Raw genomic sequence first — 52,952 nt, forward strand, 5'->3', positions numbered from 1 at the left:
TATCCGGAGGCCTGAGCTCCACCCGTTCACCTGCCACGAAATGCCACGCGCAGCGGCACATCGCGACAGATGAACGAATTGACCCCACTGGCCTCGCTGCTCACCTGTCACGAAGTGCTGCCCACGGCGGCGTATTGCGACAGGTGAGAGGCCGGAATGGCGACGTCCCAGCGGATCAGGATGCTGCGGCGATGACCTTGTCGGCCTTGCGGCGTGCCCAGTCCTCGGCGTCGGCGAGAGCGTCCCGGGTGAGGGCGTCAGGGGCGTCGTGCTTGTCGACCACGCGCTCGATCACATCGATGATGCCGAGGAAGCTCAGGCGGCCTTCGTGGAACGCGTCGACCGCCTGTTCGTTGGCGGCGTTGAACACGGCAGGGTACGTGCCGCCGGCGCGCCCGACCTGCTTCGCCAGGCGCACGGCCGGGAAGGCGGCGTCGTCGAGCGGCTCGAAGGTCCACGATGTCGCAGTGGTCCAGTCGAGCGGCCGGCCGACCCCGGCGACGCGGTTGGGCCAGTCGAGCCCGAGCGAGATCGGGAGGCGCATGTCTGGCGGCGACGCCTGCGCGATCGTCGAGCCGTCGACGAACTCGACCATCGAGTGCACGATCGACTGCGGATGCACGACGACATCGATCTCGGAGTAGGGCACGGAGAAGAGCAGGTGGGCCTCGATGACCTCGAGGCCCTTGTTGACGAGGGTGGCCGAGTTGGTCGTCACGACGCGGCCCATGTCCCATGTCGGGTGCGCAAGGGCCTCGGCCGGGGTCACGCCCTCGAGCGAGGCGCGGGTGCGGCCCCGGAAGGGACCCCCGGATGCCGTCAGCACGAGCCGACGGACCTCGCTGCGCTCCCCCGACCGCAGCGCCTGTGCGATGGCGGAGTGCTCGGAGTCGACCGGGACGATCTGCCCGGGGCGCGCGACCGCCGTGACGAGGTCGCCGCCCACGATGAGCGATTCCTTGTTCGCGAGGGCGAGCGTGCGACCTGTCTCGAGTGCGGCGAGGGTCGGACCGAGGCCGACGGAGCCGGTGATGCCGTTGAGCACGACATCGGCGTCGACGTCGCGCACGAGCTGCTCGGCGTCGACAGCCCCGAGTGCGGTGCTCTCGACGCCGAACTCGGTCGCCTGCGCCTCGAGCGTCTCACGGTCGGATCCCGCAGCGAGACCCACCACCTCGAACCGCCGGGGGTTGGCCCGCACGACGTCGAGCGCCTGCGTGCCGATGGAACCGGTCGAGCCGAGGATGAGGACGCGCCGCATCCGGCCAGCCTATCGCCGGGCCGGATGCGGCCGCCTCGGGTTACTGCTGGGCGGCGGCGCGCTGGACGCCGAGGATGTCGACGACGAAGACGAGCGTCTCGTTCTGCAGCTCGTGGCCGTCCTGAGCGCCGTAGCCGAACTCCGGCGGGATCACGACGAGCACCTGCGAGCCGACCGCCTGTCCTTCGAGCGCCTGCTGGAAGCCGGCGACGACGCCGGTCGTCTGGAACGCCGAGGGCTGCCCGCGGTCCCAGCTGGAGTCGAAGACGGAGCCGTCCGACCACTTGACGCCGGTGTACTGCACGAACACGGTGTCACCGGACTCGACGAGGGGGCCGTCGCCCTCCTTGAGGTTCGCGATCTGCACCTCGGTGGGCGGCTCGGTGGCCTCGGGGATCGTGATGGTCGGCGCACCGTTGTCGGCGAGCTCGACGGTCGGCATGCCGTCGACCGGGTCCTGCTCGGCTCCGTCCGCGCTGGTCGGGAGGAAGTCACTGGTCTCGGCGACGATCACGACGGGCGAGGCGCCCTCGCCGAATGCGCTCCCCGGGATCGACATCGCGACCGTCGAGCCGATCGGCGCGCACTCGAGCGCCGCGACGAACAGCGAGTACTGCTGCGGGTCCATGATGATCGGGACCTCGCCGGAGTCGTCGGCCGACGTCTCGGACGAGTCCTGAAGGACCTCGCCGGTCGATCCGTCGTAGATCGTGTAGAAGCCGCTGACGAGGTCACCCGACACGATGTCGTCGCCGGAGCCCTCGGTCACGATCGTGCGCTCGACGCCCTCGAAGGCGAGGTCGTCGGGGACGGTCGCCGCGAGATCCGCACCGTCACCCGTGACCTTGATGGCGTCGGAGTCCGCGCCAGGCTGCGCGTCGAGCAGGCACTCGGAGGAAGGGGTGGACGTCGGCGTCGGGGTGGCGTTCGGATCGGCCGACCCGGTGCACCCGGCGAGCAGCAGAGTCGACACGGCGACGACGGACAGGGCGGCGAACGGGCGAATGCGCACGGAACAACCTCGAGTCAGGGGAAGGGAAGCCTCCATCCTTTCGCATCTTTCCTCTGTTCGCGCTGGGAAACGGCATGCCGATACCGGAATGCAATCGGGAGTACCCTCTACGGGTGACTTCCGACCTCGTGCCCGGCGCCGAAGACACCGCCGACGAGACGGCGGAAGAACCCGAATCCTCCGCCGTTCCGGCGCGCCGCATGGGCTTCACGTACGCGCTGGGGCGCAGCATCCTGACTCCGCTGGCCAGAATCGTGTACCGCCCGCGGATCGAGGGCAAGGCCAACGTCCCCAAGTCCGGCCCGGTGATCTTCGCGAGCAACCATCTGTCGTTCATCGACTCGATCGCGATCCCGGTCGCGGCACCCCGCCCCGTGCACTTCCTGGCGAAGTCGAGCTATTTCGACAAGCCGGCGTCGCGGTGGTTCTTCACGTCGATCGGCGCGATCCCTGTGCAGCGCGGCGCAGGGCAGGCGGCACTCGACGCGCTCGACCAGCAGCGCGCCCTGCTCGATGACGGCAAGGCCGTGGCGCTCTACCCGGAGGGCACCCGCTCGCTCGACGGCCGCCTCTACAAGGGCCGCACCGGCGTCGCGTTCCTCGCGCTGCAGTCGAACGCCCGCGTGGTGCCGGTGGGACTGATCGGCACCGACAAGGTCATGCCGGTGGGGGCCAAGAAGCCGTCGTTCCGGCACCGCATCACGGTCAGGTTCGGCGAGCCGCTCGACCTCGCGCACCACGGCCCCGCCTCCTCAGGCAAGGCACGCCGTCTCGCGACGGACGAGATCATGGCCGCGATCCACGCGCTGTCGGGCCAGGAACTCGCCAACGCCTACAACGAGGTCCCCGCGCACAACCCGATCGACCGCATCAAGCAGGTCCTCCCCCACGAACGACGCTGACTGCGTTTCGACTCGCAAGCTCGCTCAACGACCGGGGAATGCCGCTCGCTCAACGGCCGGGGGGAGCGACCAGGATCGTGGGCTCGTGGCGCACCGGGAAGTTCACCGAGTTCGCGATGAAGCACCACTCGTTCGCCTGCGCATGCGCGGCGGCCGCGGCATCCGTCATCGACGCGTCCGCGACGGTCACACGCGGCCGCAGCACGACCTCGCGGAAGGCGCCACCGCCGCGGCCGTCCTCGACCATGAGACCGGATGCCTCGTCCTCGTAACCCACGACCACCACTCCTGCCTGCACGCACGCGTGGAGGTACGACAACAGGTGGCACTCGCTGAGCGACGCCAGCAGCATGTCCTCGGGGTTCCACCGCGACGGGTCGCCGCGGAACGGCTTGTCGGAGGAGGCGAGCAGCGCCGGCTTGCCGTCGATCTCGATGGTCGTCGCCCGGTCGTAGTCCCGGTAGCCCGACGTGCCGGTGCCGCGGTCACCGGTCCACGTCGTCCGGACGGAGTATCGATGCTCGCCCCACATGAGCACAGTCTGTCATGCGGGCGGAGGGCCCCTCCGGCGGTAGGCTGTCCGGGTGCCGCAGACCTTCGCCGCGACCGACGCCGTCGAGCTCGCCGTCGTCGAACGCAGCGGTTTCGTCGAGTCGCGCCACGCCGGCATCGCCATCGTGCTCGCCGCCGACGGCACCATCGCCGAGAAGCTCGGCGATCCTTCGGCGCTGATCCTCCCCCGCTCCAGCCTCAAGCCGCTGCAGGCGCTCGCGTGCCTCTCGGCCGGCACGCCCCTCGAGGGCGAGCGGCTGGGCCTCGCGACCGCGAGCCATTCCGGCACCGACCGTCACGTCGCGGTGGTCCGCGACATCCTGTCCCTCGCCGAACTCGGCGAGGACGCACTAGGATGCCCCGCCGCGTGGCCCGGCGACACGGCGACGCGCGACGAGCTGGTGCGTGAACTCGGGCAGCCGTCGCGCATCCGGATGAACTGCTCCGGCAAGCACGCCACGATGCTCCTCACCAGCGTCCTGAACGGGTGGGATCCCGAGAGCTACCTCGCGCCGGATCATCCGGTGCAGATCCTCGTCCGTGAGACCGTCGAACGCCTGATCGGCGAGAAGGTCGCCGCGACCGCCGTCGACGGCTGCGGCGCTCCCGTCTACGCGATGACCCTGTTCGGTCTCGCGCGCGCGATCCACCGGATCGGCAACTCGTCGACGACGTCCCCCTTCGCGCTGCATCGCAGCGCCGGCGCACTCGTCGAGGCGGTGCGCGCGGATCCGTGGACGATCGACGGACCTGGCCGCGCCGACACTGTCGTCATCGAACGGCTCGGCGTATTCGCCAAGGGCGGCGCCGAGGGCGTCATGGTGATGGTCGCCCCGAACGGCACGACAGTGGCGCTCAAGATGCTCGACGGCAGCGGCCGCGCCGCGACCGCCGTCGCCCTCCGGCTGCTCGAGCGGCACGGCGCACTGGCGTCGGCGGATGTCGCCGACACGATGTCGAGGCTTCCGCTGGCCGTCACCGGCGGCGGACAGGATGTCGGGGCCATCCGCCCCGCTTTCTAGAGGCGCTCCCACGAGGAGCCCGAGCGCTCCAACGGCGGAGCGGAAAGGATCACACGATGCGGATCAGCGTCCCCACCGAGGTGAAGAACAACGAGTATCGGGTCGCCCTCACGCCCGCGGGCGTGCACGACCTGGTCGCCTCCGGCCATGAGGTGTTCGTGCAGCGCGGCGCGGGCGAGGGCTCGTCGATGCCGGATGCCGAGTACGCGGACGCGGGGGCGGTGCTCCTCGACGACGCCGCCGAGGTGTGGGCGCGCGCCGAGCTGCTCCTCAAGGTCAAGGAGCCGATCGCGAGCGAGTACGGCTACTTCCGCGACGACCTGGTGCTGTTCACCTACCTGCACCTGGCGGCCGACCGTCCGCTCACCGAACGCCTCGTCGCCGACGGCGTGACCGCGATCGCCTATGAGACCGTCCAGCTGGCCGGTGGCGGGCTCCCGCTGCTCGCGCCCATGAGCGAGGTCGCCGGGCGTCTCGCCCCGACGGTCGGCGCCGCGACGCTGATGCGCTCCGCCGGAGGTCTCGGCCTGCTCATGTCGGGGGTGCCGGGCACGCGCCCGGCCACGGTCACCGTCATCGGCGGCGGCGTCGCCGGCGCCAACGCCGCGGTGATCGCGGTGGGCATGGGCGCCGATGTCACGGTGTTCGACACCAATGTGCAGCGTCTTCGCTACCTCGACGACCACTTCCAGGGCCGCGTGAAGACCGCCGCATCGAACCCGCTCGATCTCGATCGAGCGGTCACCGCCTCGGATCTCGTGATCGGCTCGGTGCTGATCCCGGGCGCGAAGGCGCCGAAGCTCGTGACCAACGACATGGTCTCGCGCATGCGGCCGGGCTCCGTGCTCGTCGACATCGCCGTCGACCAGGGCGGCTGCTTCGAGGACACGCACCCGACCACGCACGCCGATCCGACCTTCCCGGTCCACGGCAGCATCTTCTACTGCGTCGCGAACATGCCGGGCGCGGTGCCCAACACGTCGACTTCGGCGCTCACCAACGCCACCCTCCCCTACATCCGCCAGATCGCGCGGCGCGGGTGGAAGGAAGCCCTCCGAGCGGATGCCGCGCTCGCGGCCGGTCTCAACACCGTCGGCGGCCGCGTGGTCAACGCGGGCGTGGCGACGGCGCACGAACTCGAGCTCGCACCGCTGGACGCCGCCCTGGTCTGACCGCGGTCCCGGCTTCAGAAGCCCCGGACTCCTTCGGGAGTCCGGGGCTTCTGCCGTGCCTGGCTGCGCGAGGCGTACGACGTCGGGTGCGGAGCGCACCTCGGTCCTTGACGGCGGTGGCGCCGAGCGGCGGCGCTCCGGCTCAGACCAGCCCGCCGTCGATCGACCGGGCGAAGTCTGCCGGATCCTCGGGGACGAGCACCGGCGTGTCCCGGTTGAGGCTCTCGCCCCGGAAGAACGCCTTCGCCCGGGGGAACAGGAACCACAGGACCATGAGCAGCACGCCGAACGCGAGGGAGCCGATGCCCAGGACGAACGTGCCGCCGATGCCCAGCAGGACGGTGTAGCCGTAGTCCACGTCGTACATGTCGATGGCCGACTGCACGAACGCGTACGTCAGCATCAGCGACCCCAGCAGCGGGAAGAGGAACCGGTAGAAGAAGTTCCTCGCGCTGTTGAACAGCTCCCGCCGGAAGTACCACACGCAGGCGTAGCCGGTGATGGCGTAGTAGAAGGCGATCGCGAGCCCGAGGGACAGGATGGAGTCCTGCAGGATGTTGTCGCTGATCAAGGTCATGCCGACGTAGTAGACGATCGCGACGACGCCCATGACGAGCGTCGAGAACGACGGTGTCTTGTACCGCGGGTGCACCGTGGCGAACCGGCGGGGCAGCGCCTTGTAGGCGGCCATCGAGAGCGTGCCGCGGGCCGTCGGCAGGATCGTGGTCTGCGTCGACGAGATCGCCGAGATCATCACCGCGACGACCAGCACCCAGCCCAGCGGCCCGAGCAGGCCGTCCTTGATCGCGAGGAAGAAGTCGTCGGCGTTCGCCTCGTTGCCGAGGCCCGTCCCCGTCTCGCCGAGACCGGCGTACATCATCGCGGCCACCGTCACGCCGACATAGGTGAAGAGCAGGATGACCGTCGTCAGCAGAGCCGCACGACCCGGGATGCGCTTGGGGTCCTTGGTCTCCTCGTTGAGGGCGAGGCACGTGTCCCAGCCCCAGTAGATGAAGAGCGCGAGCAGCACTGCCTCGACGAATCCGCTCCACTCGGTGAACGCGAACGGGTTGAACCACGACCAGTCGAACGGCGTCGGGTCCGGCGCCGTGCCTGCGAAGAACTGCCAGAGCGCGGCCACCACGAAGATCGCGAGGGCGAGGTACTGGATCGCCAGCAGCACGTTCTGGATACGCTCGCCGATCTCGACGCCCCGCCAGCTCACCCACGTCATCGCGGCGATGAACACCACCCCGGTCGCCGTGACGAGCGGGACGTTGTCGGCGAGGAGTGCATCCTCGGGATTGCCCACGATGCCGTCCACGAGCGCCCAGAAGTAGATGCCGGCGATCTGCGCGAGGTTCGCCAGCACGACCATGCCGGCGACGGCGACGCCCCACCCGCCCATCCAGCCGACCCAGGGCCCGAAGGCCTTGGTGCCCCACGTGAAGGTGGTGCCGCAGTCGGGGACGTCGTTGTTGAGCTCGCGATAGGCGAACGCGATGAAGAGCATCGGGATGAACGCGATGACGAACGCGATGGGCGCCTGCGCCCCGACCGCCAGCACGACGAACCCGAGGGTCGCCACCAGGGAGTAGACGGGCGCGGTCGACGCGAGGCCGATGACGGTGGAACCCCACAGGCCCAGCGTGCCCGCGGCGAGTCCCTTGCCCTCAGGGCGGTGCAGATCGATCGGGGATGTAGCCACATGGTGACGCTATGGCGTGCGAGAAGCACGGGTCAAGACACCTGCCCGACGGTCAGGCCGGACATCTCACGACGGGAGGACAATGCGCACGGGATCGGCTCCGGCCGAGGTGAGCCACGCGCGCGCGGAACCGGGCTCGCAGTACGGCGGTGCCCCGCGGAATCCTGTGAGGACGCGGAGCTCCGACGCGCACGAGGCGTCGATCACGAGGTCGTGGTCGCCGCGCACATCGGCGAGGAGTCGCCACTGCCGCTGCCAGTCGTCGGGCTCCCCGACGACGACCACGCGTCCCGCGGCCGCGGCACCGGGCTCCGCCACGTAGGCCTCCACGCCGAGCACCCGCACGCCGCGCTCCTCCCAGGCGGCGAGCGCGCGTCGGCCGGCGGGCGAGCGCCGAGCGACGACCCCGGTGAGCGTGGCCGAGGGGATCCACGCAGCGTCGGGCTCGAACGGCTCTCGGGACGCGGAGGGCGCCATCGCGAGCTGGAGCGTCCGTCCGTCGAGTCGCCCCCGCCCGGCGGGCGCGGCCGGATCGAACGTCGAGGGATCGCCCCCGGCCGATGCGTGATCGACGCGTGTGGCGTACGGCAGCATGAGCCGACGCGGAAAGAGCTCGGCGATGCGCGACATGGGACCGGTCAGCCGGTGCGCACCCACCACCACGAGCACGCCGGCATCGGCGGCGCGGCGCACGAGCCCTTCGATGCGCTCCGTGACGATCTGCGCGTACTCGGGCGGCAGCCGCAGTGCGACCCCGTCGAGATCATCGACGAGCACCGCGGAGCCGGGGCGCGGCAACTCCTCGTGCAGCGCGGCGACGGCATCCCAGAGCCGCTCGGGGTGGGCCGGCAGGCGCACCGCCGCCCCGCGCAACTGGGCTTCGACGAGGTCGATCGCATTCGACACCCCGGACGCCGGCCCCCCGAGCACGAGCAGCCCACGGTCGGACGCGCCCAGGAACGCGACCGGCTGCCGCTGGCGCTCGGGCTCGTCGGCCAGCCCGAGCAGCACGGCGCCCGCGGGAGGGGCACCCCGCTCCGCCGTGGAGCGATCCACGAGATCGTCGAGGGTCAGCAGTCTCGGCAGCTCGGGCAGCCAGGGCCGACGGGGCGCACGGTGCCCGATCTTGAGCGCGGCCGCCGCGACGTCGTCGGGGCCCGACAGCGCGATGCGCAGCTGCTGCGGACTCGCATCGCCGGCGCGACGGACGAACGCCGTTCCGCGACCCGAGACCCCGCCGGGCAGGCGCGCGGCATCCTCCGTGCCGAGCAGTGCGCAGCTGTCCGCCGCGTCGGTCACGCGCAGGCTGATCCGCAGCGGGCAGTTCGCCAGCAGGTTGTCGCGGATCACCCCCGCCGCTCGCTGGGTGCCGAGGATGAGATGGATCCCGAGGGCCCTGCCGCGCGCCGCCAGATCGGCGAACAGGCCGTGCAGCTCGGGGTGGTCGCCCAGGAGAGCCGCGAACTCGTCGACCACCACGATGAGCCGCGGCAACCGCACCCGCGCGTCGCCGATGTCACGGGCACCGGCCGCGGCGATCGCCGCCTCGCGCCGGCGGAGCTCGGCCCGCAGGCTCTCGATGGCGCGGCGGGCGCCCGAACCGTCGAGGTCGGTGATGACCCCGGTGACATGGGGAACCCCGGCGAGGCCGTCGAACGCCGTGCCGCCCTTGAAGTCCGCCAGCAGGAAGGTCACCTCATCTGCAGAGCGGGTCGCGCAGAGCGCGAGGATCCAGGTGATCAGCAGCTCGCTCTTGCCGGCCCCGGTGACTCCCGCGACCACCGCGTGAGGTCCGTCGGCGACGAGGTCGACGAGCACGGGCTCGCCGCGGCTCGCGCCGATGACCGCAGGGAGCCCGCTCGCCGTGGCCGGCACGGCGGCCAGCAGCGACGACAGGGCGATCGGCTCCGGCGCCCCGCGCCGCAGTCCCAGGCTGTGCGCGGCGCGCGTGGCGAGCTCGGCGGCGATCTCCTCCGCCTGTCCCCGGGCCACCGCCTCGACCCGCACGGGCACGACCTCGCCGCCGTGCTCGAGACGCGCGACGCCGGGCGAGGAGATCGTGAGCACCGCCTGGCACCTCGGCGGCAATGGCTCGCCGGGTCGACCGCGCGCGATGACGAGGTCGGCGTCCGCGGGGACCAGTTCACCGGGGCCGACGACCGCCAGCTGTGATCCGCCTCGGCCGTCGCGGTGCGGCAGCGCCTCCATCCAGTCGAGACCGCGCCCGAGCGGCGGGACGATGCGCAGCTCGTCCGGCGCGAACGCGAGGCACGCCTGCAGGACGAGCGCCCGCTGAACGGCGGCCGCCAGCGTCTCACCGCCCACCACCACCACGCCGGCGGCGAGAGGGAGCGTCACCGGCGCCCCCGCGACCCGGGCGGCGTGGCGACGCAGCTCCGCAGCATCCGGATCTCCGTCTCCTCCGGTCACGCGGACGACGCTGGCGCGCTCGCCCTCGCCGACCACGAGGCACGCATCGCGGCCGCCGCGCCAGATCTCGCCATCGCGGGTGACGAGGCGCGCGACATCGGGATGCCGCGCCCACAGCTGCGCCCGCTCGCTCTCGTGGCGCGCCGTCACCGCAGAGGCGACCTCGACGCGGGCGCGCATCGCGTCGGCTGCGGCGCGCCGCCCGTCGCGGCGGGCGGCGCGGCGTGCGTCGAGCATGGTCGCCGCCGCGATCAGCGGGCCGAGGAGCGCGAACCAGAGGGAGAAGAGGGAGCCGGTGACGAGCCAGAGCGCGACGGCACCGACCACCGGCACGATCGCGGCCACGAGCGGCAGCGGGGGGCGCGGCGGAGGGCTCCACGCCGCGGGGAGGGCGAGCGGCTCATCGTCGAGAACGCCACCGGTCGCGAAGGTCGAAGGAACGGTCGAGCGCATGCGCCCAGTCCAGCGCGAGCCGGATCGACCCGGATCCCGGCAAGCCGGATCTGTGGATCGCGGCGGTCAGTCCTCGACTGTGGAGGAGTCGTGGTCGGCCGGGCGACCCACATCGAGGACGATGATGGTGATGTTGTCGCGGCCGCCGTTCTCGAGCGCCGCCTCGAGCATGGCGGATGCCGCGTCGGCCGCGTCGGCGTTCTCCTCGAGGAAGTGGCGGATCCCGTAGTCGGTGAGCTCCTTCGTCAGCCCGTCGGAGCAGATGACGAAGCGGTCGCCGTCGAGCGCGTCCAGCCGCACGTAGTCGGGCGTGACGCCCTCGCTCGGCCCCACCGCGCGGGTGATGACGTTGCCGTAGGGGTGGTTCTCGGCCTCTTCCGGACTCAGTCGTCCTGCCGCGACGAGTTCCTGCACGACCGAGTGGTCGGTGGTGATCTGCACGATCGCGCCATCGCGCACGAGATACACCCGCGAGTCGCCGATGTTCAGGGTGACCCAGTGGGCGGCATCCCCCGATGTGTCGAGGAACACGCCGGTCACCGTGGTGCCCGTGCCGTCGTCCGTGGCCTCCGGGTGCGACGCGATGTCCTTGACGGCGCGCGCGAGCGCCTTCTCGATGGTCTTCGGCGTCACCGTTCCGCTGTCGGCGACGGCGTGGAGTCGCTCGATCGCGCTCGCGCTGGCGATCTCACCCCCGACATGCCCACCCATGCCGTCGGCGACGACGAACAGCGGATACGCCGCGAACATCGCATCCTGGTTCACCTCGCGGCGGCGTCCGGTGTCGGTCACGGCGGCCCAGGAGAGCTCGAGCACGCCACCGGGGACCGGGACGGCGAGAGACTGGGTGGAAACTTCGGGCACGCCCTGTCCTCCCCGTCGGAATACGCCGGAACCCTTCGCCCCCGCGTCCTCACATACTAGTGGGTTACTCGACGGCGTCTTCGGACTCGGCGAGCGCTTCGACGACGATCTGCGCCGTCGTGGGCGGTGGCGACAGAGGCACGGTCGGCACCTCGACCACTTCCTCCTCTTCGGCCGCGCCCTCGAACTGCGCGTTGTAGAGGCGCCAGTACGCGCCCTTCTGCGCGAGCAGCTCGTTGTGCGACCCCTGCTCGACGATCGCGCCGTTCTCCATCACGAGGATGAGGTCGGCGTCCCGGATCGTCGACAGCCGGTGCGCGATCACGAACGCCGTCCGGTCCTCGCGCAGCCGCGACATCGCGCGCTGGATGAGCAGCTCGGTGCGGGTGTCCACCGACGACGTCGCCTCGTCCAGGATGAGGATGCGCGGATCGGCGAGGAACGCCCGGGCGATCGTCACGAGCTGACGCTCGCCCACGCTGAGGTTGGTGGCCTCGTCGTCGAGCATCGTGTCGTAGCCGTCGGGCAGCGCGTGCACGAAGCGGTCGACGTAAGCCGCCGTCGCCGCGGCCACGATCTCCTCCTCGGACGCCTCCGGTCGCCCGTACGCGATGTTCTCGCGGATGGTGCCCGCGAACAGCCAGGTGTCCTGCAGCACCATCCCGGTGCGCGCGCGGAGGTCGTCGCGTGTCATACGCCGGGTGTCGACGCCGTCCAGCACGATGCGGCCCGCGTCGACGTCGTAGAACCGCATGATGAGGTTCACGAGGGTCGTCTTGCCGGCGCCGGTGGGCCCGACGATCGCGACGGTGCTGCCGGGCCGCGCCGCGAGTGTCAGCGAGTCGATCAGCGGCTTGTCCGGCGTGTACCGGAACGAGACGTCCTCGAACTCCAGCCTGCTCGCCGACTCCGGCGCGGTCTCGGCCGGGTCGTCGTCGGGCGTCTGCTCCTCCTCGTCGAGCAGTTCGAACACGCGCTCGGCGCTGGCGACGCCGGACTGCAGCAGGTTCGCCATCGACCCGAGCTGGCTGAGCGGCTGGGTGAACTGCCGCGAGTACTGGATGAACGCCTGCACGTCGCCGATGGACATGAGCCCTGCGGCGACCTGGAGTCCGCCGACGACCGCGATCGCGACGTACACGAGGTTGCCGATGAACATCATCGAGGGCATGATCACGCCCGAGAGGAACTGCGCCCCGAAGCTCGACCGGTACAGCTCCTCGTTCTCGGCGCGGAAGTCCGCCTCGACCTCCTTCTGGTGGCCGAACACCTTCACGACCGAGTGGCCCGAGAACGTCTCCTCGACCCGGGCGTTGAGCACGCCGGTCGTCTTCCACTGCTGCACGAAGAGCTTCTGCGAGCGCTTGGCCACGAGCACGGTGATGAGGATCGTCAGCGGGATGGTGACGAGGGCGATGACCGCCAGCAGCGGCGAGATGATGAACATCATCGTGAGCACGCCGATCACGGTGAGCAGGGAGATGACGACCTGCGACAGGGTCTGCTGCATCGTCTGCCCGATGTTGTCGACGTCGTTCGTGACGCGGCTGAGCAGCTCGCCGCGCTGCACGCGGTCGAAGTACGACAACGGCAGGCGGTGCACCTTGTCTTCGACCTGCAGACGCAGCCGGTGCATCGCGCGCTGCACCACCCCGTTGAGGATGCGCGCCTGCAGCCAGCCGAAGATGCTGGAGAACACGTAGACGAGCAGCACCAGCGTCAGGATCCGCGCGAGTTGGTCGAAGTCGATTCCGGCGCCCGGCACGAAATCCATCGCGGCGACCATGTTCGCCTGGTCCTGGTTGCCCGACGCGACGAGCTGGTCGACGACCTGCTGCTTGGTCACGCCCGACGGCACCTGCAGCGAGATGAAGCCCGCGAACACCACGTTCGTGCCCTCGCCGAGCAGCTTCGGGCCGATCACCGAGAGCGTGACCGACAGGATGCTGAACACGAGCACCACCACGAGCAGCAGCCTGTCGGGGCGCAGGGTCGCAAGCAGGCGCTTCGCACTCGGACCGAAGTTCTGCGCCTTCTCGCCGCCCGTCGCCTGACCCATGGGGCCGCGGCCGATCGGCATGCGCTGCGGCGCCCGCCCCGGCCCGCTCATGCCGCCGCCTCCGCCGCGAGCTGGGACTCCACGATCTCGCGGTAAGTCTCGTTCGTTTCGACGAGTTCGTCGTGCGTGCCGATCCCGACGATGCGCCCGTGATCGAGCACGAGGATCTGGTCGGCGTGCTGGATCGTCGAGACGCGCTGCGCGACGACGAGCCGGGTCGCGTCGGGCAGGTGGGTGTCGAGCGCGCGGCGGAGCGCAGCATCCGTCCTCAGATCCAATGCCGAGAACGAGTCGTCGAAGATGTACGACTCCGGCCGTTTCACCAGGGCGCGGGCGATCGCGAGTCGCTGCCGCTGCCCGCCCGACAGGTTCGTGCCGCCCTGGGCGATCGGCGCCTCGAGCCCCTCCGGCATCGCGCGGACGAAGTCGGCCGCCTGCGCGAGCTCGAGCGCGGTCCACAGCTGCTCGTCGGTCGCGTCGTGGTCGCCGTAGCGCAGGTTCGACGCGATCGTGCCCGAGAACAGGAAGGCGCGCTGCGGGACGAGTCCGACGCGCGTCCAGAGCTCATCGGGGTCGTAGTCGCGCACGTCGACGCCGTCGACGCGGACGCTGCCCCCCGTTACGTCGAACAGACGCGGCACGAGGCTGATGAGGGTCGTCTTGCCCGAGCCGGTCGAGCCGATGACCGCCGTCGTCGTGCCGGGCTCGACCGTGAAGGTCACGTCGTGCAGCACGGCCTCCTCGGCGCCGGGGTACGCGAAGTCGACATGGTCGAACTCGATCCGGCCGGTGGGAGCGGGGGCGGATGCTGCGGCCTCCGGTGCCGATACCGACGGCGCGGTCTCGAGCACCTCGCCGATGCGGTTCGCGCAGACCGCGGCGCGCGGGATCATGACGAACATGAAGGTCGCCATCATGACGCCCATGAGGATCTGCATGAGGTAGGTGAGGAACGCGAACAGCGTGCCGATCTGCACGCCGTTGTTCTGCACCTGGAAGGCGCCGAACCAGATGACCGCGACGCTCGAGACGTTCATGACGAGCATCACCGCGGGGAACATCAGCGCCATGAGGTTGCCGGCGCGCAGGCCGGTCGCCTTCACGTCGTCGCTCGCCGACTCGAAGCGCGCGCGCTCCTCGCGCTCGCGCACGAACGCGCGGACGACGCGGATGCCGCTGAGCTGCTCGCGCATGATCTGGTTCACGCGGTCGATGCGCTTCTGCATCTGGGTGAACGCCGGCACCATGCGCCAGACGATGAGCCCGACGATGATGAGCAGCACCGGGATCGCCACCGCCATCAGCCACGACAGGCCGACGTCCTGGCTGATGGCCATGATCACGCCGCCGATCGCGAGCATCGGCGCCGAGATCATGAGCGTCGCCGACACCTGCACCAGCATCTGCACCTGCTGCACGTCGTTGGTGTTGCGCGTGATGAGCGACGGGGCGCCGAACTGACCGACTTCCCGCTGCGAGAACGCGACCACGCGATGGAACAAGTCGCCCCGCAGGTCCCGGCCCATGCCCATCGCGAGGCGCGACCCGAAGTACACCGCGACGATCGCGCACACCACCTGCACGAGGCTCACGATCAGCATGACGCCGCCGGTCGACCAGATATACGGGATGTCGCCGGTGACGACGCCGTTGTCGATGATGTCGGCGTTCAGGGTCGGCAGCCACAGCGACGCGATCGACTGCGCCAGCTGGAAGACGACCACCGCCACGATGAGCGGCCACGCGGGACTCAGATACCGCACCAGGAGCTTGCCGAGCACGACGGTCCTTTCCGGCGCGCGGAGTCGTCCGCTCACACGGACCGCGCACGGATAGCGACGCTACGCCCGCGTGCGCGCCGCCGAAAGTCCGGCGCCTACGCCGTCGGCGAACTCGCCCGACGCGGTCCGTCGCGTCGTCAGGCGGCGGCCTCCGGCGGCGGGAACAGCGCGTCGATGGCCACGAGGTCCGCGGCCGTCGGCGTCCACGCCGAGGCCGCCGCGGCGTTCGCCCGGACCTGCTCGGGAGTGGTCGCCCCGGCGATGACGCTCGAGAGCGCCGGACGCGACAGCAGCCACCCGAAGGTCGCCTCGAGCATCGTGATGCCCCGCTCGTCGCAGAACGCCTGATAACCCTCGAGCGCCTCCCACGGCGCGTCGTCGTAGATGTGGCGACGCTGCCGGATGATGCGCGTGTCGGCCGGCGCGGCATCCCGCGTGAACTTCCCGGTGAGCAGCCCGTTGTGGAGCGGGAAGTACGGGAAGAAGCCGAGACCGTAGCGCTGGACCGCCCGCAGCACGTTCCGCTCGGCACCGCGCGCCAGCAGGCTGTACTCGTTCTGCGCCGAGACGAAGGGCACGCCGTGGCGCATGAGCGCGGTGAAATGGCCCTCCGCGACCTGCCAGCCCGAGAAGTTCGTGTGCCCGATGTAGCGCACCTTGCCCTCGCGGACGAGGTCGCCGAGCGCGTCGAGCGTCTCCTCCATCGGCGTGTCGTTGTCGGGGACGTGCAGCTGGTACAGGTCGATCCACTCGGTCTTCAAGCGGGTGAGGGATGCCTCGACCGCGCGCCGGATGTACGACCGCGAGCCCTTCGCGCCCTGTGCCGGGTAGCCCATGTCGCGGCCGGGATGCCCGAACTTGGTCGCCAGGATGACCTGGTCGCGCCGCCCTTCGAGGGCCTCGCCCATCAGCGTCTCGGACTGCCCCGGATCGCCGCCGTACATGTCGGCGGTGTCGAGGAACGTCACGCCGGCGTCGATCGCGGCGTCGAGCACCTCCCGCGTGCCGTCGAGCGTCTCCGTGCGGGTGCCGGGGCGACCGAAGTTGTTGCAGCCGAGGCCGACGGCGGAGACGAGCAGGCCGGACGCGCCGACCCGGCGCAGGGGAACAGTCGAGGTCATGCCCTCCACGCTATCTCCGGATACGGATGCCTCCGCCCGGGGTGAAAGGACAGCCCCTCGCCGTCGGGCGAGGGGCTGTCCTTTCGGTTACGGCCGGGGCGCGTCGGGCCCCGGCGGCTCGGTGGTGGGCGGCTCGGCCGCGGGCGGCTCAGCGGCCGGTGGCTCGGCCGCGGGCGGCGGCGTCACCGGCGGCTGCGCGGCCGGAGGTGCTGCGGGAGGCTCGCTCGCGGGCGGCGGCGTGACCGGCGGCTGTGCGGCCGGGGGCTGGGCAGCGGGCGGCGGCACCGGAGCGGCGGGCGCGGCCGAGGGCGCGGGCGGCGGCGTGTAGCCGGCGGGAGGCGCGGGCGGCGGGGTGTACCCGGCCGGCGGCTGGTAGCCCGTGGGGGCACCGTAGCCCGGAGCGGTCGCCGGGTTCGGCGGGTAGCCGCCGGCCGGTGCCTGCGCGGGAATGCCCGACCACACGGTGTTGTCGGCGAGGAAGTTGCCTGCCCACGGTGCGGCGGGGATCGCCGTGTTCCAGCGCGACCGGTCGAACGCGTTGATGCCGAGCCACACGATCGCGAGGAAGAAGTAGAGGATGAGCCAGACGGCCTCCTTCTGCAGCTTCAGGCCCACACGCCAGGCGGCCAGGAGCGTGTAGATGAAGGCTGCGAGACCGATGAGGGTGCCGAGCACCGGAACCCACCCGAGCACGGCGGTAGCGCCCCAGAGGATCAGCAGCCACCACGGGTTGAGGTCGCCGAGCTTGACGAAGATCAGGGTGTTGTACACCGGCACCCACGCACGCCAGCGGCCCTGGACGCCGGCCTTGTCGAAGACCTTCATGAGGAACCACGAGCCGATGACGTAGCCGGCGATCGCGAGCAGGAAGAAGAAAGGAGCGAGCACGAGCCAGGCGATGAGCGCCCCGGCCCCGCTGCCGTCGTTGTAATCCATGTGGAGCGACCTCCGAGAGAGTCGGTTCGGGGCGCGTCCCAGCGCGCCCACGGAGCGCCTGCTCCGCTCGACACATGCTAGCGACGCTCTCAGGTGCCTGTCAGCATTGGCGCCCCAGATCAAGGGGATGGCTCGCTGAGGCGGCGGTGGATACCCTGAGCAGAACTCCCGACCGAAGGGCTGCCATGACCGACCAGACTCCGTCCGCTTCGACTCCCCCGCCGCTGCCCCCGCAGTCCGCAGCCGACGCCGCGCGCGCGGCCGATCCTGACGACACCGGCGTCCCGACGGTCCGCGGCGAGGTCAACGAGGTCGGTCGAGGGTTCTTCTCGGCGCTGTTCGACCTGTCGTTCCGCACCTTCATCACGCGGCGACTGGCGAGCGTGTTCTACTTCGTCGGCCTGATCGCGATCGCCATCGGCTTCATCGTGTACTTCGTCGGCGGCATCATGAACGCGATCTCGCTGATGTGGCTGAACGTCGGCGCGGGGATCACCGGGCTCGTCGCGACCGTCATCGTGGTGCCGGTGGTGACGTTCCTCGCGATCATCCTGCTCAGGTTCATCATCGAGGCGGTCGTCGCCCTCATCGCGATCGCCGAGAACACCGAGCGCACGGCCGAGCACACCAAGCACTGACCAGGCGGCGTCCTCGCACGTATTGCGTGCGGTGACGACGGGCATTTGCGGCAACGGGGACGCAGGCGCAGAGTGGGCGGGTGCCCGATGCCTCCCTCGCCCCCATCCTCGATGCCCCGCACGCCGACGCCACTGTGCTCGACAACGCCCCGTGGCACTCGCTCACCGGTCCGCACGCCTCTTTCGCGATCGGCGACGACCTCGTGCGCCGCTACCCGGAAGACGTCGCGCCGTTCGTCGCGGTGCGCTCGTGGGACGAGCCGGAGGTGTGGCAGGCGCTCGTCGACCTCGTCGGCCGCGGTGCCGAGATCGGGCTGTCGGGCTACGAGGGGGATGTGCCGGAGGGCTGGGAGTTCGTCGGCCAGGGCGAGGGGGTGCAGCTCGTCGAGACCGACGCACTGCGACCGCAGCCATACCCCGAGGCGGTCCTGCTGGGCGCCGCCGACGTTCCCGAGATGCTCGCGATCGTCGAGCGCAACCAGCCCGGTCCGTTCCGGCCGCGCACCTACGAGCTCGGACGCTACGTCGGCATCCGCCGCGACGGCCGCCTGGTGGCGATGGCGGGCGAGCGCCTGCACCCCGAGGGCTGGACCGAGATCAGCGCCGTCGCCGTCGACGCCGACCACCGTCGTCAGGGGCTCGCGTCGCGCCTCGTGCTCGACGTCGCGTTCCACATCCAGGAACGCGGCGATCGCGCACTTCTGCACGCGGCGGCGTCGAACGTCGGGGCCATCGCGGCGTACGAGCGTCTCGGTTTCGCGCTGCGCCGCCGCAATCGCTTCTCAGCGGTGCGCACGCCGACCGCGTAGCAGCTCAGGCGAAGAGCTCGAGTTCGCCGGCGTCGGTCTCGCGTACGCGGAGGCCCGCGGCATCCGCCCATGTCAGGAAGGCCGCGGCAGACCCGATTCGCGGGCGGTCCTCGGCGAGCCGGCGGACGAGCGCGCCCTTCGCGTGCTTGTTGAAGTGGTTGAGGGCACGCACGGCGCCGTCGGCGCCCTCGCTCACGACACGCACGTATCGGGAGGCGACGCCGGCCGGTACGGGGCCGAGGCCGACGTAGGCCTCGGAGCGGAGGTCGAGCACGAACCGCGGGGTGAGCGCGGCGAGGGCGGCGGTCGCGTCGGCAGCCCAGAGTCGCCGGAGCGGCGGCACGCCGGGAAGCGACGTGGCGGCGCCGAGACGATACGCCGGGATCGGATCCAGCGCGCCCACCGGCCCGAACGGGGCCGAGTGCACGAGGACATGGGCTCCCAGCCAGCGCCGTCCGGCGGCGGAGACGGATGCTGCATCCAGCGCGTCGAAGAGGACACCCGTGTATCGATCGATCGCTGCCATCGTGGGCGCGTCGCGCAGCGCGGCGTTGACCGCGACCTCGCCGCGCTGCTTCGGGCCGAGCTTGAGGACGCGTGCCGCGTGCTCCTCGTCGCCGGAGAGCGCGATGAGCGCGGCGACGAGCGCCTCGCGCTGCGGCGCGAGCTGCGGCAGGGCCAGGCGCGTGACGTCCAGCGGCGCGCCCTCGCCCCCGGACCTCTTGGTCTCGGACGGCGGCAGCAGGATCAGCATGGCTCTCCGTGGCGGGGCTCGGGCGACGTCGCCGGATGAAACGACTCGGCCGATCCCCGAGGGGACCGGCCGAGTGCGAATGATGGGCGATCAGGAGATCAGTGCGGCGTTTCCGGCCACGATCGTGAGGTCGTCGCCTTCCATCGACAGGAACCCGTCCTGCGCGTTGGCGATGATCTTCGTGCCGGAGGTCTGGGTGATGCGCACCTGACCCTCGGCGAGGATCGCGAGCACCGGCTCGTGACCGGTCATGAAGCCGATCTCGCCCTCGACGGTCTTGGCGACGACGAGCGATGCCTCCCCCGACCAGACCTCCGCGTCCGCGGAGACGAGGCTCACTTTGAGCGGCATGATCAGCCGTTCTCCTTCTGGATACGCGCCCACTGCTCTTCGACGTCGGAGATGCCGCCGACGTTGAAGAAGGCCTGCTCGGCCACGTGGTCGAACTCGCCCTTGACGATCGCGTCGAACGACTCGATGGTCTCCTTGATCGGGACCGTCGAACCCTCGACACCGGTGAACTTCTTCGCCATGTAGGTGTTCTGCGAGAGGAACTGCTGGATGCGGCGCGCACGCGCGACGACGATCTTGTCCTCTTCCGAGAGCTCGTCGACACCGAGGATCGCGATGATCTCCTGCAGTTCCTTGTTCTTCTGCAGGATCTGCTTCACGGCGGTGGCCACGCGGTAGTGGTCCTCACCGATGTAGCGCGGGTCGAGGATGCGGCTCGTCGACGTCAGCGGGTCGATGGCCGGGTAGAGACCCTTCGACGCGATCTCACGCGAGAGCTCGGTGGTCGCGTCGAGGTGCGCGAACGTGGTCGCCGGAGCCGGGTCGGTGTAGTCGTCGGCGGGGACGTAGATCGCCTGGAGCGACGTGATCGAGTGACCGCGCGTCGAGGTGATGCGCTCCTGGAGGACGCCCATCTCGTCGGCGAGGTTCGGCTGGTAACCCACCGCGGAGGGCATGCGGCCGAGCAGCGTCGAGACCTCGGAACCGGCCTGCGTGAAGCGGAAGATGTTGTCGATGAAGAGCAGCACGTCCTGCTTCTGCACGTCACGGAAGTACTCCGCCATCGTCAGGGCCGAGAGGGCCACGCGCAGACGCGTCCCCGGCGGCTCGTCCATCTGGCCGAAGACGAGGGCGGTCTTGTCGAAGACGCCCGCCTCCTCCATCTCGCCGATGAGGTCGTTGCCCTCACGCGTGCGCTCGCCGACACCGGCGAACACCGACACACCACCGTGGTCCTGCGCGACGCGCTGGATCATCTCCTGGATGAGGACCGTCTTGCCGACGCCGGCGCCGCCGAAGAGGCCGATCTTCCCACCCTGCACGTACGGGGTGAGCAGGTCGATGCTCTTGATGCCGGTCTCGAACATCTCGGTCTTCGACTCGAGCTGGTCGAACGAGGGCGCCTGGCGGTGGATGCCCCAGCGCTCGGTGATCTCGATGGTCTCGCCCGGGGCGGCGTTCAGCACATCGCCCGTGACGTTGAACACCTTGCCCTTGGTGACGTCGCCGACGGGGACCGTGATGGGGCCGCCGGTGTTGCGCACCTCCTGGCCGCGGACCATGCCGTCGGTCGGCTTCAGCGAGATGGCGCGGACGAGGTCGTCGCCGAGGTGCTGGGCTACCTCGAGCGTGATCTCGGTCGACTCGTCGCCGATCGTGATCGTCGTCTTGAGCGCGTTGTAGATGTCGGGGATCGCGTCGTGCGGGAACTCGATGTCGACGACGGGGCCGGTGACGCGCGCGACGCGCCCGACGACCGCGGTCTCGGTCTTGTCAGCGGTGAGGCTCATGGCTTCTTCTCTTTCGTGTGGTCTGGATGCGCAGTCACTTGCCGGACGAGAGGGCGTCGGCGCCGCCGACGATCTCGGCGATCTGCTGCGTGATCTCGGCCTGGCGCGCGTTGTTGCGCAGGCGCGTGTAGTCGGTGATGAGCTTGTCGGCGTTGTCGCTGGCGGACTTCATCGCCTTCTGCGTCGCGGCGTGCTTCGCTGCCGACGACTGCAGGAGGGCGTTGAAGACGCGGCTCTGGATGTACACCGGCAGGAGCGCGTCGAGCACGGTCTCGGCGTCCGGCTCGAACTCGTACAGCGGGTACACCGCGGCCGAGGAGGATTCCTCGGCCTCGACGACCTCGAGAGGAAGCAGGCGCACCGTCTCGGGCGTCTGCGTCATCATGCTGACGAAGCGGTTGTAGACGAGATGGATCTCGTCGACGCCGTTCTCCTCGCCGCCCCGGTCGTACGCGTCGAGCAGGGTCGCCGCGATCTCCTCTGCGGTGGTGAAGTGCGGCGTGTCGGTGTCACCCGTCCACTCGGCGGCCGCCTCCATGCGCCGGAACTGGAAGTACCCGACGGCCTTGCGCCCGACGAGGTAGAACACCGGCTCCCGGCCCTCCTCGCGCAGCAGCTGCGCGAGCTCGAGGCCCTCACGGAGGATCTGCGAGTTGAACGCGCCCGCGAGGCCGCGGTCGGACGAGAAGATCACGACCGCGGAGCGGCGGATCGTCTCACGTTCGACGGTCAGCGGGTGGTCGACGTTGGAGTGCGTCGCCACGGCGGAGACGGCACTGCTGACGGCCCGCGCGAAGGGCGACGACGCGCGCACACGCGCCATCGCCTTCTGGATGCGCGAAGCCGCGATGAGTTCCATCGCCTTCGTGATCTTCTTGGTCGTCTGAGCAGAAGAGATCTTCTGCTTGTAGACCCGGAGTTGTGCGCCCATGTCTGCTAGCCCAGGCCCGCCTTAGCGGCGGCCCTTGACGATCTTCTCCTGGTTCACGTCGTCGGCCTGAGCCGCCGCGACCTCTTCGTGGCCCGGCTTCGTGATCGACTGGCCCTTGCCGGCCTGGAACTCGAGGATGAACTCGTCGGTCTTCTTCGTCAGCTCCGCGACGGTGTCGTCGTCGAGGACGTTCGTGTCGCGCAGCGTGTCGAGGATCGTGGTGTTGCGACGCAGGTAGTCGAGAAGCTCGCGCTCGAACGAGAGCACGTCCTCGACCTCGATCGTGTCGAGCTTGCCGTTGGTGCCGGCCCAGACCGAGACGACCTGCTCCTCGACCGGGTACGGCGAGTACTGCGGCTGCTTGAGCAGTTCGGTCAGACGCGCGCCACGGGCGAGCTGGCGGCGCGATGCGGCGTCCAGGTCCGAGGCGAACATGGCGAACGCCTCGAGCGAGCGGTACTGGGCGAGCTCGAGCTTGAGCGTGCCGGAGACCTTCTTGATCGACTTGACCTGTGCGTCACCGCCGACTCGCGAGACCGAGATGCCGACGTCGACCGCGGGGCGCTGGTTGGCGTTGAACAGGTCGGACTGCAGGAAGATCTGGCCGTCGGTGATCGAGATCACGTTGGTCGGGATGTACGCCGAGACGTCGTTGGCCTTGGTCTCGATGATCGGGAGGCCCGTCATCGAGCCGGCGCCGAGCTCGTCGGACAGCTTCGCGCAGCGCTCGAGCAGACGCGAGTGCAGGTAGAAGACGTCACCCGGGTAGGCCTCACGGCCCGGCGGGCGGCGGAGGAGCAGCGACACGGCGCGGTAGGCCTCCGCCTGCTTCGACAGGTCATCGAAGATGATGAGGACGTGCTTGCCCTCGTACATCCAGTGCTGGCCGATGGCCGAGCCGGTGTACGGCGCGAGGTACTTGAAGCCGGCGGGGTCGGAGGCGGGAGCGGCGACGATCGTCGTGTACTCCAGCGCGCCGGCGTCCTCGAGGGCGCCCTTCACGGCCGCGATCGTGGAGCCCTTCTGGCCGATCGCGACGTAGATGCAGCGCACCTGCTTGTTGACATCGCCCGACTCCCAGTTGGAGCGCTGGTTGATGATCGTGTCGATCGCGATCGCGGTCTTGCCGGTCTGGCGGTCGCCGATGATGAGCTGGCGCTGGCCGCGGCCGACCGGGATCATCGCGTCGATGGCCTTGATGCCGGTCTGCAGCGGCTCGTGCACCGACTTGCGCTGCATGACGCCCGGCGCCTGCAGTTCGAGCGCACGGCGGCCGACGGTGGCGATCTCGCCGAGGCCGTCGATCGGGTTGCCGAGCGGGTCGACGACGCGGCCGAGGTAGCCGTCGCCGACGGCCACCGAGAGCACCTCGCCGGTGCGGGTGACCTGCTCGCCGGCCTCGACGCCGGAGAAGTCGCCGAGGACGACCACGCCGATCTCGTGCTCGTCCAGGTTCAGCGCGAGGCCTTGCGTGCCGTCCGCGAACGTCACGAGCTCGTTCGCCATGACACCGGGAAGGCCCTCGACGTGCGCGATGCCGTCCGCGGCGTCGACGACCGTGCCGACCTCGGTGGCCGCAGCCCCGCTGGGCTCGTAGGCGGCGACGAAGTCCTTCAGCGCGTCACGGATGACATCGGGGCTGATAGAGAGATCTGCCATTGTTTTCCTTCGTTCAAGGGGCCTCGGCCCCGAAATCTCCGCTTGCGCGGGAAGTCTGTGTCAGCCGGCGAGCCGCTGACGGAGATCGGCCAGACGCGCCGACACGCTCGCGTCGATCACGTCGTCGGCGATCTGCACGCGCAGGCCACCGACCACGGTCGGGTCGACGATGGTGTTCAGCGAGACGGGCGTGCCGTAGCGCTTGGTGAGGGCGGAGGTGAGACGCTCGCTCTGCGCGGCGCTCAACGGTGCCGCCGCCACGACGGTCGCGACCGCGCGGTTGCGCTGGTCGGCGACGAGCCGGGTCGCACGCGCGAGCAGCTGACGCACGCGTCGCTCGCGGGGCTGACGGACGAGAGCGGACGCGATCAGCGTCGCCCCCGCGCTCGCGCGGCCCTGGAGCAGCTTCTCGACGAGCGTGCCCTTCGCGGCGGAGTCGCCCAGCCGGCTCCCCAGCGCGAGCTCGAGCTCGGGATTGTCTGCGACGGTCCGCGTGAACGCGAAGAGCTCGGCCTCGACGTCGGCGTTCGCGTCGGCGACGGCGACAGCGCGCACGGCGAGCTCCTCGATTCCGTCGACGAGATCGTCGGACGAGGACCACCGCTGGGCGACGGCGGTCGTCAGCAGCGACGCCGTCGTGGGCTTCACGGCCTTGCCGAACACGTCGGCGACGACCTTGCGGCGGGCCTCGGCCGGCGCGGCGGAGTCGGCGAGCGCGCCGCTCAGCTGCGACGAGTCGCCCACGGCGCGCGCGACGGCGAACAGCTCGCCGGCCACGTCGAGGTCGACGCCCGACGCGGCGCGCAGCGCCGCCGTCGTCGCCGCCAGGGCCTGAGTGGTCGCGCTGCCCATTACGCCTTGGCCCCTTCGGACTCTTCGAGCTCCGCGAGGAAGCGGTCGACGACGGCCTGAGCCTTCTTGTCGTCGGACAGCGTCTCGCCGATCACGCCGCCGGCGAGGTCGAGGGCGAGCGTGCCCACCTCGCTGCGCAGCGACACGAGTGCCGTCTGGCGCTCCGCCTCGATCTGCGCGTGCGCGGTCGTGGTCAGGCGCGAAGCCTCCGCCGACGCGGTCTCCTTGGCCTCGGCGACGATCTTCTTGCCGTCCTCGCGGGCGGCGTCGCGGATCTCACCGGCCTCCTTGCGAGCATCGGCGAGCTGCGCCGTGTACTCCTCGAGGGCGGCCTCGGCCTTGCGCTGGGCCTCATCGGCCTTGGCGATGTTGCCTTCGATCGCGGCGGAACGCTCGTCGAGCAGCTTCTTCATCCGGGGAAGGGCGACCTTCCAGAAGATGATGAGGATGACGATGAAGCACACCGACGACCAGATGATGTCGTACCACGCGGGGAGGAGGGGGTTGTGCGCCTCCGCACCCTCTTCCGCGGCGTACGTGACAAGAGCGTGCAGCATCCTGTCTCCTTACGACTGGGTGTTCGCGGTCAGAAGCCGAAGATGAAGCCGGTCGCGATGCCGATGAAGGCGAGCGCCTCGGTGAAGGCGATACCGATCCACATGAGCACCTGCAGGCGGCCGGCCAGCTCGGGCTGACGGGCGACGCCCTCGATCGTCTTGCCGACGACGATGCCCACGCCGATGGCCGGGCCGATCGCGGCGAGGCCGTAACCGACGGTGGCGATGGAACCGGAGACCTCGGCGAGAACCGTAGTTGCGTCCACGGGGGTGTTTCCTTTCAGTTGTGGGCGGCTTGCCAGCCGTCCCGCTTTCAGTGCTCTTCGGCGACCGCGAGCTGGATGTAGACCGCGGTGAGAAGGGCGAAGACGTAGGCCTGGAGGACTGCCACCAGGATTTCGAACAGGGTGAAGACGAAGCCGAACGCGAGGCTGCCGGCGCCGAGGATCGACCACCAGCCGCCCATGTCGAAGATGAAGAACTGCGTGGCCGCGAAGAACAGCACCAGCAGCAGGTGGCCGACCATCATGTTCATGAGGAGTCGGAGGGTCAGCGTGACCGGCCGGATGATGAACGTCGAGATGAGCTCGATCGGCGTGACGATGATGTAGATCGGCCACGGCACGCCCGACGGGAAGAGCGAGTTCTTGAAGAAGTTCTTCGGGCTCTTCTTGATGCCGGCGTAGATGAACGTGACGTAGCTCACGACCGCGAGCGTCAGCGGCACCGCGATGATGCTCGTGCCGGCGATGTTCAGGAACGGGATGATGCCCGTGATGTTCATGAACAGGATCATGAAGAAGAGCGTCGTGAGGATCGGCAGGAAGCGCTGGGCGTCCTTCTTGCCGAGCAGGTCTTCGCCGATGTTGACGCGGACGAAGTCCAGTCCCATCTCGACGAGGCTCTGGAAGCGCCCCGGCACGACACGCATGCGGCGCGTGCCGAGCCAGAAGATCACGACGACGGCGATCGTGGCGAGGAACTGGATGAGGTGGATCCGGGTGATCGGAACACCGGCCAGATTGAAGAGAACCTCGGGGAAGAACTCATCGATCGAGGGCCCGTGGAAGACGGGCGGTTCATCCGTGGCAAAGGGGGCGATCAGGGTCGCAGCATGAATAGACAGCGCTGGCTCCAGCTTCGGGGCACCGGTCAAGAACCGTTGCGACGATGGTCGGTGAGCGTCACTCCGCAAGTACTCGCTAAGCGAGTGGGCGGGCGCTCGTTCAGCCTATCAAACTTGTGAGGTCGCTGAATCCGCCCAGCGGCGGATCAGGATGCACCGGACTCCTCGTCGCGCTTGTCCCCCTCGTCGGGGTCGGTCGGAAGCGTCACGTCACTCACGTGCGGCACCCGCATGCGCACCATCACGACGACGTCGACCGCCAGCGAGGCGAGCACGCTCACGACCGCCGCGACGAAGAACACCTGAGGCTCGATCCAGGGCTGACCGCGCAGGACGAGGAGGATCACGATGAACACGACGAACTTGAGGATCCATCCGCCCATCACGATGCCGAAGAAGATCGGCACGTAGAGCGGGTCGCCGAACCAGCGGTTCGCGATGAGGATGCTCGCCCCGGTGATGCCGAGGAACACCGCGGCGACCAGGACGCCGGCCAGGGCGCTCCAGAGGCCCGTGGTGCCCGCGACGAGGAAGCCGACGATCGCGCCGATGACGGCGAGGATCGCGGTGACCGAGCCTGACCACACCAGGACGGTGCGCAGGATCGGGGTGCTGGAGATCGGGGTTCGGGGGTTCGGGCTGGTGCTCATCGGGCGTCCTCCTGTGCGGGCGCGGGATCGGGCTGCGGTCGGGGTTCGGGATCGACGGACGCCCCCGCGTGTGCGGGACGACGGCGCGATGGAAGGAAGGTGACGACGAGGCACGCGGCGATGCCCACGACGCCGTACAGCACGCCGATGAGATAGTCCCCCGGCCACTGCAGGGTCGTGCCGATGTACATCAGCAGTACCGACAGGCTCACCAGCGCCGTCCACGCGTAGAAGATGAGCACGGCGTCGCGGTCGGTGTGGCCCATGTCGAGCATGCGGTGGTGCAGGTGCTTGCGGTCGGGCGAGAACGGTGACTTCCCTCGGCTCATGCGCCGCACGACGGCGAGGCCGAAGTCGAGCAGCGGGAGCAGCACCACGACGACCGGCAAGAGGATCGGGATGAACGCACCGAGGAGCTGCGAACGGCCGAACGCGTCGTTGTCGGCGATCATCGCGGGGTCGAAGTTGCCGGTGATCGAGATCGCCGAGCACGCCATCAAGAGTCCCAGCATCAGCGCGCCGGCGTCGCCCATGAACAGGCGCGCGGGGCTCCAGTTGAGAGGGAGGAACCCGATGCACGCGCCGATGAGCACGGCGGCGATGAGCGAGGACAGCGTGAAGTAGGTGCTCGAGCCGATGTCGCGGAACACCATGTAGGAGTACGCGAAGAAGACCGCGTTCGCGATCAGGCACACCCCGGCGACGAGGCCGTCGAGACCGTCGATGAAGTTGACCGCGTTCATGACGACGACGATCGAGAACACCGTGAGGGTGAAGCTCGCCCAGCTCGAGAAGATCGTCATGCCGCCCAGCGGCAGCGTGTAGATCTGAAGCTGCCCGAACCACGCGATGACACCGGCCGCGAGGAACTGCGCGCCGAGCTTGATCATCCAGTCGAGATCCCACAGGTCGTCGAGGACGCCGACGACCACGATGAGCGCGGTCGCGCCGAGCAGCGCGTACATCTGCTGGGGCTGCGCCCAGACGATGGAGAAGTAGGGATGCTGCGACGACACCGCGAACGCCGCCAGCACGCCGATGAACATGGCGATGCCGCCGAGACGCGGCGTGGGGGTCTTGTGGACGTCTCGTTCGCGGATGCCCGGATACAGCTTGTACTTGAGGCTGAGTCGCCACACCGCCCACGACAGGACGAAGGTGACGGCCGCCGTGAGGAGGATCGTGAAGACGTACTGCTTCACGAGCGGTCGGGTTCCGGCGCCTCGGGCGTCGCAGCCTCGTCGGCCTGCGCATCTCTGACCGCGGCGTCGGTGTCGGCTTCGGGCTCGGAGCCCGGGTCGGGCTCGAGGAGGTCGCCGAGCACGTCGCGCAGCTGCTCGCGGCTGACCGCGCCCTCGCGCAGCACGCGCACCTGCGGCTCGTCGCCGACGACGAGGCTCGTCGCGTCGATGATCGTCGACGGGATGCCGGTCTTGGACGGCCCGTCGCCGAGGTAGACGGCGACGCTGTCCTTCAGCATCCCTTCCGCGTCCTCGGCGCTGATGCCGGCCGCCATGCCGGTGAGGTTGGCACTCGAGACCGCGAGCGGACCGGTCTCTTCGAGGAGCTCGAGGGCGATGCGGTGCGCCGGCATGCGCACGGCGACGGTGCCGCGGGTCTCACCGAGGTCCCACGACAGCGACGGCTGCGACGGCAGCACGATGGTGAGGCCACCCGGCCAGTACGCCTCGACGAGGCGCTCGATCGGCTCAGGCACCTCGGCGACGAGCGCGCGCAGCGTCGTGAGTCCTGCGACGAGAACGGGCGGCGGCGACTGGCGTCCGCGCCCCTTGGCCGCGAGCAGGCGCGCGACGGCGGCGTGGTCGAAGGCATCGGCGGCGACGCCGTAGACGGTGTCGGTGGGGATGACGACGAGCTCGCCGCGGCCGATGGCCTGGCGCGCCTGGCGCATGCCGGTGAGCAGCTGCGCCTCGTCACGGCAGTCGTAGATGGGGGACATATCGCCCGTCAGTCTAGTTGCGCGGCCCCGGACGAACACTCCGAGACCGGGACGGCGATCAGGGGCGCAGCGCGGTGGTCGCGCGGTCGCGCATCGTGAGGTCGGGGTGGGTCGCGGCGGCACGCCAGCCGTCGGCCTCGAGGATTCCGCGGATCGCCTCGCCCTGCCACTCGCCGTGCTCGATCACGATCAGTCCGCCGGGGTGCGCGAGGCGCAGGCCCACCCCGCTCAGCACGCGGACGACGTCGAGGCCGTCCTCTCCCCCGTACAGCGCCGCGGGCGGGTCGAAGAAGCGGACCTCCGGATCGCGCGGGATCGCAGCATCCGGAACATACGGAGGATTGGATGCCACCACCGAGACCGTGCCGTCGAGCTCCGGGAAGGCGTGGGCGAGGTCGATGAAGGCGAGCGTCGCGTTGTCGGCGCCGACGTGCGCGAAGTTCTCCTTCGTCCACACGAAGGCGTCGACGGAGTTCTCGGCGGCGTAGACGCGCGCGTGCGGCACCTCGGTCGCCATGGCGAGGGCGATCGCGCCACTGCCGGTCCCGAGATCCACCGCGATGGGAGACTCGGATGCTGCGGCCCGCAGCGCGTCGATCGCCAGCTGCGCGACCACCTCGGTCTCCGGTCGCGGCACGAACACGCCGGGGCCGACCCGCAGCTCCAGGTGACGGAAGGGCGCCGTCCCGATGATGTGCTGCAGCGGTTCGCGGGTGGCGCGGCGGTCGACCAGCTCGTCGAGGCGGGAGGCGTCGGCGGCGATGAGGCGATCGCCGCGGATGGCGGCCGCCTGCACTCCCCCGCGCCCGGAGCCGAGCACGAAGGCGGCGAGCAGCTCGGTGTCGACGGACGGATCGGTGACGCCGACCTCGGCCAGACGCGCGGCCGCGCGGCGGAGGGCATCGGAGAGCAGGGGGGATTCGTCGGGAGAAGCCATGACCGCATCCACTTTAGGCCCGGCACGACGGCGGGCAGGGTACCGGGGCGCTGCCAGGCCTTCGTCACAGAAGGACTCACAGCGAAAGGCTCACCCTAGGCTGGGCACGATCCGCCGTGAACCCCGTGAAAGGCCCGACATGCCCGGCATCCACTCCGACATCACCGCTGCTTTCGGCAACACCCCGCTGGTCCGCCTCAACCGCGTGACCAACGGCTCCGGCGCCGAGGTGCTCGCCAAGCTCGAGTTCTACAACCCGGGCTCCAGCGTCAAGGACCGTCTGGGCATCGCGATCGTCGATGCCGCTGAGGCCGCCGGGGCGCTGAAGCCGGGCGGCACCATCGTCGAGGGCACCAGTGGCAACACCGGCATCGCGCTCGCCCTGGTCGGCGCCGCGCGCGGCTACAAGGTCGTCCTGACCATGCCCTCGTCCATGTCCGTCGAGCGCCGCCAGCTGCTCAAGCGCTTCGGCGCGGAGCTCGTGCTCACCGACCCCGCGGGCGGCATGAAGCTCGCCGTCGCCGAGGCCGAGCGCATCGTCGCCGAGACGCCGGGTGCCGTCCTCGCGAAGCAGTTCGAGAACGAGGCGAACCGCCAGATCCACCGCAAGACCACCGCCGAGGAGATCTGGCGCGACACCGACGGCGAAGTCGACATCTTCGTCGCCGGCGTCGGCACGGGCGGCACCATCACCGGCGTCGGCCAGGTGCTCAAGGAGCGCAAGCCCGAGGTGCAGGTCGTCGCCGTCGAGCCGACCGCGTCGCCCCTGCTGTCGACCGGCACCCCCGGTCCGGCGAAGATCCAGGGCATCGGCCCGAACTTCGTGCCGCCGATCCTCGACACCGACGTGTTCGACGAGGTCGTCACGGTCGAGTTCGAGGACGCCATCTCGACCTCGCGCGACCTGGCCGCCCAGGAAGGCATCCTCGTCGGAATCTCGAGCGGCGCCGCCGTGTGGGCCGCCCTCCAGATCGCAGCCCGCCCCGAGAACGCCGGCAAGAAGATCGTCGTGGTCACCCCCGACACCGGCGAGCGCTACCTCTCGACCGCGCTCTTCGAGGATCTGCGCGAAGATTGAGTCGTCACGACGGCGCGCCGGCACCCCGACCCGTTTCGGGCGCCGGCGCGCCGTCGCCGTCTTCGCGCACCGCTGATTCGAGGGAGTTCCACGTGCCCGGCATCCATTCCGACATCACCACCGCCTTCGGCGAGACACCGCTCGTGCGGCTCAACGCGCTCACCCAGGGCCTCGGCGCGGAGGTGCTCGCGAAGCTCGAGTTCTACAACCCGGGCTCCTCGGTCAAGGACCGCCTGGGCTACGCGCTCGTCGAGGCCGCCGAGGCCGCAGGAGAGCTGCTCCCGGGCGGCACGATCGTCGAGTCCACCAGCGGCAACACCGGCATCTCGCTCGCGCTGATCGGCGCCGCGCGCGGGTACCGCGTCATCCTGACGATGCCCGCTTCGATGTCGAAGGAGCGCCGCACCCTCTTGAAGGCCTTCGGCGCCGAACTCGTGCTCACCGACCCCTACAAGGGCATGACCGAGGCGGTCGAGACGGCCCAGCGCATCGTCGCCGAGACGCCCGGCGCCATCCTCGCTCGCCAGTTCGAGCACGAGGCGAACGCCGCGATCCACCGCAAGACCACCGCCGAAGAGATCTGGCGCGACACCGAGGGCCGCGTGGACTGGTTCGTCGCGGGTTCGGGCACGGGCGGCACGATCACCGGCGTCGGCCAGGTGCTCAAGGAGCGGAACCCTCACGTCAAGATCGTCCTCGTCGAGCCGAAGGACTCCCCCGTCCTGACGGAAGGCCGCGCCGGCGGCCACCGCATCCAGGGCATCGGGCCGAACTTCGTGCCCGAGGTGCTCGACCGCTCGGTCGTCGACGAGATCTTCGACGTCGAGTTCGACGACGCGATCACGGTGGCGCGCGAGCTCGCCACGCGCGAGGGCATCCTCGCCGGCATGTCGGCCGGTGCCGCCGTGTGGGCGGCACTGCAGATCGCCGCACGCCCCGAGGCCGCCGGACAGCGCATCGTCGTGATCGTGCCCGACTCCGGCGAACGGTACCTGTCGACCGCTCTGTACGAGCACCTGCGCGAGCCGGAGGCCCAGACCAAATGACCGACGAACGCATCGGATTCTTCGCCCGGGCCCGTGAGGACATCGCCGCGGCGAAGCTGCGCGACCCCGCGGCGCGCGGCGGCCTCGAGATCGCCGTGCTGTATCCCGGTCTGCACGCGATCTGGGCGCACCGCGTGTGGCACGCCCTGTGGACGCGGGACTTCCGCTTCGTCGCGCGCGCCGGGTCGCAGATCACCCGATGGCTGACCGGCATCGAGATCCATCCCGGTGCCACGATCGGCCGTCGCTTCTTCATCGACCACGGCATGGGCGTCGTGGTCGGCGAGACCGCCGAGGTCGGCGACGACGTCATGCTCTACCACGGCGTCACGCTCGGCGGCCGCCAGCGCGAGGGCGGCAAGCGCCACCCCACCATCGAGGACGGCGTCGCCGTCGGCGCCGGCGCCAAGATCCTCGGCCCGATCACCATCGGCGCCGGATCCGTCGTCGGCGCGAACGCGGTCGTCACCAAGGACGCGCCCGCCGACAGCGTGCTGGTCGGCGTGCCCGCGAAGCCGCGCGCCCGCCGCGTCGGCGACGACACCCGCGCCCTGCTGACGACGCCCGAGTACTACATCTGACGCGGCTCGGATGACGGATGCTGCGGCCCCGCGGCTTCTCGAAGAGCGCCGGGTCCGGCCGGGTCTACGCGGCGCTGCGGCGGTAGATCGCGGCCGCTGCCGTGCGCGACGGCGTCTCGAGCTTGCGCAGGATCGCAGACACGTGCACGGAGACCGTCTTGACGCTGATGTAGAGCCGTTCCGCGATCTGCCCGTTGCTGAGCCCTTCGGCGACCAGCTCGAGCACCTGCTCCTCGCGGGCGGTCAGCAGTGAGCGCGACGCGTCGCCCGTGAGTCCGGCATCCGTCAGCAGGGCGTTCGCACGCGCGGCGAGGCCGTCGGCGCCGAGTTCCTCGGCGTACGACGCCGCCGCCGCGAGCGCCTCGCGAGCGCCGACGCGGTCGCCCTCCGCCAGCAGCGCCTCGCCGTGCCGCACGCGCGCGTACGCGCGGATGTACGCGGGTCCCATCGCGTCGATCGCAGCGGTCCACGGTCCTTCGCCGAGCTCGGCCGCGAAGACGGCCGCCCACAGCGGGGTCACCGGCCACTCCTCGAAGGTCGCCAGAACCTCACGGTAGGGCTCGATGTCGATGTCGTCTCCGCGTTCGCGCAGCATCACGGCTGCCCGGGCGGCGATCGCGGTCAGCGGCAGGGCGAGCACGCCGCCGGCGGGCGTCTCCCACGCCAGGCGTGCGTGCGACAGCGCCCCGTGGGCATCGCCGCGGGCGAGAGCGAGCTCGCCGAGGTCGTAAGCCATGCCGAACCGCGTCTGATACTCGTAGGCGCCGAACCGGTCGAGCTCGAGGCGCGCCGCCTCCAGCGCCGCCTCGGCCCCGTCGATGCGCCCCCGCCAGATCGCGAGACACACCAGGCGCTCGCGGAGGAACGCGGAGTAGAGCCCGGGCTCGACCAGCGGCAGCAGTCCCCCCAGCTCCTCGGCCTCACGAAGGCGTCCGGCGTAGATGTGCGCCTCGATCACGTTGGCCTCGATCATGACGAGGGGCCCCAGGTCGGCGACGTGCGAGCGCCCGTACTCCAGCCCTTCCTTCGCCACGGCGACGGCGTCGTCATACCGGCCGATCTGCATCAGCGTGTTCGAGAAGTTGATGTAGTAGCGCATCATCGCGCGGACGAAGCCGGTCGAGTAGCCGCGCGCCTCCTCGAAGAGTGCGACACCGCGCACGTCGCCGACGCTGGCGCGGCACGTCGCCGAGATGAGCAGCGCCTGCGCCACGATCTCGGCCGCGGCCAGGTCGCCCGCCGACTCCGCCACCTGTGCCGTCGCCCGCGCCTGCGCGGCGACTTCGTCGCCGAGTTTCTGCCGTCCGTTGAGCATGTGCACGCGCGCCGAGCTGAGCAGCAGCCCGGCGCGCTGCACACCGTGGCGCGGATCGTCGCCGAGGATCCCGAGCGCCTGCTCGATACTGTCGATGCCGTCCGACACGCCGGCCTGGAACTCGATGGTCGCGAGGTCTCCGAGCATCTCGGCGCGACCCACGACGTCGTCCTCGGGCCACAGGGCGACGGCCTCCTGCGCGAACGCGAGGGCCCGGTCGTTCCGGTTCGCCGACACGAGCGCCGCGGAGGTCCGCCGCAGCACTTCGGCGCGCGGCATCCCGCACACCGTCTCCGGCTCGGGAACCGCGTCCCAGAGCTCGAGCACCCGCTCCCCCGCTTCGGCCGCCGTCGACCACGCCGAGGCGACACTGGCGGCACGCTGCGCCGCGACGCCCGCCGCCAGTGCGCGATCGGGCACCCGCGCCGCACGCCAGTGGTGGGCGATGTCGGCGAGCACGCGGGCCGTGGGTGCGGAGTTCTCGAGGGCCACGGCGTACGCGGTGTGCAGGCGCGTCCGCTCGGTCGGCAGCAGCTCCGCGTAGACCGCCTCCTGCATGAGCGCGTGTCGGAAGACGTACGCGTCGTCGCGGATCACGACGACCTGCGCGTCGACGGCGCTGCGCACGGCGTCCTCGAGGGCGGCCTCGTCCCCGTCGAACACGTCACGCAGGACGGGGTGCGCCACCTCGACCCCGCCGGTCGCCAGCACGCGGGCGAAGCGGCGGGCCTCAGCATCCAATCGCTCGTATCTCAACAGGAGGACGTCCCGCAGCGATACCGGGAGCCGCGCGCCGGTGAAGCTCGCGAGTTCTTCGACGTAGAACGGGATGCCCTCGCTGCGGGCGGCGATGTCGTTCAGCACGCCGGGCGTCAGCGCATCGCCCGTGCACCGCGGTGGCGAGCGCGCCGGCTTCGGCCGGGCTGAGGCGCTCGAGCGGGCGGTGCGTCAGCAGGCGGGCGCGGTCGAGCTCGGCGAGCACGGGGCGCAGCGGGTGAGCGCGCCCCACGTCGTCGGTGCGGTACGACAGCAGCACGAACAGGGGAAGCACCGCCGCCCTTCGCACGAGCCGCGCGGCGATCTCGCTCGTCGTGCTGTCGGCCCAGTGGAGGTCCTCGATGATGACGACCAGCCGGTGCGTGCGCGCCAGCTGCGAGAACAGCTCGACGACGACGTCGGCGAGCCGCTCGGCGTCGCCGGCGCTGTCGGCGAGCGCCGGCACGAGCACGCCGAGCGCGTCCGCGCCGGGACCGGCTGCCTTGCGCACCGCCTCCACGCCCAGCGCGTCGACGAGGTCGCGCAGGAGGTCGGTGATCGCGGTCAGCGGCGCCGGGCCCGAACCCGAGTCGACTGCGGCTCCCCGGACGACGACCACGTCGGTGAGGCTCTCGCTGAAGTCCCGGAGCAGACGGGTCTTGCCCATCCCGGCGTCACCCGACACGACGACGGCGCGGCCTTCCGCGCCCACGGCGTCGACCTCGTCGCGCAGCGCGTCGAGGTCCGCCTGGCGGCCGACGAGGGGCACCCGGCCGATCTGCATACCGCCCATCATCCCACCAGCCTCGCGGCTGAGGCGGCCGGGCAGGATCGGGAGGAATCCCTATCTTCGGGCGTCAGCCGCGGCGGTCCTGCACCTTGTTCTTGATGAACAGCGGCGGCAGCAGCCACGTCGCGAGCGCGGTCACCAGCCACACGATGAGCGTTCCGATGATCCAGGCGACCGGGCCGTCGATGCCGATGCCCGCCGCGGGGATGAGCACCGCGATGAGCAGCGCCACGAACGTCGAGAGCAGTCCGATGCCCCCGATCAGCGCGTTGGCGTGCCGCCGCGTGATCTTGAGCAGCCACGGCGCGAGGATGCTCTGCAGCACGGCGAAGATCACGACGGCGAGGAGGATCCCCCACCAGTCGTTCCAGTGCAGATAGAACCCGTCCAGGATCAGGTCGGCGACGATGAGGCCGAGCGCCGCCGACACCAGGAAGATGAGGGCGCGGATGAGCAGCGTGAGCACGCTCGAAGCCTAGCGGCGCAGCATCCGGAGTCCGCCGAGCGCCACGGATGCCGAGACCGGGGAATCTCGCCGAGACCGAGGGCTGCGCCCCACGTCTCGGCGCGAACGCCCGGCCTCAGCGCAGACGGTCAGTCGTCGGAGCCGAGGGCCGCGAGACGGGCCTCCTCGTCGGCGGTGATCGCCGACTCGATGAGGGGCTCGAGCGCGCCGTCCATCACCTGGTCGAGGTTGTAGGCCTTGTAGCCGGTGCGGTGGTCGGCGATGCGGTTCTCGGGGAAGTTGTATGTGCGGATGCGCTCGGAACGGTCCATGCCCCGGATCTGCGACTTTCGGGCGTCGGATGCCGCGGCATCCAGCTCCTCCTGCTGCTTCGCGAGGAGACGTGCCCGCAGCACGCGCATGCCGGCCTCGCGGTTCTGCAGCTGCGACTTCTCGTTCTGCATCGACACCACGATCCCTGTGGGGACGTGGGTGATGCGCACCGCGGAGTCGGTCGTGTTGACCGACTGGCCGCCCGGACCCGACGACCGGAAGACGTCGATCTTCAGGTCGTTCGGGTCGATGTGGATCTCTTCGGGCTCGTCGACCTCCGGGAACACCAGCACCCCGGTGGTCGAGGTGTGGATCCGCCCCTGCGACTCGGTCGCCGGCACGCGCTGCACGCGGTGCACGCCGCCCTCGTACTTGAGGTGTGCCCACACGCCCTGCGCCGGGTCGGAGGAGGAGCCCTTGATCGCGACCTGGACGTCCTTGTAGCCGCCGAGGTCGGACTCGTTGCGTTCGAGGAGCTCGGTCTTCCAGCCCTTGGAGGCCGCGTACTGGATGTACATCCGCAGCAGATCGGCGGCGAACAGCGCGCTCTCGGCGCCGCCCTCGCCCTGCTTGATCTCCATGATCACGTCGCGCGCGTCGTCGGGGTCACGCGGGATCAGCAGGCGACGCAGGCGCTCCTGCGCCTCGGCCAGCCCGACCTCGAGGGCCGGCACCTCCGCCGCGAACGCGTCGTCTTCACGGGCGAGTTCGCGGGCGGCATCCAGATCATCGGATGCCGCCACCCAGTCCTCGTGGGCCTTCACGATGCGCGACAGCTCGGCGTAGCGCCGGTTGACCCGCTTGGCGCGCGCCGCATCGGCGTGCACCGCGGGGTCCGAGAGCTCCTCCTGGACCGCGCGGTGCTCGTCGATCAGTCCCTTGACGGACTCGAACATCTTTGGATCAGCGGATGCTGTTGTCGTGATCGTGGCTGCGGCCGCCGCCGTGCCCGTTGGCGGGCGCCGGGATCGACTTCTGCATCTGCACCAGGAACTCGACGTTCGACTGCGTCTCCTTGAGCTTGCCGAGCACGACCTCGAGGGCCTGCTGGGGCTCGAGGCCGGCCAGCGCGCGGCGGAGCTTCCAGGTGATCTTGACCTCGTCGGGTGAGAGCAGCATCTCTTCGCGGCGCGTGGACGACGCGTTGACGTCGACCGCCGGGAAGATGCGCTTGTCGGCGAGCTGGCGGTTCAGGCGCAGCTCGCTGTTGCCGGTGCCCTTGAACTCCTCGAAGATCACGTCGTCCATCTTGGAGCCGGTCTCGACGAGGGCCGTCGCGAGGATCGTGAGCGATCCGCCGTTCTCGATGTTGCGCGCGGCGCCGAAGAAGCGCTTAGGCGGGTACAGCGCCGACGCGTCGACACCACCGGTGAGCACGCGGCCCGAGGTCGGCGCCGAGATGTTGTAGGCGCGGCCGAGGCGGGTGATCGAGTCGAGCAGCACGACGACGTCGCGACCGAGCTCCACGAGGCGCTTGGCGCGCTCGATGGCGAGCTCGGCGACGGTGGTGTGATCCTCGGCGGGGCGGTCGAAGGTCGAGGCGATGACCTCGCCCTTCACCGTGCGCTGCATGTCGGTGACCTCTTCGGGGCGCTCGTCGACGAGCACGACCATGAGGTGAACCTCGGGGTTGTTGATCGCGATCGCGTTGGCGATCTGCTGCAGCACGATCGTCTTGCCCGCCTTCGGGGGCGCGACGATGAGGCCGCGCTGGCCCTTGCCGATCGGCGCGACGAGATCGATGATGCGCTGCGTCAGCTTCTCGGGCGCGGTCTCGAGGCGCAGGCGCTCCTGCGGGTAGAGCGGCGTCAGCTTGCCGAACTCGACACGGGCGGCGGCGTCGTCGACCGACAGGCCGTTGATCGCGTCGACCTTGACCAGCGCGTTGTACTTCTGACGGCTGGACTGCTCGCCCTCGCGCGGCTGCTTGATCGAGCCGACGACCGCGTCGCCCTTGCGCAGGTTGTACTTCTTCACCTGACCGAGCGAAACGTAGACGTCGCTCGGGCCGGGCAGGTAGCCGGAGGTGCGGACGAACGCGTAGTTGTCGAGCACATCGAGGATGCCCGCGATCGGGATGAGGACGTCGTCCTCGCCGATCTCGGTCTCGAACTCGTCACCGCCCGCAGCGGCCTGCGTGCCACGGCGCTTGTTGCGCTGACGGCCGCGGCCGTTGGCCTGGGCCGGCTGCTCGTCGTCCTGCGTGTCGGCCTTCGCCGGCTCCGCGACGGGCTGCGCGTTCTGGCTCTGGCCGCCCTGCGCGTTCTGGCCCTGCGCGGCCTGGCCGCCCTGCGCGTTCTGGTTCTGCGCGTTGCGGCTGCGGCTGCGGCTGCGGCTGCGGCTCCGGCTGCGGGACGGCGTCTCGGCGCCCTCACCCTCAGCGGCCTGCTCGCCACCCTCGGCGGACTCGGCGGGCGCCTCGGCGCCCTCGGCGGGCGCGTCTGCATCGGCGGCGGGCGCCTCAGCGGGTGCGGATGCCTCCTCCGCGGCCTGCTCGCCGGCCTGAGCCGGTGCGGCCTCAGACGGTGCGGCCTCAGCCGGTGCGGCCTCGGCGGGTGCCTCGGCCGGCGTCTCGGCCGGTGCTTCCGCGGCGGGCTCGGCGGGCGCGACGTCGGTGCTCTTGGCGCGGCGCGGAGCGCGCTTGCGCGGGGCCTTCGCGGGCGCAGCAGGCGCCTCGGCGGCCGCTACGGCGGCCACGACCTCGGCGACGACCTCTTCGGCCACGACCTCGGCGATGACGGCCTCGGCGACAGCTTCTTCGGCGACCGCGTCCTCGGCGACAGCCTCCTCGGCGACGGCGTCGGCGATGATCGCCTCGGCGACCGCCTCCTCGGCGACCTCTTCGGCGGCGAGCGCCTCGACGACGGCCTCGTCGGCGACGGCGTCGGCCGCCTCCGCGACCTCGACGGCCTCTTCGGCGACGACCTCGGCCGCGACGGCCTCGATGACGGCTTCCTCAGCCACGGCCTCGGCCTGGGCCTCGGGCGCTTCCGCGCGCTCGTCGGCCGGAACGTCGGCGTGGATCTCGGAGATGGACTCCACGAGTTCTCCCTTGTGAAAAACGGAACGATTGTGCACGATCGCACGGCGCTGCCAGGTGGCGTCTGCCTGTCTCGATCAGTTGTCACGCCTGTCGAAACACCCGCCGACGGGGTGAGGGACCGCGAGGGTGCTCAGCGGACGTCGGCAGGTCAGAATGCCGTGCGGTGGTTTCGCAGATTTGCGACGGAGGCCAGATTCACGTATTACGTGGAACCCTCCGCGTACTCCCTCACTGTACCACCCTTGAAGTCGACGGCGAGCATGAGCGCCTCCCACGGGGTGTCGGTCGCAGCGCCTGCGAGCGCCGCCGCCTCGAGGCGTCGTCCCGGGCCGTCGGCGAGCACGAGCACGCTCGGTCCCGCCCCCGACACGACCGCCGCGAAGCCTGCCGCGCGCAGCGCCCGCACAAGACCGTCGGTCTCGGGCATGGCGCTCGCGCGGTAGTTCTGGTGCAGCTTGTCCTCCGTCGCCGCCTGCAGCAGCTCGGGGCTCTGCGTGAGCGCCGCGATCAGGAGCGCGGAGCGCGAGACGTTGAAGACGGCGTCCTCTCGCGGCACATGCATCGGCTGAAGGCTGCGCGCGAGCTCGGTCGACATCGTGAAGGTCGGCACGAAGACGAGCGGCGATACGCCGCGGTGCACGAGCAGCTTCTTGTGCTGCGGGCCGTCCTCGTCCACCCACGCGATGGTGAGGCCGCCGAACAGCGCCGGCGCGACGTTGTCGGGGTGGCCCTCGAGCTCGGTCGCGAGACGGAGCAGGGCATCGGGTCCGAGCTCGACGTCGCCCTCGAGCAGCCCCTTGGCAGCCAGCAGTCCCGAGACGACCGCCGCGCCGGACGAGCCGAGGCCGCGTCCGTGCGGGATCACGTTCTTCGCGACCAGGCGGAGTCCCGGCATCCGTCGCCCGACCGATTCGTACGCGTACGCGATCGCCCGCACCACGAGATGCGAGGCGTCGCGCGGCACGTCGTCCGCACCGGCTCCCTCGACCTCGATCTCGAGCTCGCCCTCGGGCAGCGCCGTGACGTCGAGTTCGTCGTACACGCTCAGCGCGAGGCCGAGGGTGTCGAACCCGGGTCCGAGGTTGGCGCTCGTCGCCGGAACCCGCACCACCACGCGGCGGCCGGGGGCCGGAGCGACGGCTGCGTTCACGCGGTCGCCGCCGCGGGAGCGAGCTCCAGGACGGATGCCACCTCCGACGTCGTGGCGTCGACCACGGTGGGCTCGACCTCCGAGCCGTCGGCGTTGCGCAGCGCCCAGTGCGGGTCCTTGAGGCCGTGGCCGGTGACCGTGAGCACGACGCGCGCGCCCTGGGGCACGATGCCGGCCTCGACGCGGTCGAGCAGACCGGCGACGCTGATGGCCGACGCAGGCTCGACGAAGATGCCGACCTCGCCCGCGAGGAGCTTCTGCGCCGCGAGGATGCGGTCGTCGTCGATGGCGCCGAAGTACCCGTCGGTCGCCGCGCGGGCCTCGAGCGCGAGGTCCCACGACGCCGGGTTGCCGATGCGGATGGCGCTGGCCACCGTCTCGGGGTTCTTCACGACCTCGCCGGTGACGAGCGGTGCCGAGCCGGCGGCCTGGAAGCCGAACATGCGAGGCACGCGGGTCGAGACGCCGGCCTCGGCCTCTTCGCGGTAGCCCCGCGTGTACGCGGTGTAGTTGCCTGCGTTGCCGACCGGGATGAAGTGGAAGTCGGGGGCATCGCCCAGCTGCTCGACGACCTCGTACGCGGCGGTCTTCTGACCGTCGATGCGGTCGGGGTTGACCGAGTTGACGAGGTGCACCGGGTAGTTGTCGGCGAGCTCGCGTGCGATCTCGAGGCAGTCGTCGAAGTTGCCGCGGATCTGGATGAGACGGCCGTTGTGCGCCACGGCCTGGCTGAGCTTGCCCATGGCGATCTTGCCCTCGGGCACGAGCACCGCGGCGGTGATGCCGGCGTGGGCGGCGTACGCGGCCGCCGAGGCGGACGTGTTGCCGGTGGAGGCGCAGATGACGGCCTTCGCGCCGTGCTCGATCGCGCGCGAGACGGCGACGGTCATGCCGCGGTCCTTGAACGAGCCCGTGGGGTTCATGCCCTCGAACTTCACCCACACGTCGGTGCCGGTGCGGCGCGACAGCGCGGGGGCGGGCAGGAGCGGCGTGCCGCCCTCCCCGAGGGTGACCACGGTCGAGGCATCCGTGACGCCCAGTCGATCTGCGTACTCGCGGAGGACTCCGCGCCAAACGTGTGCCATGTCAGTTCTCCTTCAGAAAAGTCTTCAATTGCCTTCGACGCGCAGCACCGACACGACGCGCTCGACGACGCCGCTCGCGGCGAGGCGGTCGACCGTCTCGCTCAGGTCCTGCTCCAGAGCCTTGTGTGTTCCGATCACCAGTCGTGCCACGCCGCTCTCACCCTCGGCCGACTCGACGACGGTCTGCTCGACGGTCGCGATCGACACGCGGCCCTCGCTCAGGATGCCCGCGACCGTGGCCAGCACGCCCGGCTGGTCATCGACCTCGAGCGTGATCTGGTAGCGCGTCGTGACCCGTCCGACGGGGACGATCGGCAGGTTCGCGAGCGTCGACTCGCCGACGCCGACGCCACCGGCGATGTGGCGGCGCGCCGCCGACACGACGTCGCCGAGCACCGCCGATGCGGTCTGCACCCCACCGGCGCCCGCACCGTAGAACATGAGGTTTCCGGCGGCCTCGGCCTGCACGAACACCGCGTTGTTGGCGCCGTGCACGCTCGCGAGCGGGTGCGCGCGGTCGATGAGCGCCGGGTAGACGCGCACCGAGATGGATTCACCGGATGCCTCGGTCAGGCGCTCGCACACGGCGAGCAGCTTGATGACGTACCCGGCGTGGCGCGCGGCATCCATCATCGACTTGTCGATCGCCGTGATGCCCTCGCGGTGCACCGCATCGAGCGGCACAGTGGTGTGGAAGGCGAGGCTGGCGAGGATCGCGGCCTTCTGCGCGGCGTCGTAGCCTTCGACGTCGGCGGTCGGGTCGGCCTCGGCGTAGCCGAGGCGCTGCGCGTCGGCGAGCACGTCGGCGAACTCGGCGCCCTCGGTGTCCATCCGATCGAGGATGTAGTTCGTGGTGCCGTTGACGATGCCCATGATGCGCTGGACGCGGTCACCGGCAAGCGAGTCGCGCAACGGACGGATGATCGGGATCGCACCGGCGGCGGCCGCCTCGTAGTAGACCTCGGCACCCACCTGATCGGCGGCGTCGAAGATCTCGGGGCCGTGCGTCGCGAGGAGCGCCTTGTTGGCCGTCACGATGTCGGCGCCCGAGTTGATCGCGTGGAGCAGGTACTCGCGCGCCGGCTCGATGCCGCCCATGAGCTCGATGACGATGTCGGAGCCGACGATGAGCGAGTCCGCGTCGGTCGTGAAGAGCTCGCGCGGCAGGTCGGTCTCTCGCTTGGCGTCGACGTCGCGCACCGCGATGCCCACCAGCTCCAGTCGTGCACCCGCGCGGTCGGCGAGCTCGTCGGCGTGCTGACGCAGCAGCGCGGCGACCTGCGAGCCGACGGCTCCGGCTCCCAGCAGTGCGACGCGGAGGCGGCGGTAGTCGGTCACTTCGTCTCGCTTCGCTCGCTCAGTACAGGCATGCGCTGTTTCCCTTCCGTCGGTGCGCCGGCGAGCTCGCGCCCGTCGCGCACGGTGCTGAGGCCGGCGTCACGGGCGAGCAGATCGTCGATCGTCTCGCCGCGCACGATGACGCGTGCCTCTCCCCCGCGCAGCGCCACGACGGGCGGGCGGGGGACGTAGTTGTAGTTGCTCGAGAGCGAGAAGCAGTACGCGCCGGTCGCCGGCACGGCGAGCAGGTCGCCCGGCGAGACGTCGCCGGGCAGGTACTCCGCGTCGACGACGATGTCGCCCGACTCGCAGTGCTTGCCCACGACGCGCGAGAGCGCCGGCTCGACGTCGCTGGTGCGCGACGCGATGCGGGCCGAGAACTGCGCGCCGTACAGGGCCGGCCGGGCGTTGTCGCTCATGCCGCCGTCGACGCTCACGTACAGGCGGGTGTCGCCGCCCTCGAGCGCGACGGGCTTGGTCGTGCCCACTTCGTACAGGGTCACGCCCGCGCGGCCGACGATGGCGCGGCCCGGCTCGAACGCCAGGTTCGGCATGGGGATGCCGCGCACCTCGCACTGCCGCGCGACCGACTCCGCGATGCCCAGCGCGAGCTGCTCGATCGGAGTGGGGTCGTCGACCGACGTGTAGGCGATGCCGAACCCGCCACCGAGGTTCAGGACCGGCAGCTCGCCGCCTTCGCGGAGCTCGGCGTGCAGTTCGACCAGGCGGGCGGCGGACTCCTCGAACCCGGCGGTGCCGAAGATCTGCGAGCCGATGTGGCAGTGCAGGCCCACGAACTCGAGCCCGGCGAGCTCGCGGATGCGGGCGACGGCGGCCGGGGCATCCGTCAGCGTGAAGCCGAACTTCTGGTCTTCGTGAGCCGTCGCGAGGAAGTCGTGCGTCTCGGCGTGCACGCCGCTGTTGACCCGCAGCAACACCGCCTGCGTCGCTCCGCGGCGCTCGACGATCGCCGCGAGACGCTCGATCTCGATGAGGCTGTCGATGACGATCGAGCCGATGCCGGCCTCGACGGCCCGCTCGAGCTCGGCCACCGACTTGTTGTTGCCGTGGAAGCCCAGTCGCGCGGGGTCGGCGCCCGCCGCGAGGGCGACGGCGAGTTCTCCGCCGCTGCACACGTCGACGGCGAGCCCCTCTTCGGTGACCCAGCGCACGACCTCTGTGCTGAGGAACGCCTTGCCGGCGTAGTAGACGCGGGCCTGAACGCCGTGCAGCGCCGCAGCCGCGCGGAAGGCGTCGAGCGTGCGGCGGGCGGCCTGGCGCACCTCGTCCTCGTCCACGACATACAGAGGCGTGCCGAACCGCTCACGCAGGGCGGTGGCAGGGATGCCGCCGAGCTCCAGCACGCCGTCGGCACCACGCGCCGCGGCCGCCGGCCAGACGGCCGGGGCGAGCCCGTTCGCGTCGGCGGGGCGCTCGAGCCACGCGGGAGCGACGGAACGGTGGTGCGGGTCGGCGGACACGGTGGACCAATCGGTGGGAGCTTCGACGCTGGCCGTCCGGGAGTCCGGGTGCGGCGCTGCCAGGCCGGAGGGGGTCACGCGCCTGGCGGTGGTAGCAGTCTAGGGCACACGGCTCCGGGGCCCCGCGCCGTGTGACGCTCGGCGGCGGCTCAGGCGCAGGTGCCGTTCTCCTGCAGCGCCGGATCGGTGGCGATGGCCCCGTCGACGTCGAAGTCGGCGACGAGCACGTCGCCGGTCACCTCGACCGAGGTGAGGGTCACTCCGGATGGCAGGTACTGCGCGATGCACACGTTCCACTCGCGCAGGACGATGTCGGCGAGACCCCCGAACTGGCTGCGCAGGGCATCGGCGGTCACCTCCGACTCGCCGAGGCGGAACGCCGCGGGCGACAGGACGATGGCGCCGTCCGCCGCGGACGGCGCCAGCGCGACGCCGACCGGGATGGACACACCGAACAGCTGCAGGTCGATCGACATCGTCACGTTCGGCGCGGCAAGACCCACGGTGTCGGCCGGGAAGCCCTCGACCGTCGCGAGCAGCGTGCGCAACTGCGACTCGTCGAGCGAGACGGTCGCCGTGGCGCCGCTCATCTCTCCGGTGCCGCGCACGGCGACATCGTGCGCCGTCACGGTCACATCGCCGGTGACACCGCCGAGCGTGACATCGTCGGAGGCGATCGTGAGGTCGTCGATGGAGCCGGAGATGAGCTGCGGGATGACGGCGCCGGCGACGTCGACGTCGACCGGGTGGTCGGCGGGCAGCGACAGCTGGGTGCGCACCTGGTCGCGGACGACGCCGGTCACGATCTGCCGGGCGATCGCCTCGGCGGCGAACCACGCGGCCACGGCGAGCACAGCGACGATTGCGAACGCCACGATCCACGGCCACACGCGACGCGGCTGCGCCGGTGCCGTGGACAGCGTCCCGTCGGGGATCGGTTCGGTCGCCTGCGTGTCGCCTCTGGCCATTGCTACATCCGTTCCGGTGCGGTGACACCCAGGAGATCGAGCCCGTTGCGCAGCACCTGGCCGGTGGCGTCGTTGAGCCACAGACGGGTGCGGTGCACCGACTCGACGGGCTCGTCGCCCAGCGGGATCACGCGGCAGTTGTCGTACCAGCGGTGGTAGAGCCCCGCGAGCTCCTCGAGGTACCGCGCGACGCGGTGCGGCTCGCGCACCTCGGCGGCGAACGCGACGATGCGCGGGAACTCCTGAAGCGCGCCGAGGAGGGCCGACTCGGTCTCGTGGGTCAGCAGCTCGGGGGCGAACTCGGAGCGGTCGACGCCCGAGCCGTGGGCGTTGCGCGCCACGTTGTGCGTGCGCGCGTGGGCGTACTGCACGTAGAAGACGGGGTTGTCGTTGGTGCGCTTGCGCAGGATCTCGGGGTCGAGCGTGAGCGGCGAGTCCGCGGGGTAGCGCGCGAGCGAATAGCGCAGGGCGTCGGTGCCGATCCAGTCCCGCAGATCGTCGAGCTCGATGATGTTGCCCGCGCGCTTCGAGAGCCGTGCGCCGTTGACCGACACGAGCTGCCCGATGAGCACCTCGATGTCCTTCTCGGGGTCGTCGCCGGCCGCACCGGCGAGCGCCTTGAGGCGGTGCACGTAACCGTGGTGGTCGGCGCCGAGCAGGTAGATCTTGTGCGCGAAGCCGCGGTCGCCCTTGTTGAGGTAGTACGCCGCGTCGGCCGCGAAGTAGGTGTACTCGCCGTTCGAGCGACGGATGACGCGATCCTTGTCGTCGCCGAAGTCCGTGGTGCGCACCCACACGGCGCCCTCGTCGTCGAACACGTGGCCCTGCTCGCGCAGGCGGTCGACGGCTTCGTCCACGAGGCTCGGCTCGCCGTCCGACCCCTTCGCGTGGAGCGTGCGCTCGCTGAAGAAGACGTCGAAGTGCACGTTGAACTTCTCGAGCGACGACTGCAGGTCGCCGAGCTGGAGCTCGTAGGCGCGGTCGCGCGCGACGCGCAGCTGCTCGTCCTCCGGCAGCGTCGGCAGCTCGGGCACCGCCGAAAGGACCCGCTGCGCGAGGTCGTCGATGTACGAACCCGGGTAGCCGTCCTCGGGGGTCGGCTCGCCGTTGGCGGCGGCGAGCACGGAACGGCCGAACCGGTCCATCTGCGCGCCGGCGTCGTTGACGTAGAACTCGCGGACGAGCGTCGCACCGCTCGCGAGCAGCAGCCGCGCCATCGAGTCGCCGAGGGCGGCCCAGCGGGTGTGGCCGATGTGCATCGGCCCCGTCGGGTTCGCACTGACGAACTCGAGGTTGATCGTGTTGCCGCGCTGCGACTCGTTCGTTCCGAACGCCGCGCCCGCGTCGACGATGGTCTTCGCGAGCGCACCGGCGGCTGCGGCATCCAGTCGGATGTTGATGAAGCCGGGTCCGGCGATCTCGACGTCCGCGATGCCGTCCACCTGCGCGAGACCGGCCGCGATCTCGGCGGCGAACTCGCGGGGGTTCGCGCCGACGGCCTTCGCGAGCTTGAGCGCCGCGTTCGAGGCCCAGTCGCCGTGGTCGCGGTTCTTCGGCCGCTCGAGCGGCAGATCGGCGACCGTGAGCCCTTCGGCCGCACCGGGTCGTCGCGCCTCCGCGAGCGGGGCGACGACGGCGAGCAGGGCGGCGGAGAGGGCTTCGGGATTCATAGCCCGTCAAGTCTACGGGCGCGGCCCGCTCCGCCCCTGCGCGAGGTCAGGAGATCTGCACCAGCGCGCCGAAGTCGTCGGCGGCGGGATCGGATGCCTCGGGCAGCACTTCGGGCAGGGTGTCCAGTCCGTCGAGGGTCGCCGCCTCAGGGACCACCCACGCGTCGACGCGCAGGCGCTTGAGGCCGACGTAGCCGCCGTGGTAACTGAGGAACGCGCAGTCCGCGGCGTCGCGACCCGTCGCGATGCGCACCAGCGAGTTGCGGTTCGCGAGACGCGTCGCGTCGATGACGTACCAGGCGCCGTCGAGGTACGCCTCGGCCACGGCGTGGAAGTCCATCGGGCGCAGCCCCGGCGCGAAGCACGCGGCGTAGCGGGCCGGCATGTCCATCGCGCGCAGGAGGGCGATGACGACGTGCGCGTAGTCGCGACAGACGCCCTGGCCGGTCATGAGGGTCGTGACCGCGCTGTCGGTGCCCTGGCTGAGACCCGGCGTGTATGTGGTGCTCGTCGACACGAACTCCGACACCGCCGCGATGAGGTCGTGGCCCGAGAGCCCCTTGAACTGGCGGCGGGCCTGCTGGAACACCTCGTCGGACTGCGCGTACCGGCTCGGGCGCAGGTAGGTGATGGCTTCGAGATCGCTCGTTCGGTTGCTTGCGGCCTGTCCGTCGACGGTCGCCTCGTAGCGGATCTCGAGGTGCCCGGGCTCGCCCGTGAGGCGGTGCAGCCTGCTTCCGGACTGGTCGACGATCTCGGTCGGGGTGTACACGCGATCGCCCTGGGTGAACGTCAGATGCTCACTCGAGATCGGCACCGCCTGAGCGGCTGCGATCTGGAAGATGAGGTCGACGGATGCCCCCAATTCGAGGTCCATCTCAGCGGTCACGACGCGTTGCACCGAAGTATCCTCGCACGCCGCGAGGGCTTGATCGTGCGGGGTTGACAACGTCTTGCTGCGAGTGTTCTGGAAGCGGTTCCCACCCTCAGGATCGGGCCCCTCTTTTCCCCAGTTCACGGCTCGTGGGAAGACCTCGTCGATGCATGACTTACCCTCTCTCTATGCACGCGCCCGGCGGTACCCGAGCCCGGAAGCTGTGGCTGCCCCTGGTGGGCGCCACACTGGCCGTCGCCGCGGTGTGCGCGGTGGCCGTTCTGCGTCCGTGGGGCGCACCCGAACCGGTGGCACCGGCGGCAGTTGCCCAGGGCGAACCGGCGGTCGCAGCATCCGTCCCTCCCGCTCCCCTGGTGCTGGAAGAGGACGCGCGCGTACTCGTCTTCGGGGACTCGTGGGTCTACGGCTCGGCCGCGACCGTGCCGACGCTCGGCTTCGCGTACCTCCTCGCCGACGAGCTCGGCGTCGAGACCGTCGTGGACGGCGTGCGCGGCAGCGGCTACCTCAAGCCGGGCCTCGACGGCCCCGCCTACGGCGAGCGCATCGCCACCCTGGATCCGGCGCTCGATCCCGACGTGATCCTCGTCGAGGGGTCGATCAACGACCGCAAGCTCTATCCGGCCGGATACCGGGATGCCGTCACCGCCGCGTGGGATGCCCTCGAGACCCGCTACCCCGACGCCGAGATCGTGATCCTCGGCCCGTCGCCGCAGGTGCTGCCCGTGCAGGACGCCACGCGCAGGATCGACGCCGACCTGGCCGAGCTCGCGGGCGCACGCGGCTGGTGGTACATCTCCCCCATCCGCGAGAACTGGATCACCGACGCGAACTACCTCGACGTCATCGACACCGGCCCCATCGGGCGCGACCACCCCTCGACCGGCGGCCACGCCTACCTCGCCGACCGCGTCGCGACGGCGATCGAACGCATGGAGCAGCAGCCCGCGATCGTCGCCGACGCACCGCTCGACGACACTCCCCCGGCACCCTGAGGTGGCAGGGCCACAGGCACCTGGATGGTAGTCTCGATCGGCACGCCTCCGTAGCTCAGGGGATAGAGCGTTGGTTTCCGGTACCAAAGGTCGCAGGTTCGATTCCTGTCGGGGGCACCAGTCGGGACAAGGGATCGAGAGTCATCAGGACTCTCGATCCCTTTCTCGTGACAACACTTTGACAACATCTGTGGCGCGCTTGGCGCGATCGAGAGCAGCCGCAACGGCGTCCAGATCGTCGTCGAAGAGGTCCGCATAGACGTCGAGCGTCATCGCAGCCGACGCGTGTCCGAGCATCCGCTGAACCGCCTTCACATGCGCACCGCTGCTGACGGCAAGCGACGCAGCGGTGTGACGGAGATCGTGCGGCGTGATGCGGGGGAACGTCGGGTCCTCGGCCTGCGCTGCGCGTACGGCTTGCGTGAACCAGCCATTCCGGGAGGCCGGCAGTTTGACGTGCCGATGCCCATCGCCGAATAGGAGCTCCTCTGTTGCCTTGCCAGCGGCTGATGCGTCAAGCAGCGACACCAAGAACTCCGGATAAGGGACCGACCGCGAACGATGCGTCTTCGGCGTACCGACGTGCACCTCGAAGGAGACGAGCACGGCGTTCTCCTCGACCTTCACCCGGCGCCGAGCCGGATCAAGATGGCGGATCCGCAGGGCGGTCGCCTCACCCCATCGCAGACCCGTGTAGGCGAGGAAGAGCACGAGTGTCGAGTATCGAGCCTTGTCAGCCAGCAGCTGCACTTGCTGATGAGTCAAATAGTGCCGAGCGGCGGAGCGGGACTTCGACGGCAGCTTGACGTCGCGAGCGACGTTACGGCCGATTCGCCGGTCGCTGACGGCAGCGTCGAGGATGCCGGCGAGGATTCCGTGTGCGCGCCGGACGGTCGTGGACCCCCCGGCGATGCTCGACACCCAGGCCTGCACTTCCGAGTGCCGAATGCTGGCGAGCGTCCTGCTCCCCCATTGCGGCTCAACATGTTTCTTCCACGCCGACTGCAACGGTCTCACCGACGACGGCTTCAGCACGCCCTCTCTCTGCTCCAGCCACTCGCGACCGAGGTCGCGGACCGTGACGCGAGCGTGCGTCGGGTTGACGTACTCACCGCGAGACTTGGAGAGTTCCAGTTCCGCGAGCCGCAGCTCGGCGTCCCGCTTGGTCTTGAAGCCTCGCTCCGAGGTCTGCGAGTGGTCCGGACGCCGGTATGAGATGCGGTAGCGCTTAGCGCCGCTCGCGGTCTCGTACGGGTGGACGCTGCCCATCGCGCACCATCAACTCTCGGCCTGCCGGCCGACCGCGTAGTTCAAGCCCTCGAGCCAGCCGCCCTTACGCGCCTTCATGATCCAGTCCGATGCGGTGCGGTGTGGCACCTGGAGTTCGTGTTGGACCGCCTTGACCGGCGGGAGACCGGCGAGGGCCGCGGCACCGTAGATGATCTGGATCACTTCCATCCGCGTGTCTCCCGCTCCGCGCTTGATGACCTCTCGCGCCATGTAGTCCGGGATGATGCGCCCCTCACCTTCCGTGAGATCACCCACGGTCACCCACTGCTCGAGGTCTATCGCCATGCACCAGGGCACCGCTGTCTGCAGGATCGGCGAGACCGCGGCGCGCCGCAGTGCCTCGCGGTCGAAGTCGTTCCGCACCGCCTTGTTGACGATGGTCGTCACGACATAGCGACCCTCATCACGTCGGTAGTAGGCCTCGAGCGCCGTCTCGATGCCGGTCTCGTCGTTGACCGCTGAGGCGACGAAGGCGGGAGCGATCCGCAACGAGTCACCGATCCGTTCAGTCATCGCGGCTTCGGTCATTTTGGAGCCACCGAGCGTCGTCACCTTCGTCACCACCCCACCATCTTGCATGTTTGGTGCGCTATTTCACAGTTCCTCTTGACGAGCAGTCTCGCTTAGGCGTGTACTAATGTTAAACAAGTTCTGCATTACGCAAGTGGGGTGAATCATGACGACTCTTGCCGGCGACGACTCGGCCAAGCTCAGCCACGAGCTGCTGAGCCCGGACCAGGTCGCGGCGCTGCTGCCAGGCGTGACCAAGGGCACGCTCGCGATGTGGCGCTACGAGCACAAGGGCCCCAAGTACTACAAGCTCGGCCGCAAGGTCGTCTACGCGCTCGACGAACTAGAGGAGTGGCTCGCCGCCTCCGCTTCGGGTGCCGAGCGGGAATGATGTAGACGTCGCCTGCTGTCGGCGGTTTGACATGGCCTCAGCGCACGTTGCGGGTCGCGGTAACCGGCCACCTCCCACGACGGAAAGACCGTGGAGGCGTACCGCGCTATCTACTCACCCCAGCGTTAGCGCTGCACCGACAATTTGGTGACTTACTTTATCCAGGTATACAGCCTGCGTATACTGGGATAAACAAAGTAGGTGGTGGAATGCTGACCGACGTCGAACTGCTCCGCCGAATGGAGCGCGCTCCGCTGCGGACGGCGCGCTATGCGCAACTCGAGGAGCTCGGCAGCAACGTCTGGCGCGCCCTCAACCGGCTCGCCGAGCAGGGAGCGGTCGCCCGGATCGCCAAGGGCGTATACACGGTGCCGCCGGCCGGTGAGGACGGTCGCACCTGGAAGCCGACAATCGAGGCGGCTGGCCTGGCGGTCGCAACCGCTCGGTTCGGAGAGCGCAACGCTATCCTCATGGGCATCGGCGCTGCGCGCCACTGGACGGCGATCCCACGCGCGATCGCGGTCACGACGGTTGCGGTGCCCGAACTCCGACAGCCGGTGAGGCTCGACGGCGGAGGCACCGTGCACATGATCCCTCGCGACCTCGACCGCATGGAGGCGCAGCTCGAGGACACCGAGCTCGGCGAGGGCCTGGTCACCACGCCGCGTCAGACGATGTACGACCTACTCATGAGGCCGAACCAGGGCAAGCTGCCGGATGCGGCTCGTGATGCCGCGCGGAATTTCCGCGGGCAGGTAAGCGGCGATGATCTCGCAGAGATCTGCGAGTGGCACGGCCGGGCTAACGACGCCGTGCGAGACATGGTCCGCGACCTCAGGAATGGACGCTTCGTTGCCTGACCGGACGATCCCCGGCGTTCTCGACCCGCAGGAGCGCCGCGCGGTCGAGGAGCAGTTCGGCGTCGGCGCGCGGCAGGTCGTCCGCGACCACGTCATCTCGCATGGGCTGGCCGCGATCGCAACGGCCGCGCAGGGCGACGTCGTCTTCTTCGGAGGGACGGCGCTCTCTCGAACGCTGCTGCCGGGGCTGCGGCTGTCTGAGGACATCGACCTGATCGCGCTCGGCAACCGGCGTGAAGTTGGCGCTCGGATCCAGGCGGAGATCCAGCGCCGGTTCCGGCGCACCCTGGGCGCTGTGGCGTTCATCCCGCCCCTCGGTGAAGCGCCGCACTCGCAGCCGTCGATCCTTGAGGTCAAGGGCACGCGCATCCGCGTGCAGCTGCTGACCTCGGAGGGGTACCCGCCGTGGCCGCGGCAGCTCGTCGACCTCGAACAGCGGTACAGCGACGCCCCGCCCGCGAGACTCCAGGTGCTCACTCCGCCGGCGTTCGTCGCGTCCAAGCTCACCGCCTGGGAAGGCCGGCACGAACCACGCGACCTGTACGACTTATGGGCTCTGGCCGAGAGGGGCTGGATCAACGAGGCTGCCGCGGCGCTCTATTGCCGCTACGGCCAACACACGACCCTCTCGAGAATCTCCTTCACCGAAGTGCCAAGCGAGCGTGACTGGGAGGCGTCGCTGGCACATCAGTGCGTCATCACGACGACGCCAGAGCACGCAGCGATCGTCGTGATGGAAGCGATCACAGCGCTCTCGTCATGACGACGACGGTCAGTCGAGGTCGAAGATCATGGCGGCCTTCGTCACGCGTCTCCTCGTCGACGACGGCCTGCGCGCACCAGGCCGCGTGCGCAGACGCTGTCGCCAGTGAGCGGCGGCGCGCAAGGCGGTCCTTGGGTTCTTGCGGTGGTCGCAACACTTGCTGAGTGGAGAGTGTTGTGACGGAGTTGGCGTTGCGGTTTCGGCTGGATGCGGTCCAGCAGGCG

At 70.2% G+C, this 52,952-nt stretch carries 51 protein-coding genes and 1 tRNA gene (1 of these 52 cut by a window edge); 14 read left to right on the plus strand and 38 right to left on the minus strand.

Features of this window, described 5'->3' with window-relative positions; translation table 11 throughout:
* Nucleotides 1–15: the end of a Mur ligase family protein gene (locus ACFC1K_RS19460; RefSeq protein WP_375872870.1), read on the plus strand. It extends 1,650 nt beyond the left edge of the window; the window shows 15 of its 1,665 coding nt (coding positions 1,651–1,665); its start codon lies beyond the left edge, outside the window; the stop codon is at nt 13–15.
* 160 nt (nt 16–175) lie between these two features.
* On the opposite strand, the gene dxr is transcribed toward ACFC1K_RS19460, so the two are convergent.
* Both dxr and ACFC1K_RS19470 read right to left on the minus strand, forming a co-directional pair.
* Complete coding sequence (gene dxr / locus ACFC1K_RS19465; protein ID WP_375872871.1) at nt 176–1,261, minus strand: 1-deoxy-D-xylulose-5-phosphate reductoisomerase; 1,086 nt, start codon at nt 1,259–1,261, stop codon at nt 176–178.
* Between the two features lie 40 nt (nt 1,262–1,301).
* Nucleotides 1,302–2,273: an FKBP-type peptidyl-prolyl cis-trans isomerase gene (locus tag ACFC1K_RS19470; protein WP_310289679.1), complete on the minus strand. Its 972-nt coding sequence runs from the start codon at nt 2,271–2,273 to the stop codon at nt 1,302–1,304.
* 200 nt (nt 2,274–2,473) lie between these two features.
* On the opposite strand from ACFC1K_RS19470, the gene ACFC1K_RS19475 reads away from it, so the two are divergent.
* Entirely contained in the window at nt 2,474–3,175 is a 702-nt protein-coding gene (locus tag ACFC1K_RS19475; RefSeq protein ID WP_310290061.1) for a lysophospholipid acyltransferase family protein, read from the plus strand.
* Between the two features lie 49 nt (nt 3,176–3,224).
* On the opposite strand, the gene ACFC1K_RS19480 is transcribed toward ACFC1K_RS19475, so the two are convergent.
* Nucleotides 3,225–3,707, minus strand: coding sequence for an OsmC family protein (locus ACFC1K_RS19480; RefSeq protein WP_310289677.1), 483 nt, complete (start codon nt 3,705–3,707; stop codon nt 3,225–3,227).
* A gap of 52 nt (nt 3,708–3,759) precedes the next feature.
* Here ACFC1K_RS19480 and ACFC1K_RS19485 point away from each other — a divergent pair, with 52 nt between their 5' ends.
* Together ACFC1K_RS19485 and ald are read left to right on the plus strand one after the other, a co-directional pair.
* Nucleotides 3,760–4,749 (plus strand): asparaginase, encoded by a 990-nt coding sequence (locus tag ACFC1K_RS19485; RefSeq protein WP_375872872.1) that lies wholly within the window; start codon nt 3,760–3,762, stop codon nt 4,747–4,749.
* A gap of 56 nt (nt 4,750–4,805) precedes the next feature.
* Entirely contained in the window at nt 4,806–5,921 is a 1,116-nt protein-coding gene (gene ald / locus ACFC1K_RS19490) for an alanine dehydrogenase (RefSeq protein ID WP_310289673.1), read from the plus strand.
* 142 nt (nt 5,922–6,063) lie between these two features.
* Here the strand turns inward: ald and ACFC1K_RS19495 are convergent, their stop codons facing one another.
* From ACFC1K_RS19495 to ACFC1K_RS19525, 7 genes are all read right to left on the minus strand, one after another.
* Complete coding sequence (locus ACFC1K_RS19495) at nt 6,064–7,629, minus strand: APC family permease (protein WP_310242120.1); 1,566 nt, start codon at nt 7,627–7,629, stop codon at nt 6,064–6,066.
* Between the two features lie 66 nt (nt 7,630–7,695).
* Nucleotides 7,696–10,512: an FtsK/SpoIIIE domain-containing protein gene (locus tag ACFC1K_RS19500; RefSeq protein WP_375872873.1), complete on the minus strand. Its 2,817-nt coding sequence runs from the start codon at nt 10,510–10,512 to the stop codon at nt 7,696–7,698.
* A 66-nt stretch (nt 10,513–10,578) separates the two neighbouring features.
* Nucleotides 10,579–11,376 (minus strand): PP2C family protein-serine/threonine phosphatase, encoded by a 798-nt coding sequence (locus tag ACFC1K_RS19505; protein ID WP_375872874.1) that lies wholly within the window; start codon nt 11,374–11,376, stop codon nt 10,579–10,581.
* A 64-nt stretch (nt 11,377–11,440) separates the two neighbouring features.
* On the minus strand, nt 11,441–13,486 hold the full coding sequence (locus tag ACFC1K_RS19510; RefSeq protein ID WP_375872875.1) for an ABC transporter ATP-binding protein: 2,046 nt from the start codon (nt 13,484–13,486) through the stop codon (nt 11,441–11,443).
* Entirely contained in the window at nt 13,483–15,216 is a 1,734-nt protein-coding gene (locus tag ACFC1K_RS19515) for an ABC transporter ATP-binding protein (RefSeq protein ID WP_375872876.1), read from the minus strand. The genes ACFC1K_RS19510 and ACFC1K_RS19515 overlap by 4 nt, the downstream gene beginning before the upstream one ends.
* Nucleotides 15,217–15,353: 137 nt before the next feature.
* Nucleotides 15,354–16,337 carry an aldo/keto reductase gene (locus ACFC1K_RS19520; RefSeq protein WP_375872877.1) on the minus strand — a complete coding sequence of 328 codons (984 nt, stop codon included), beginning with the start codon at nt 16,335–16,337 and terminating at the stop codon, nt 15,354–15,356.
* Nucleotides 16,338–16,424: 87 nt separating this feature from the next.
* Nucleotides 16,425–17,273 carry a large exoprotein gene (locus ACFC1K_RS19525; protein WP_375872878.1) on the minus strand — a complete coding sequence of 283 codons (849 nt, stop codon included), beginning with the start codon at nt 17,271–17,273 and terminating at the stop codon, nt 16,425–16,427.
* Between the two features lie 185 nt (nt 17,274–17,458).
* Between ACFC1K_RS19525 and ACFC1K_RS19530 the strand changes: the two genes are divergently transcribed.
* Nucleotides 17,459–17,911: a DUF4282 domain-containing protein gene (locus tag ACFC1K_RS19530; RefSeq protein WP_375872879.1), complete on the plus strand. Its 453-nt coding sequence runs from the start codon at nt 17,459–17,461 to the stop codon at nt 17,909–17,911.
* An 80-nt stretch (nt 17,912–17,991) separates the two neighbouring features.
* Nucleotides 17,992–18,720, plus strand: a complete 729-nt coding sequence (locus tag ACFC1K_RS19535) for a GNAT family N-acetyltransferase (protein WP_375872880.1) — start codon at nt 17,992–17,994, stop codon at nt 18,718–18,720.
* Between the two features lie 4 nt (nt 18,721–18,724).
* Here ACFC1K_RS19535 and ACFC1K_RS19540 read toward each other — a convergent pair whose 3' ends face one another.
* From ACFC1K_RS19540 to prmC, 13 genes are all read right to left on the minus strand, one after another.
* Nucleotides 18,725–19,474: a YaaA family protein gene (locus ACFC1K_RS19540; RefSeq protein ID WP_375872881.1), complete on the minus strand. Its 750-nt coding sequence runs from the start codon at nt 19,472–19,474 to the stop codon at nt 18,725–18,727.
* A gap of 90 nt (nt 19,475–19,564) precedes the next feature.
* Nucleotides 19,565–19,825: a F0F1 ATP synthase subunit epsilon gene (locus ACFC1K_RS19545; protein WP_194397897.1), complete on the minus strand. Its 261-nt coding sequence runs from the start codon at nt 19,823–19,825 to the stop codon at nt 19,565–19,567.
* Nucleotides 19,826–19,827: 2 nt separating this feature from the next.
* Nucleotides 19,828–21,276: a F0F1 ATP synthase subunit beta gene (gene atpD / locus ACFC1K_RS19550; protein ID WP_310289652.1), complete on the minus strand. Its 1,449-nt coding sequence runs from the start codon at nt 21,274–21,276 to the stop codon at nt 19,828–19,830.
* Nucleotides 21,277–21,310: 34 nt separating this feature from the next.
* On the minus strand, nt 21,311–22,207 hold the full coding sequence (locus ACFC1K_RS19555) for a F0F1 ATP synthase subunit gamma (RefSeq protein WP_375872882.1): 897 nt from the start codon (nt 22,205–22,207) through the stop codon (nt 21,311–21,313).
* Nucleotides 22,208–22,228: 21 nt separating this feature from the next.
* Nucleotides 22,229–23,866: a F0F1 ATP synthase subunit alpha gene (atpA, locus tag ACFC1K_RS19560; protein WP_310289648.1), complete on the minus strand. Its 1,638-nt coding sequence runs from the start codon at nt 23,864–23,866 to the stop codon at nt 22,229–22,231.
* A gap of 60 nt (nt 23,867–23,926) precedes the next feature.
* Entirely contained in the window at nt 23,927–24,718 is a 792-nt protein-coding gene (locus ACFC1K_RS19565) for a F0F1 ATP synthase subunit delta (RefSeq protein WP_375872883.1), read from the minus strand.
* Nucleotides 24,718–25,275 (minus strand): F0F1 ATP synthase subunit B, encoded by a 558-nt coding sequence (locus tag ACFC1K_RS19570; protein ID WP_375872884.1) that lies wholly within the window; start codon nt 25,273–25,275, stop codon nt 24,718–24,720. Before ACFC1K_RS19570 ends, ACFC1K_RS19565 begins: the two co-directional genes overlap by 1 nt.
* 29 nt (nt 25,276–25,304) lie before the next feature.
* Nucleotides 25,305–25,541: an ATP synthase F0 subunit C gene (gene atpE, locus ACFC1K_RS19575; RefSeq protein WP_159845304.1), complete on the minus strand. Its 237-nt coding sequence runs from the start codon at nt 25,539–25,541 to the stop codon at nt 25,305–25,307.
* Between the two features lie 47 nt (nt 25,542–25,588).
* On the minus strand, nt 25,589–26,380 hold the full coding sequence (atpB, locus tag ACFC1K_RS19580; RefSeq protein WP_235560275.1) for a F0F1 ATP synthase subunit A: 792 nt from the start codon (nt 26,378–26,380) through the stop codon (nt 25,589–25,591).
* Nucleotides 26,381–26,547: 167 nt separating this feature from the next.
* Entirely contained in the window at nt 26,548–27,051 is a 504-nt protein-coding gene (locus tag ACFC1K_RS19585) for a hypothetical protein (RefSeq protein WP_310289641.1), read from the minus strand.
* Complete coding sequence (locus ACFC1K_RS19590) at nt 27,048–28,253, minus strand: MraY family glycosyltransferase (RefSeq protein WP_375872885.1); 1,206 nt, start codon at nt 28,251–28,253, stop codon at nt 27,048–27,050. The genes ACFC1K_RS19585 and ACFC1K_RS19590 overlap by 4 nt, the downstream gene beginning before the upstream one ends.
* Nucleotides 28,250–29,011 carry an L-threonylcarbamoyladenylate synthase gene (locus ACFC1K_RS19595; protein WP_375872886.1) on the minus strand — a complete coding sequence of 254 codons (762 nt, stop codon included), beginning with the start codon at nt 29,009–29,011 and terminating at the stop codon, nt 28,250–28,252. The genes ACFC1K_RS19590 and ACFC1K_RS19595 overlap by 4 nt, the downstream gene beginning before the upstream one ends.
* A gap of 58 nt (nt 29,012–29,069) precedes the next feature.
* Nucleotides 29,070–29,948 carry a peptide chain release factor N(5)-glutamine methyltransferase gene (gene prmC, locus ACFC1K_RS19600; RefSeq protein ID WP_375872887.1) on the minus strand — a complete coding sequence of 293 codons (879 nt, stop codon included), beginning with the start codon at nt 29,946–29,948 and terminating at the stop codon, nt 29,070–29,072.
* A gap of 139 nt (nt 29,949–30,087) precedes the next feature.
* Between prmC and cysK (ACFC1K_RS19605) the strand changes: the two genes are divergently transcribed.
* From cysK (ACFC1K_RS19605) to epsC, 3 genes are all read left to right on the plus strand, one after another.
* Nucleotides 30,088–31,026, plus strand: a complete 939-nt coding sequence (gene cysK, locus ACFC1K_RS19605) for a cysteine synthase A (RefSeq protein ID WP_375872888.1) — start codon at nt 30,088–30,090, stop codon at nt 31,024–31,026.
* A gap of 92 nt (nt 31,027–31,118) precedes the next feature.
* A complete protein-coding gene (gene cysK / locus ACFC1K_RS19610; protein ID WP_375872889.1) occupies nt 31,119–32,072 on the plus strand; it encodes a cysteine synthase A in 954 nt (317 codons plus the stop codon).
* Nucleotides 32,069–32,653, plus strand: a complete 585-nt coding sequence (epsC, locus tag ACFC1K_RS19615) for a serine O-acetyltransferase EpsC (RefSeq protein WP_310289630.1) — start codon at nt 32,069–32,071, stop codon at nt 32,651–32,653. The genes cysK (ACFC1K_RS19610) and epsC overlap by 4 nt, the downstream gene beginning before the upstream one ends.
* Before the next feature lie 64 nt (nt 32,654–32,717).
* On the opposite strand, the gene ACFC1K_RS19620 is transcribed toward epsC, so the two are convergent.
* The 12 genes from ACFC1K_RS19620 to ACFC1K_RS19675 form a co-directional block, all read right to left on the minus strand.
* Nucleotides 32,718–34,526 carry a response regulator transcription factor gene (locus ACFC1K_RS19620; protein ID WP_375872909.1) on the minus strand — a complete coding sequence of 603 codons (1,809 nt, stop codon included), beginning with the start codon at nt 34,524–34,526 and terminating at the stop codon, nt 32,718–32,720.
* Between the two features lie 172 nt (nt 34,527–34,698).
* Nucleotides 34,699–35,508, minus strand: coding sequence for an AAA family ATPase (locus ACFC1K_RS19625; RefSeq protein WP_375872890.1), 810 nt, complete (start codon nt 35,506–35,508; stop codon nt 34,699–34,701).
* A 73-nt stretch (nt 35,509–35,581) separates the two neighbouring features.
* Nucleotides 35,582–35,980, minus strand: a complete 399-nt coding sequence (locus tag ACFC1K_RS19630) for a phage holin family protein (protein WP_310289626.1) — start codon at nt 35,978–35,980, stop codon at nt 35,582–35,584.
* A 128-nt stretch (nt 35,981–36,108) separates the two neighbouring features.
* Nucleotides 36,109–37,188, minus strand: coding sequence for a peptide chain release factor 1 (gene prfA / locus ACFC1K_RS19635; RefSeq protein WP_375872891.1), 1,080 nt, complete (start codon nt 37,186–37,188; stop codon nt 36,109–36,111).
* Nucleotides 37,189–37,195: 7 nt separating this feature from the next.
* Complete coding sequence (gene rho / locus ACFC1K_RS19640; RefSeq protein WP_375872892.1) at nt 37,196–39,334, minus strand: transcription termination factor Rho; 2,139 nt, start codon at nt 39,332–39,334, stop codon at nt 37,196–37,198.
* Nucleotides 39,335–39,537: 203 nt separating this feature from the next.
* Nucleotides 39,538–40,485: a homoserine kinase gene (gene thrB, locus ACFC1K_RS19645; protein ID WP_310289620.1), complete on the minus strand. Its 948-nt coding sequence runs from the start codon at nt 40,483–40,485 to the stop codon at nt 39,538–39,540.
* Nucleotides 40,482–41,570 carry a threonine synthase gene (gene thrC, locus ACFC1K_RS19650; protein ID WP_310289618.1) on the minus strand — a complete coding sequence of 363 codons (1,089 nt, stop codon included), beginning with the start codon at nt 41,568–41,570 and terminating at the stop codon, nt 40,482–40,484. Before thrC ends, thrB begins: the two co-directional genes overlap by 4 nt.
* Nucleotides 41,571–41,594: 24 nt before the next feature.
* A complete protein-coding gene (locus ACFC1K_RS19655; protein ID WP_375872893.1) occupies nt 41,595–42,908 on the minus strand; it encodes a homoserine dehydrogenase in 1,314 nt (437 codons plus the stop codon).
* Complete coding sequence (gene lysA / locus ACFC1K_RS19660) at nt 42,905–44,389, minus strand: diaminopimelate decarboxylase (protein ID WP_375872894.1); 1,485 nt, start codon at nt 44,387–44,389, stop codon at nt 42,905–42,907. Before lysA ends, ACFC1K_RS19655 begins: the two co-directional genes overlap by 4 nt.
* 149 nt (nt 44,390–44,538) lie before the next feature.
* Complete coding sequence (locus ACFC1K_RS19665; RefSeq protein WP_375872895.1) at nt 44,539–45,357, minus strand: DUF2993 domain-containing protein; 819 nt, start codon at nt 45,355–45,357, stop codon at nt 44,539–44,541.
* Between the two features lie 2 nt (nt 45,358–45,359).
* Nucleotides 45,360–47,027 (minus strand): arginine--tRNA ligase, encoded by a 1,668-nt coding sequence (argS, locus tag ACFC1K_RS19670; protein ID WP_375872896.1) that lies wholly within the window; start codon nt 47,025–47,027, stop codon nt 45,360–45,362.
* 46 nt (nt 47,028–47,073) lie between these two features.
* Nucleotides 47,074–47,928, minus strand: a complete 855-nt coding sequence (locus tag ACFC1K_RS19675; RefSeq protein ID WP_045297506.1) for a transglutaminase family protein — start codon at nt 47,926–47,928, stop codon at nt 47,074–47,076.
* A gap of 161 nt (nt 47,929–48,089) precedes the next feature.
* Here ACFC1K_RS19675 and ACFC1K_RS19680 point away from each other — a divergent pair, with 161 nt between their 5' ends.
* Together ACFC1K_RS19680 and ACFC1K_RS19685 are read left to right on the plus strand one after the other, a co-directional pair.
* Entirely contained in the window at nt 48,090–48,914 is an 825-nt protein-coding gene (locus tag ACFC1K_RS19680; RefSeq protein WP_375872897.1) for an SGNH/GDSL hydrolase family protein, read from the plus strand.
* Between the two features lie 44 nt (nt 48,915–48,958).
* Nucleotides 48,959–49,034: transfer RNA gene (locus tag ACFC1K_RS19685), tRNA-Arg, on the plus strand.
* A 24-nt stretch (nt 49,035–49,058) separates the two neighbouring features.
* On the opposite strand, the gene ACFC1K_RS19690 is transcribed toward ACFC1K_RS19685, so the two are convergent.
* On the minus strand, nt 49,059–50,183 hold the full coding sequence (locus ACFC1K_RS19690) for a tyrosine-type recombinase/integrase (RefSeq protein ID WP_375872898.1): 1,125 nt from the start codon (nt 50,181–50,183) through the stop codon (nt 49,059–49,061).
* A gap of 9 nt (nt 50,184–50,192) precedes the next feature.
* Nucleotides 50,193–50,765 (minus strand): hypothetical protein, encoded by a 573-nt coding sequence (locus tag ACFC1K_RS19695; RefSeq protein ID WP_375872899.1) that lies wholly within the window; start codon nt 50,763–50,765, stop codon nt 50,193–50,195.
* A gap of 115 nt (nt 50,766–50,880) precedes the next feature.
* Between ACFC1K_RS19695 and ACFC1K_RS19700 the strand changes: the two genes are divergently transcribed.
* The 3 genes from ACFC1K_RS19700 (at nt 50,881) to ACFC1K_RS19710 (ending at nt 52,728) form a co-directional block, all read left to right on the plus strand.
* On the plus strand, nt 50,881–51,105 hold the full coding sequence (locus ACFC1K_RS19700) for a helix-turn-helix transcriptional regulator (RefSeq protein ID WP_375872900.1): 225 nt from the start codon (nt 50,881–50,883) through the stop codon (nt 51,103–51,105).
* Between the two features lie 209 nt (nt 51,106–51,314).
* Nucleotides 51,315–51,965 carry a type IV toxin-antitoxin system AbiEi family antitoxin domain-containing protein gene (locus ACFC1K_RS19705; RefSeq protein ID WP_375872901.1) on the plus strand — a complete coding sequence of 217 codons (651 nt, stop codon included), beginning with the start codon at nt 51,315–51,317 and terminating at the stop codon, nt 51,963–51,965.
* Nucleotides 51,958–52,728, plus strand: coding sequence for a nucleotidyl transferase AbiEii/AbiGii toxin family protein (locus ACFC1K_RS19710; RefSeq protein WP_375872902.1), 771 nt, complete (start codon nt 51,958–51,960; stop codon nt 52,726–52,728). Before ACFC1K_RS19705 ends, ACFC1K_RS19710 begins: the two co-directional genes overlap by 8 nt.
* Here the strand turns inward: ACFC1K_RS19710 and ACFC1K_RS19715 are convergent.
* Nucleotides 52,709–52,952 (minus strand): hypothetical protein (locus ACFC1K_RS19715; protein WP_375872903.1); only part of this gene is annotated, 244 nt, incomplete at its 5' end. The genes ACFC1K_RS19710 and ACFC1K_RS19715 overlap by 20 nt on opposite strands.

The organism is Microbacterium sp. NPDC056057 (assembly GCF_042266945.1).
In the GTDB taxonomy this organism is placed as follows: Bacteria; Actinomycetota; Actinomycetes; order Actinomycetales; family Microbacteriaceae; genus Microbacterium; species Microbacterium trichothecenolyticum_C.

What these genes read in the sequence shown, in the direction of transcription:
- dxr (WP_375872871.1), bottom strand. Translation starts at nt 1,261, where the DNA reads ATGCGGCGCGTCCTCATCCTCGGCTCGACCGGTTCCATCGGCACGCAG.
- prmC (WP_375872887.1), bottom strand. Translation starts at nt 29,948, where the DNA reads ATGGCTTCTCCCGACGAATCCCCCCTGCTCTCCGATGCCCTCCGCCGC.
- ACFC1K_RS19595 (WP_375872886.1), bottom strand. Translation starts at nt 29,011, where the DNA reads ATGTCCCCCATCTACGACTGCCGTGACGAGGCGCAGCTGCTCACCGGC.
- atpD (WP_310289652.1), bottom strand. Translation starts at nt 21,276, where the DNA reads ATGAGCCTCACCGCTGACAAGACCGAGACCGCGGTCGTCGGGCGCGTC.
- ACFC1K_RS19665 (WP_375872895.1), bottom strand. Translation starts at nt 45,357, where the DNA reads ATGGCCAGAGGCGACACGCAGGCGACCGAACCGATCCCCGACGGGACG.
- ACFC1K_RS19700 (WP_375872900.1), top strand. Translation starts at nt 50,881, where the DNA reads ATGACGACTCTTGCCGGCGACGACTCGGCCAAGCTCAGCCACGAGCTG.
- ACFC1K_RS19625 (WP_375872890.1), bottom strand. Translation starts at nt 35,508, where the DNA reads ATGCAGATCGGCCGGGTGCCCCTCGTCGGCCGCCAGGCGGACCTCGAC.
- prfA (WP_375872891.1), bottom strand. Translation starts at nt 37,188, where the DNA reads ATGTTCGAGTCCGTCAAGGGACTGATCGACGAGCACCGCGCGGTCCAG.
- thrC (WP_310289618.1), bottom strand. Translation starts at nt 41,570, where the DNA reads ATGGCACACGTTTGGCGCGGAGTCCTCCGCGAGTACGCAGATCGACTG.
- ACFC1K_RS19690 (WP_375872898.1), bottom strand. Translation starts at nt 50,183, where the DNA reads ATGGGCAGCGTCCACCCGTACGAGACCGCGAGCGGCGCTAAGCGCTAC.
- ACFC1K_RS19705 (WP_375872901.1), top strand. Translation starts at nt 51,315, where the DNA reads ATGCTGACCGACGTCGAACTGCTCCGCCGAATGGAGCGCGCTCCGCTG.
- atpA (WP_310289648.1), bottom strand. Translation starts at nt 23,866, where the DNA reads ATGGCAGATCTCTCTATCAGCCCCGATGTCATCCGTGACGCGCTGAAG.
- ACFC1K_RS19480 (WP_310289677.1), bottom strand. Translation starts at nt 3,707, where the DNA reads ATGTGGGGCGAGCATCGATACTCCGTCCGGACGACGTGGACCGGTGAC.
- ACFC1K_RS19525 (WP_375872878.1), bottom strand. Translation starts at nt 17,273, where the DNA reads ATGGATTACAACGACGGCAGCGGGGCCGGGGCGCTCATCGCCTGGCTC.
- ACFC1K_RS19475 (WP_310290061.1), top strand. Translation starts at nt 2,474, where the DNA reads ATGGGCTTCACGTACGCGCTGGGGCGCAGCATCCTGACTCCGCTGGCC.
- ACFC1K_RS19620 (WP_375872909.1), bottom strand. Translation starts at nt 34,526, where the DNA reads ATGCAGGAGGCGGTCTACGCGGAGCTGCTGCCGACCGAGCGGACGCGC.
- epsC (WP_310289630.1), top strand. Translation starts at nt 32,069, where the DNA reads ATGACCGACGAACGCATCGGATTCTTCGCCCGGGCCCGTGAGGACATC.
- ACFC1K_RS19500 (WP_375872873.1), bottom strand. Translation starts at nt 10,512, where the DNA reads ATGCGCTCGACCGTTCCTTCGACCTTCGCGACCGGTGGCGTTCTCGAC.
- ACFC1K_RS19565 (WP_375872883.1), bottom strand. Translation starts at nt 24,718, where the DNA reads ATGGGCAGCGCGACCACTCAGGCCCTGGCGGCGACGACGGCGGCGCTG.
- ald (WP_310289673.1), top strand. Translation starts at nt 4,806, where the DNA reads ATGCGGATCAGCGTCCCCACCGAGGTGAAGAACAACGAGTATCGGGTC.
- cysK (WP_375872888.1), top strand. Translation starts at nt 30,088, where the DNA reads ATGCCCGGCATCCACTCCGACATCACCGCTGCTTTCGGCAACACCCCG.
- ACFC1K_RS19520 (WP_375872877.1), bottom strand. Translation starts at nt 16,337, where the DNA reads ATGACCTCGACTGTTCCCCTGCGCCGGGTCGGCGCGTCCGGCCTGCTC.
- ACFC1K_RS19545 (WP_194397897.1), bottom strand. Translation starts at nt 19,825, where the DNA reads ATGCCGCTCAAAGTGAGCCTCGTCTCCGCGGACGCGGAGGTCTGGTCG.
- ACFC1K_RS19585 (WP_310289641.1), bottom strand. Translation starts at nt 27,051, where the DNA reads ATGAGCACCAGCCCGAACCCCCGAACCCCGATCTCCAGCACCCCGATC.
- ACFC1K_RS19680 (WP_375872897.1), top strand. Translation starts at nt 48,090, where the DNA reads ATGCACGCGCCCGGCGGTACCCGAGCCCGGAAGCTGTGGCTGCCCCTG.
- ACFC1K_RS19510 (WP_375872875.1), bottom strand. Translation starts at nt 13,486, where the DNA reads ATGAGCGGGCCGGGGCGGGCGCCGCAGCGCATGCCGATCGGCCGCGGC.
- ACFC1K_RS19530 (WP_375872879.1), top strand. Translation starts at nt 17,459, where the DNA reads ATGACCGACCAGACTCCGTCCGCTTCGACTCCCCCGCCGCTGCCCCCG.
- ACFC1K_RS19540 (WP_375872881.1), bottom strand. Translation starts at nt 19,474, where the DNA reads ATGCTGATCCTGCTGCCGCCGTCCGAGACCAAGAGGTCCGGGGGCGAG.
- argS (WP_375872896.1), bottom strand. Translation starts at nt 47,027, where the DNA reads ATGAATCCCGAAGCCCTCTCCGCCGCCCTGCTCGCCGTCGTCGCCCCG.
- ACFC1K_RS19570 (WP_375872884.1), bottom strand. Translation starts at nt 25,275, where the DNA reads ATGCTGCACGCTCTTGTCACGTACGCCGCGGAAGAGGGTGCGGAGGCG.
- ACFC1K_RS19555 (WP_375872882.1), bottom strand. Translation starts at nt 22,207, where the DNA reads ATGGGCGCACAACTCCGGGTCTACAAGCAGAAGATCTCTTCTGCTCAG.